The 57671-nt window shown below is 70.9% G+C and carries 47 protein-coding genes and 1 tRNA gene (1 of these 48 running past the window's edge); 21 read left to right on the top strand and 27 right to left on the bottom strand.

From position 1 onward, the window contains the following. Positions 1-503 precede the first annotated feature (503 nt). From ACGFNN_RS25995 to ACGFNN_RS26015, 5 genes are all read left to right on the top strand, one after another. Positions 504-1712 (top strand): branched-chain amino acid ABC transporter substrate-binding protein, encoded by a 1209-nt coding sequence (locus ACGFNN_RS25995; protein WP_393559614.1) that lies wholly within the window; start codon positions 504-506, stop codon positions 1710-1712. A 108-nt stretch (positions 1713-1820) separates the two neighbouring features. Further along, a complete protein-coding gene (locus tag ACGFNN_RS26000) occupies positions 1821-2750 on the top strand; it encodes a branched-chain amino acid ABC transporter permease (RefSeq protein ID WP_393559395.1) in 930 nt (309 codons plus the stop codon). Positions 2751-2755: 5 nt separating this feature from the next. Then, complete coding sequence (locus tag ACGFNN_RS26005) at positions 2756-4552, top strand: branched-chain amino acid ABC transporter permease (protein ID WP_393559397.1); 1797 nt, start codon at positions 2756-2758, stop codon at positions 4550-4552. Positions 4553-4557: 5 nt separating this feature from the next. Next, complete coding sequence (locus ACGFNN_RS26010; RefSeq protein WP_393559399.1) at positions 4558-5517, top strand: ABC transporter ATP-binding protein; 960 nt, start codon at positions 4558-4560, stop codon at positions 5515-5517. Next, a complete protein-coding gene (locus tag ACGFNN_RS26015) occupies positions 5514-6230 on the top strand; it encodes an ABC transporter ATP-binding protein (protein ID WP_393559401.1) in 717 nt (238 codons plus the stop codon). The genes ACGFNN_RS26010 and ACGFNN_RS26015 overlap by 4 nt, the downstream gene beginning before the upstream one ends. Positions 6231-6301: 71 nt before the next feature. On the opposite strand, the gene ACGFNN_RS26020 is transcribed toward ACGFNN_RS26015, so the two are convergent. Beyond that, entirely contained in the window at positions 6302-6958 is a 657-nt protein-coding gene (locus ACGFNN_RS26020) for an ANTAR domain-containing response regulator (RefSeq protein ID WP_073747771.1), read from the bottom strand. 100 nt (positions 6959-7058) lie between these two features. Here ACGFNN_RS26020 and ACGFNN_RS26025 point away from each other — a divergent pair. Continuing rightward, positions 7059-7131: transfer RNA gene (locus ACGFNN_RS26025), tRNA-Leu, on the top strand. A 111-nt stretch (positions 7132-7242) separates the two neighbouring features. Next, on the top strand, positions 7243-8022 hold the full coding sequence (locus ACGFNN_RS26030) for a helix-turn-helix domain-containing protein (protein ID WP_393559403.1): 780 nt from the start codon (positions 7243-7245) through the stop codon (positions 8020-8022). Between the two features lie 6 nt (positions 8023-8028). Here the strand turns inward: ACGFNN_RS26030 and pyk are convergent, their stop codons facing one another. Then, the gene (gene pyk / locus ACGFNN_RS26035; protein WP_393559405.1) at positions 8029-9462 is read right to left on the bottom strand and encodes a pyruvate kinase; all 1434 of its coding nucleotides are present in this window, start codon (positions 9460-9462) and stop codon (positions 8029-8031) included. A gap of 250 nt (positions 9463-9712) precedes the next feature. On the opposite strand from pyk, the gene ACGFNN_RS26040 reads away from it, so the two are divergent. After that, a complete protein-coding gene (locus tag ACGFNN_RS26040; RefSeq protein WP_393559407.1) occupies positions 9713-11524 on the top strand; it encodes a bifunctional metallophosphatase/5'-nucleotidase in 1812 nt (603 codons plus the stop codon). 73 nt (positions 11525-11597) lie between these two features. Here the strand turns inward: ACGFNN_RS26040 and ACGFNN_RS26045 are convergent, their stop codons facing one another. The 3 genes from ACGFNN_RS26045 to pepN all read right to left on the bottom strand — a co-directional run bounded on the left by ACGFNN_RS26045 (position 11598) and on the right by pepN (position 17178). Beyond that, positions 11598-13031: a lysine N(6)-hydroxylase/L-ornithine N(5)-oxygenase family protein gene (locus tag ACGFNN_RS26045; protein ID WP_393559409.1), complete on the bottom strand. Its 1434-nt coding sequence runs from the start codon at positions 13029-13031 to the stop codon at positions 11598-11600. Next, on the bottom strand, positions 13028-14428 hold the full coding sequence (locus ACGFNN_RS26050; protein ID WP_393559410.1) for a pyridoxal phosphate-dependent decarboxylase family protein: 1401 nt from the start codon (positions 14426-14428) through the stop codon (positions 13028-13030). Before ACGFNN_RS26050 ends, ACGFNN_RS26045 begins: the two co-directional genes overlap by 4 nt. Before the next feature lie 209 nt (positions 14429-14637). After that, positions 14638-17178 (bottom strand): aminopeptidase N, encoded by a 2541-nt coding sequence (gene pepN, locus ACGFNN_RS26055; RefSeq protein WP_393559412.1) that lies wholly within the window; start codon positions 17176-17178, stop codon positions 14638-14640. Positions 17179-17424: 246 nt separating this feature from the next. Between pepN and ACGFNN_RS26060 the strand changes: the two genes are divergently transcribed. Beyond that, complete coding sequence (locus ACGFNN_RS26060; protein ID WP_393559414.1) at positions 17425-18828, top strand: cytochrome P450; 1404 nt, start codon at positions 17425-17427, stop codon at positions 18826-18828. Between the two features lie 249 nt (positions 18829-19077). Here the strand turns inward: ACGFNN_RS26060 and ACGFNN_RS26065 are convergent, their stop codons facing one another. Continuing rightward, the gene (locus tag ACGFNN_RS26065; protein ID WP_362674630.1) at positions 19078-19401 is read right to left on the bottom strand and encodes a chorismate mutase; all 324 of its coding nucleotides are present in this window, start codon (positions 19399-19401) and stop codon (positions 19078-19080) included. 100 nt (positions 19402-19501) lie between these two features. Next, positions 19502-20278: a S1 family peptidase gene (locus ACGFNN_RS26070; protein ID WP_393559415.1), complete on the bottom strand. Its 777-nt coding sequence runs from the start codon at positions 20276-20278 to the stop codon at positions 19502-19504. Between the two features lie 266 nt (positions 20279-20544). On the opposite strand from ACGFNN_RS26070, the gene ACGFNN_RS26075 reads away from it, so the two are divergent. Continuing rightward, entirely contained in the window at positions 20545-21453 is a 909-nt protein-coding gene (locus tag ACGFNN_RS26075) for a hypothetical protein (protein ID WP_393559417.1), read from the top strand. A gap of 38 nt (positions 21454-21491) precedes the next feature. Next, complete coding sequence (locus tag ACGFNN_RS26080; RefSeq protein WP_393559419.1) at positions 21492-22574, top strand: ankyrin repeat domain-containing protein; 1083 nt, start codon at positions 21492-21494, stop codon at positions 22572-22574. 94 nt (positions 22575-22668) lie between these two features. On the opposite strand, the gene ACGFNN_RS26085 is transcribed toward ACGFNN_RS26080, so the two are convergent. The 3 genes from ACGFNN_RS26085 to ACGFNN_RS26095 form a co-directional block, all read right to left on the bottom strand. After that, complete coding sequence (locus ACGFNN_RS26085; RefSeq protein WP_393559421.1) at positions 22669-24348, bottom strand: DEAD/DEAH box helicase; 1680 nt, start codon at positions 24346-24348, stop codon at positions 22669-22671. Between the two features lie 202 nt (positions 24349-24550). Further along, complete coding sequence (locus ACGFNN_RS26090) at positions 24551-24754, bottom strand: cold-shock protein (RefSeq protein WP_362543040.1); 204 nt, start codon at positions 24752-24754, stop codon at positions 24551-24553. Between the two features lie 612 nt (positions 24755-25366). Continuing rightward, the gene (locus tag ACGFNN_RS26095) at positions 25367-25909 is read right to left on the bottom strand and encodes a pyridoxamine 5'-phosphate oxidase family protein (RefSeq protein WP_393559423.1); all 543 of its coding nucleotides are present in this window, start codon (positions 25907-25909) and stop codon (positions 25367-25369) included. Positions 25910-26185: 276 nt separating this feature from the next. On the opposite strand from ACGFNN_RS26095, the gene ACGFNN_RS26100 reads away from it, so the two are divergent. Then, positions 26186-27100 (top strand): rhomboid family intramembrane serine protease, encoded by a 915-nt coding sequence (locus ACGFNN_RS26100; protein WP_393559424.1) that lies wholly within the window; start codon positions 26186-26188, stop codon positions 27098-27100. Between the two features lie 96 nt (positions 27101-27196). After that, a complete protein-coding gene (locus ACGFNN_RS26105; protein ID WP_393559426.1) occupies positions 27197-28468 on the top strand; it encodes an SLC13 family permease in 1272 nt (423 codons plus the stop codon). A gap of 107 nt (positions 28469-28575) precedes the next feature. Here ACGFNN_RS26105 and ACGFNN_RS26110 read toward each other — a convergent pair whose 3' ends face one another. The 3 genes from ACGFNN_RS26110 to ACGFNN_RS26120 all read right to left on the bottom strand — a co-directional run bounded on the left by ACGFNN_RS26110 (position 28576) and on the right by ACGFNN_RS26120 (position 35734). After that, on the bottom strand, positions 28576-30036 hold the full coding sequence (locus tag ACGFNN_RS26110; protein ID WP_393559428.1) for a glutamate synthase subunit beta: 1461 nt from the start codon (positions 30034-30036) through the stop codon (positions 28576-28578). Further along, positions 30029-34588, bottom strand: coding sequence for a glutamate synthase large subunit (gene gltB / locus ACGFNN_RS26115; protein ID WP_393559429.1), 4560 nt, complete (start codon positions 34586-34588; stop codon positions 30029-30031). Before gltB ends, ACGFNN_RS26110 begins: the two co-directional genes overlap by 8 nt. A 414-nt stretch (positions 34589-35002) precedes the next feature. Beyond that, positions 35003-35734 carry a VIT1/CCC1 transporter family protein gene (locus tag ACGFNN_RS26120; protein WP_362543059.1) on the bottom strand — a complete coding sequence of 244 codons (732 nt, stop codon included), beginning with the start codon at positions 35732-35734 and terminating at the stop codon, positions 35003-35005. 223 nt (positions 35735-35957) lie between these two features. Between ACGFNN_RS26120 and ACGFNN_RS26125 the strand changes: the two genes are divergently transcribed. From ACGFNN_RS26125 to ACGFNN_RS26155, 7 genes are all read left to right on the top strand, one after another. Continuing rightward, positions 35958-37106 carry an ADP-ribosylglycohydrolase family protein gene (locus ACGFNN_RS26125; RefSeq protein ID WP_393559431.1) on the top strand — a complete coding sequence of 383 codons (1149 nt, stop codon included), beginning with the start codon at positions 35958-35960 and terminating at the stop codon, positions 37104-37106. Between the two features lie 65 nt (positions 37107-37171). Then, complete coding sequence (locus ACGFNN_RS26130) at positions 37172-38413, top strand: ADP-ribosylglycohydrolase family protein (RefSeq protein WP_393559616.1); 1242 nt, start codon at positions 37172-37174, stop codon at positions 38411-38413. Next, positions 38346-39545, top strand: coding sequence for an ADP-ribosylglycohydrolase family protein (locus ACGFNN_RS26135; RefSeq protein WP_393559433.1), 1200 nt, complete (start codon positions 38346-38348; stop codon positions 39543-39545). The genes ACGFNN_RS26130 and ACGFNN_RS26135 overlap by 68 nt, the downstream gene beginning before the upstream one ends. Beyond that, entirely contained in the window at positions 39542-40909 is a 1368-nt protein-coding gene (locus ACGFNN_RS26140) for an ADP-ribosylglycohydrolase family protein (protein ID WP_393559435.1), read from the top strand. Before ACGFNN_RS26135 ends, ACGFNN_RS26140 begins: the two co-directional genes overlap by 4 nt. Next, the gene (gene rbsK / locus ACGFNN_RS26145) at positions 40906-41790 is read left to right on the top strand and encodes a ribokinase (protein WP_393559436.1); all 885 of its coding nucleotides are present in this window, start codon (positions 40906-40908) and stop codon (positions 41788-41790) included. The genes ACGFNN_RS26140 and rbsK overlap by 4 nt, the downstream gene beginning before the upstream one ends. Next, positions 41787-42986 carry a CaiB/BaiF CoA transferase family protein gene (locus ACGFNN_RS26150; RefSeq protein ID WP_393559438.1) on the top strand — a complete coding sequence of 400 codons (1200 nt, stop codon included), beginning with the start codon at positions 41787-41789 and terminating at the stop codon, positions 42984-42986. The genes rbsK and ACGFNN_RS26150 overlap by 4 nt, the downstream gene beginning before the upstream one ends. Next, positions 42983-43807, top strand: coding sequence for an HpcH/HpaI aldolase/citrate lyase family protein (locus ACGFNN_RS26155; protein ID WP_393559440.1), 825 nt, complete (start codon positions 42983-42985; stop codon positions 43805-43807). Before ACGFNN_RS26150 ends, ACGFNN_RS26155 begins: the two co-directional genes overlap by 4 nt. 64 nt (positions 43808-43871) lie before the next feature. On the opposite strand, the gene lgt is transcribed toward ACGFNN_RS26155, so the two are convergent. The 11 genes from lgt to hisI form a co-directional block, all read right to left on the bottom strand. Then, positions 43872-44840, bottom strand: a complete 969-nt coding sequence (gene lgt / locus ACGFNN_RS26160; RefSeq protein ID WP_393559442.1) for a prolipoprotein diacylglyceryl transferase — start codon at positions 44838-44840, stop codon at positions 43872-43874. A gap of 130 nt (positions 44841-44970) precedes the next feature. Then, positions 44971-45792, bottom strand: a complete 822-nt coding sequence (locus tag ACGFNN_RS26165; RefSeq protein WP_393559444.1) for a DsbA family protein — start codon at positions 45790-45792, stop codon at positions 44971-44973. Positions 45793-45867: 75 nt separating this feature from the next. After that, on the bottom strand, positions 45868-46680 hold the full coding sequence (gene trpA / locus ACGFNN_RS26170) for a tryptophan synthase subunit alpha (protein WP_393559446.1): 813 nt from the start codon (positions 46678-46680) through the stop codon (positions 45868-45870). Further along, positions 46677-47957 (bottom strand): tryptophan synthase subunit beta, encoded by a 1281-nt coding sequence (gene trpB / locus ACGFNN_RS26175; protein ID WP_393559448.1) that lies wholly within the window; start codon positions 47955-47957, stop codon positions 46677-46679. Before trpB ends, trpA begins: the two co-directional genes overlap by 4 nt. Positions 47958-48090: 133 nt before the next feature. Then, the gene (gene trpM, locus ACGFNN_RS26180; protein WP_362674932.1) at positions 48091-48306 is read right to left on the bottom strand and encodes a tryptophan biosynthesis modulator TrpM; all 216 of its coding nucleotides are present in this window, start codon (positions 48304-48306) and stop codon (positions 48091-48093) included. A gap of 8 nt (positions 48307-48314) precedes the next feature. After that, entirely contained in the window at positions 48315-49124 is an 810-nt protein-coding gene (gene trpC, locus ACGFNN_RS26185; protein WP_014045367.1) for an indole-3-glycerol phosphate synthase TrpC, read from the bottom strand. Positions 49125-49236: 112 nt separating this feature from the next. Continuing rightward, positions 49237-49713 carry a DUF2752 domain-containing protein gene (locus tag ACGFNN_RS26190; protein ID WP_393559450.1) on the bottom strand — a complete coding sequence of 159 codons (477 nt, stop codon included), beginning with the start codon at positions 49711-49713 and terminating at the stop codon, positions 49237-49239. Between the two features lie 100 nt (positions 49714-49813). Continuing rightward, positions 49814-50065, bottom strand: coding sequence for an HGxxPAAW family protein (locus ACGFNN_RS26195; protein WP_393559452.1), 252 nt, complete (start codon positions 50063-50065; stop codon positions 49814-49816). A 95-nt stretch (positions 50066-50160) separates the two neighbouring features. Then, positions 50161-50820 (bottom strand): TIGR02234 family membrane protein, encoded by a 660-nt coding sequence (locus ACGFNN_RS26200; RefSeq protein WP_393559454.1) that lies wholly within the window; start codon positions 50818-50820, stop codon positions 50161-50163. Positions 50821-50834: 14 nt separating this feature from the next. Next, complete coding sequence (locus ACGFNN_RS26205) at positions 50835-52328, bottom strand: anthranilate synthase component I (protein ID WP_362547698.1); 1494 nt, start codon at positions 52326-52328, stop codon at positions 50835-50837. Between the two features lie 11 nt (positions 52329-52339). Then, on the bottom strand, positions 52340-52720 hold the full coding sequence (gene hisI / locus ACGFNN_RS26210) for a phosphoribosyl-AMP cyclohydrolase (protein WP_393559455.1): 381 nt from the start codon (positions 52718-52720) through the stop codon (positions 52340-52342). Positions 52721-52804: 84 nt separating this feature from the next. Between hisI and ACGFNN_RS26215 the strand changes: the two genes are divergently transcribed. Next, positions 52805-53437: a TIGR03085 family metal-binding protein gene (locus tag ACGFNN_RS26215; RefSeq protein WP_393559456.1), complete on the top strand. Its 633-nt coding sequence runs from the start codon at positions 52805-52807 to the stop codon at positions 53435-53437. A gap of 50 nt (positions 53438-53487) precedes the next feature. Here the strand turns inward: ACGFNN_RS26215 and ACGFNN_RS26220 are convergent, their stop codons facing one another. The 3 genes from ACGFNN_RS26220 to ACGFNN_RS26230 form a co-directional block, all read right to left on the bottom strand. After that, the gene (locus ACGFNN_RS26220; protein WP_393559457.1) at positions 53488-55086 is read right to left on the bottom strand and encodes a cation acetate symporter; all 1599 of its coding nucleotides are present in this window, start codon (positions 55084-55086) and stop codon (positions 53488-53490) included. A gap of 310 nt (positions 55087-55396) precedes the next feature. Continuing rightward, entirely contained in the window at positions 55397-56734 is a 1338-nt protein-coding gene (locus tag ACGFNN_RS26225) for a PucR family transcriptional regulator (RefSeq protein WP_393559459.1), read from the bottom strand. Positions 56735-56980: 246 nt separating this feature from the next. Further along, positions 56981-57671, bottom strand: partial view of a LuxR C-terminal-related transcriptional regulator gene (locus ACGFNN_RS26230; protein WP_393559461.1) — the 3' end only. Its footprint extends 2060 nt past the window's final position; only the last 691 of its 2751 coding nucleotides appear in the window; its start codon lies off the right edge, out of view; its stop codon occupies positions 56981-56983.

Consider the following 57671-nt stretch of genomic DNA (forward strand, 5'->3'; position numbering starts at 1 on the left):
AACACCCCTGAACGGCCAACTCCGTTCCACGCACCACCTCAACAGCCGACCGCACATACCCGGCGCCCGAAATCTTCGCGCCGATGTAACACTGCGTAACACGTGTGCAATACACGCAAATCGTCGTGCGCCACCACACCCACGACCCCACCACGCCCCGCACGCCCGAAGCGCCCCGATTCGCGCGACAGCACCAAGATCACCCCAAGCCCCTTAGTAGAGCTGGGCGTTCTCACCATGCGGTCATTGCGACCCATACGCAAAAGCCGTACATCTCCACACTGCGGCCAACAAGCCTTCCCCACGGCATAACAAGACAGTCACATCATCACCGGACCCATCCCGCACCCCCTCACCGCGCCATAGAGTCACGGCCAGTCACCGCGCCGCCGGGCGCGTCTGCTGCACGGCCCTGTATTCGACCAGTACGGCCCGGCGATCGTCACGGCACCTCAGCAGAGGAGGCCGCGCCAGGGAAAGGACTTTTCGTGCGACACCGTTCTTTGCTCATCCTCACCACAGTGCTCACCACAGGCGCACTGACCCTCACCGCCTGCGGATCGCGCGACGACGACTCCAAGGGCTCCGGCAGCGGCGACACCCAGACCGTCGTCATCGGTGTCGACGCACCCCTGACCGGCGACCTCTCCGCGCTCGGCCTCGGCATCAAGAACAGCGCCGACCTCGCCGTCAAGACCGCCAACAAGGACAAGACCGTCCCCGGCATCAAGTTCGAGCTCCAGGCACTCGACGACCAGGCCCAGCCCTCCGTCGGCCAGCAGAACGCCCAGAAGTTCATCGGCAACAAGGACCTCCTCGGAGTCGTCGGCCCGCTCAACTCGGGCGTCGCCCAGTCGATGCAGAAGCCCTTCACCGACGCCAAGCTCACCGAGGTCTCCCCCGCCAACACCGGCACCGAACTGACCCAGGGCAACAACTGGAAGACCGGCGACAAGAAGCGCCCCTACGCCGCCTACTTCCGCACCGCCACCACCGACGCCATCCAGGGCGCGTTCGCCGCGAACTACCTGTTCAAGAACGCGAACATCAAGGACGTCTACCTCATCGACGACCAGAAGCCCTACGGCGCCGGCCTCGCCGCCTCCTTCAAGACCACCTTCACCGAGCTCGGCGGCAAGATCGTCGGAACCGACCACATCAACCCCGACGACCGTGACTTCAACTCCGTCGTCACCAAGGTCAAGAGCTCCGGCGCCAAGGCCGTCTACTACGGCGGCGAATACCCCGCCGGCGCGCCCCTGAGCCAGCAGCTCAAGGACAGCGTCAAGATCCCCCTCATGGGCGGCGACGGCATGTACAGCGCCGACTTCATCAAGCTCAACAAGAAGGCCGAAGGCGACATCGCGACCTCCGTCGGCAAGCCCGTCGAAGAGCTCGACTCCGCCAAGAAGTTCATCGCCGACTACGAGGCCGCCGGGTACAAGGACGCCTACGAGGCGTACGGCGGCGGCACCTACGACGCCACCTGGGCCATCATCGAGGCCGTCAAGGCAGTCGTCGCCGACAACGACGGCAAGCTCCCCGAGGACGCCCGCACCAAGGTCCTCGACGCCATGGCCAACGTCAAGTTCGACGGCGTCACCGGCCCCGTCTCCTTCGACGAGTACGGCGACACCACCAACACCATGATGACCGCCTACCAGGTCACCGGCGGCAAGTGGACCTCCAAGCTCAGCGAGGCCGTCAAGTAGGTCCCGCAGGACCAACAGCCCAGCAGCGCAACGCAAACAGACCGCGCGGGAGCGCTACGAGCGCTCCCGCGCGGTGCCATATCCGAACCACTCCACGGAGGCCCTGCGGTGAACGAACTGCCGCAACAGCTGGCCAATGGACTCATCCTCGGCGCGATGTACGGTCTCATCGCGATCGGCTACACGATGGTCTACGGAATCATCCAGCTCATCAACTTCGCACACGGCGAGATCTTCATGATCGGGGGCTTCGGAGCCCTCACGGTCTACCTCGGGCTTCCGTCCGGACTCTCCCTCCTCGCCGCCATCCCCCTCATGATCGCCGGCGGCGTCATATGCTCCGTCGCCGTCAGCGTCGCAGCCGAACGCTTCGCCTACCGGCCCCTGCGCACCGCGCCACGCCTCGCCCCCCTCATCACCGCGATCGGCCTCTCCCTCGCACTCCAGCAGGCAGTGTGGATGTGGTACCCGGACGCCACGAAGGACCGCTCCTTCCCCCAGTTCAAGGGTGAAGCGATCGACATCTTCGGCGCCCACATCCAGCGCGGCGACCTCTTCGTCCTGATCGCCGCACCCATCTGCATGCTCGCCCTCGGCCTCTTCGTCTCCAAGACCCGCGCCGGCCGCGGCATGCAGGCCACCTCGCAGGACCCCGACACCGCCAAGCTCATGGGCATCAACACCGACCGCATCATCGTCATGGCCTTCGCCATCGGTGCCGCGTTCGCCGCCGTCGCCGCCGTCGCCTACGGGCTCAAGAACGGCCAGATCGGCTTCCGCATGGGCTTCATCATGGGCCTCAAGGCGTTCACCGCCGCCGTACTCGGCGGCATCGGCAACATCTACGGCGCCATGCTCGGCGGAGTCGTCCTCGGCGTCGCCGAAGCCCTCGCCACCGGCTACATGAGCGACGTCCCCGGCATGGAACTCTTCGGAGGCGGCGCCTGGAAGGACGTCTGGGCCTTCGCCCTCCTCATCCTCGTCCTCCTCATACGCCCGCAAGGCCTCCTGGGCGAACGCGTCGCGGACAGGGCGTGATACCGATGACCACGACCAACGCCGCCCTCATCCCGCTGCCCACCACGGCAGCCCGCGCCACCACCACCACCGGTGCCGCACTCGCCCTCATCGGCACCTTCCTCGCCTGGACCTACACCGACACCTTCCCCGGCGACCTCACCGTCACCGGCTACCCCGGCGGCCTCCAGGTCCTCACCCTCATCAGCGCGGCACTCACCCTGCTCCTCGCCCTCTCGGGCTACGGCATCAAGGGCCTGCGCTGGCTCACCCCCGGCGGCACCAACAGCCCCGTACGGCTCGCCGCCCTCGGCACCTTCGTCACCACCGCCTACACCGTCATCGCCGTCGTCGTCACCAAGGACGACAACGGCAACCTCCTCGGACTGATCGAACTCGAGCCCGGAGCCTGGGTCAGCCTCATCGGCTCCCTCGTCGCCGTCGCCGCGGCCCTCGGACTCCCCAACGACCAACCCCAGGACGACACCACCAACCCCAACGCACTCCAGCGATTCCGCGACAGCCTCCGCGCACCGGCACCCGCCCGCGCCAAGGCACTCCCCTCCTGGGCCGAAATCCTGATCATCGCCGGAGCCTTCGGCGTCGCGCTCGAAGTCTTCACCTACGGCATCGACACCGAGTACGCCGAACTCTTCATCGGCTACGTCCTCGCCGTCGCCTTCGGCTTCACCGCACTCACCCGGGCCGGAGTCATCGCCCGCGTCACCGCGCTGACCTCGAAGCACCGCAACGTCACCCTGTGCGCCGCACTCGTCGCAGCCTTCTGCTTCCCCTTCACGCAGCAGAACGAGGAATACGCCCTCATCGGCGCCAACATCCTCATCTTCGCGACCGTCGCACTCGGCCTGAACGTCGTCGTCGGCCTCGCCGGCCTCCTCGACCTGGGCTACGTCGCCTTCCTCGGCGTCGGCGCCTACGCCGCGGCACTCGTCTCCGGCAGCCCGCTCTCACCCGTCGGCGTCCAGTTCCCCTTCTGGGCCGCCGTCCTCACCGGAGCCGCCGCCTCACTCGTCTTCGGCGTCGTCATCGGAGCACCCACACTCCGGCTCCGCGGCGACTACCTCGCCATCGTCACCCTCGGATTCGGAGAGATCTTCCGACTCACCGTCAACGCCCTCAACGGCGTCAGCGGCCCCGACCTCACCAACGGCTCCCAGGGCATCCCCAGCATCCCCGACCTCAAGCTCCTCGGCTTCGACTTCGGAACCAGCCACGACATCGGCGGCTTCACCCTCGGCAGGTCAGCCAACTACTACCTGCTGATGCTCCTCTTCACCGCCGTCGTCGTCCTCGTCTTCCGACGCTCCGGAGAGTCCCGCATCGGCCGCGCCTGGGTCGCCATCCGCGAGGACGAGACGGCAGCCACCGCCATGGGCATCAACGCCTTCCGGCTCAAGCTGCTCGCCTTCGCCCTCGGCGCCACCCTCGCCGGCCTCGCCGGAACCGTGCAGGCGCACGTCTCCTACACGGTCACCCCGGAGCAGTACCAGTTCGCCGGCTCCGTGCCTCCGAACTCGGCGTTCCTCCTCGCCGCCGTCATCCTCGGCGGCATGGGAACCCTCAGCGGACCCCTCGTCGGCGCCGCACTGCTCTACCTCATCCCGGCCAAGCTCCAGTTCATGCAGGACTACCAGCTCTTCCTCTTCGGAATCGCCCTCATCCTGCTCATGCGCTTCCGACCCGAAGGCCTCGTCGCCGACCGCAGGAAGCAGCTCGAATTCCACGAGACCGGCCAGCTCGACGTACCACCGGACACACCACTCACCGACACGGCCGCCGGCACGACCAAGGCGGGGGCGTGACCACCATGACCACAACAGACGCACCCACCACCGGCACCACCGTCCTCGACGCGAGCGGCGTCACCATGCGCTTCGGCGGCCTCACCGCCGTACGCGACGTCAACCTCACCGTCAACGCAGGCGAGATCGTCGGCCTCATCGGACCCAACGGCGCCGGCAAGACCACCTTCTTCAACTGCCTCACCGGCCTCTACGTCCCCACCGAGGGCAAGGTCAGCTACAAGGGCACCGTCCTGCCGCCCAAGCCCCACCTCGTCACCCAGGCAGGCATCGCCCGCACCTTCCAGAACATCCGGCTCTTCGCCAACATGACCGTCCTGGAGAACGTCCTCGTCGGACGCCACACCAGGACCAAGGAAGGCCTCTGGTCCGCCCTCCTGCGCCTCCCCGGCTACAAGAAGGCCGAGAACGCCAGCCGCGAACGCTCCATGGAACTCCTGGAGTTCATCGGACTCGCCGACAAGGCCGACCACCTCGCGCGCAACCTCCCCTACGGAGACCAGCGCAAGCTGGAAATCGCCCGCGCCCTCGCCAGCGACCCCGGACTCCTCCTCCTCGACGAGCCCACCGCAGGCATGAACCCCCAGGAAACCCGCGTCACCGAAGAACTCATCTTCGCCATCCGGGACCAGGGCATCGCCGTACTCGTCATCGAGCACGACATGCGATTCATCTTCAACCTCTGCGACCGCGTCGCCGTCCTCGTCCAGGGCGAGAAACTCGTCGAGGGCACCGCCCCCGTCGTCCAGGGCGACGAACGCGTCGTCGCCGCCTACCTCGGCACCCCCTTCGAAGGCGCCCCCGGCGCCGAAGAAGCCGCCGAGGTCGAGGCAGCCGAAGCATCGGCGGCCGGCACCGCCAAGACGGAAGCCCCCGCCGGCGCGGACAAGCCCGGAACCCCGGCCGCCACGGCCGAGACCCCCGCAACCGACACCACCCGCACCGAAGAGGAGGACACCCGATGACCGCACTGCTCGAGGTCGAAGACCTCCGCGTCGCCTACGGCAAGATCGAAGCCGTCAAGGGCATCTCCTTCACCGTCGAGGCCGGCCAGGTCGTCACCCTCATCGGCACCAACGGCGCAGGCAAGACCACCACCCTGCGCACCCTCTCCGGACTCCTCAAGCCCGCCGGCGGCCGCATCCTCTTCGAGGGCAAACCGCTCACGGGCATCCCGGCACACAAGATCGTCTCCCTGGGCATCGCCCACTCCCCCGAGGGACGCCACATCTTCCCCCGGCTGACGATCGCCGAGAACCTCCTCCTCGGCGCCTACCTACGCAACGACAAGGCAGGCATCGAGAAGGACATCCAGCGCGCCTACGACCTCTTCCCCATCCTCGGGGAACGCCGAAAGCAGGCCGCCGGAACCCTCTCCGGAGGCGAGCAGCAGATGCTCGCCATGGGACGCGCACTCATGTCCCAGCCCAAACTGCTCATGCTCGACGAGCCCTCCATGGGCCTCTCGCCGATCATGATGCAGAAGATCATGGAGACCATCGTCGAGCTCAAGGCGTCGGGCACCACGATCCTGCTCGTCGAGCAGAACGCCCAGGCGGCCCTCTCCCTCGCGGACCAGGGCCACGTCATGGAGGTCGGCAAGGTCGTCCTCTCCGGCACCGGCGCCGACCTGCTCCACGACGAGTCGGTCCGCAAGGCCTACCTCGGCGAGGACTGACCACCCGCACACAAGAAGAAGGGCCCGCCCCGGTCGACACCGGGGCGGGCCCTTCTTCTTCACACCACGTACTACTCCGCAGCCTTCTTCTTCTCCTCGGCGTCCTCGATCAGCGCCTCGGCCAACTGCTGCATCGACATCCGCCGGTCCATCGACGTCTTCTGAATCCAGCGGAACGCCGCCGGCTCCGACAGCCCGTAGTCCGTCTGCAGAATGCTCTTCGCCCGGTCCACCAGCTTCCGGGTCTCCAGTCGCTGCGACAGATCCGCGATCTCGCTCTCCAGCGCCTTCAGCTCAGCGAACCGGGACACGGCCATCTCGATGGCCGGGACCACGTCGCTCTTACTGAACGGCTTCACCAGATACGCCATCGCCCCGGCGTCCCGCGCCCGCTCAACCAGATCCCGCTGCGAGAACGCGGTCAGCATCAGAACCGGGGCGATCGACTCCTCGGCGATCTTCTCGGCCGCGGAGATCCCGTCGAGCACGGGCATCTTCACATCGAGGATCACCAGGTCCGGCCGGTGCTCCCGAGCCAGCTCGACGGCCTGCTGCCCGTCCCCGGCCTCGCCGACGACCGAGTAGCCCTCCTCCTCCAGCATCTCCTTCAGGTCGAGACGGATCAGCGCCTCGTCCTCGGCGATGACGACGCGGGTCGTCAGCGGCGGGACGTGCGACTTGTCGTCGTCGACGGCGTCTACGGGCTGGGGCGACTCGGGCGTGGTCACGGGGCTCCTTGGTCAGGACAGGGGTACTGCTCCCAAGAGCCTACCTAGTTACGGTATGTTTGAGGCACGGAGGGTCTTCCACATCCTTCGTTTCGAAGGAGCCCCGGTAGCCCAGCGGTAGAGGCCATGGATTCAAAACCCATACAGCGTCGGTTCGAATCCGACTCGGGGCACTTCTCCTTCGTTTCTAAGGTTAAGACACTCGTTGGCGATCTTCATCCTTGCCGGTGAACACTCCTTCGAACCTCGCAGCCATCTGCGGACATCGCAGAAGACTCCACAGCATGGAACAACACAATCCGTCGATACGCGACGAAGCACTCGCTCTCGTACGGAACGGGATCACCAATCGGGCCGCTTCGGAGCTTCTCGGCGTTCCTCGCGGAACAATCGGCTGGTGGCTGCACGAGGACCGCAAAAAGCGCGGGGTCCAGTACGTACAGCCCACCGACTGTCCGGTCTGCACAGACCGAGACCTTGACCGCCTCGCCTACGCATACCTTCTCGGGCTCTACCTGGGCGACGGCCACATCGTCTCCAAGCCCAAACAGCACCATCTGTCGATCTTCTGTGGAGACACCTGGCCCGGATTGATCGACGAGGCTGAATCAGTCATGCGCAGGGTGATGCCCATGCCACGAACCGGACGACGACAAACGAGCGGCTGCGTAGAGGTCAAGTCCTATACGAAGCACTGGACATGCCTCTTCCCGCAACACGGCCCTGGTAAGAAGCACGAACGCCCGATCGCCCTCGAAGCTTGGCAACAGGAGATCGTTGATAGTCACTCCTGGGAGTTCGTCCGAGGGCTCATCCACTCCGACGGCTGCCGGACCATGAACTGGACGACCAGGGTGGTGGGCGGCGTAAAGAAGCGCTACGAATACCCTCGGTACTGGTTCACCAACGTCTCCGACGACATCCGCCAGCTCTACACGGATACCCTCGACCGACTCGGCGTCGAATGGACCCACTGCACCCGCGCCGGCAAGCATTACAACATCTCCGTAGCCCGACGGGCGTCCGTCGCCCTCATGGACGCTCACGTCGGGCCGAAGTACTGACGACCATTACTTCGGGCTGTCGTCCTCACCGATGTGGTGCACCCGCACCAGGTTCGTCGAGCCGGCGACTCCCGGCGGCGAGCCGGCCGTGATGACGACGACGTCGCCCTTCTGGCAGCGCCCGATCCGCAGCAGTTCCTCGTCCACCTGCGCGACCATCGCGTCCGTCGAGTCCACGTGCGGCCCGAGGAAGGTCTCGACGCCCCAGGTCAGGTTCAGCTGCGCGCGGGTGGCCGGGTCCGGGGTGAAGGCGAGCAGCGGGATCGGCGAGCGGTAGCGGGAGAGGCGCTTGACGGTGTCGCCGCTCTGGGTGAAGGCGACGAGGAACTTCGCGCCGAGGAAGTCGCCCATCTCGGCTGCCGCGCGGGCGACGGCTCCGCCCTGGGTGCGGGGCTTGTTGCGGTCGGTGAGGGGCGGGAGGCCCTTGGCGAGGATGTCCTCCTCGGCCGCTTCGACGATGCGGGCCATGGTGCGCACGGTCTCGATGGGGTACTTTCCGACGCTGGTCTCGCCGGAGAGCATCACGGCGTCGGTGCCGTCGATGACGGCGTTGGCGACATCGGAGGCCTCGGCGCGGGTGGGCCGGGAGTTGTCGATCATCGAGTCGAGCATCTGGGTGGCGACGATGACGGGCTTGGCGTTGCGCTTGGCCAGTTTGATCGCGCGCTTCTGGACGATCGGGACCTGCTCCAGGGGCATTTCGACGCCGAGGTCACCGCGGGCGACCATGATGCCGTCGAAGGCGGCGACGATGTCCTCGATGTTGTCGACGGCCTGGGGCTTTTCGACCTTGGCGATGACGGGGAGGTGGCGGTCCTCCTCCTTCATGACGCGGTGGACGTCCTCGATGTCGCGTCCGCTGCGTACGAAGGAGAGGGCGATGACGTCGGCGCCGGTGCGCAGGGCCCAGCGGAGGTCGTCGATGTCCTTGTCGGAGAGTGCGGGTACGGAGACGGCGACTCCGGGGAGGTTGAGTCCCTTGTGGTCGGAGACCATGCCGCCTTCGATGACGGTGGTGTGGACGCGGGGTCCGTCGACTTCGGTGACTTCGAGGGTGACGCGGCCGTCGTCGATGAGGATGCGTTCGCCGGTGGTGACGTCGGCGGCGAGTCCTTCGTAGGTGGTGCCGCAGGTGGTGCGGTCGCCTTCCATGGGTTCGACGGTGATGGTGAAGTCGTCGCCGCGTTCAAGGAGTACGGGGCCTTCGGCGAAGCGGCCGAGGCGGATCTTCGGGCCTTGAAGGTCCGCGAGGATTCCGACGCTTCGGCCGGTCTCCTTGGATGCGTTGCGTACGTGGTTGTAGCGCTCTTCGTGTTCGGCGTAGGTGCCGTGGCTGAGGTTGAGGCGGGCGATGTCCATTCCCGCTTCGACGAGTGCCTTGATCTGCTCGTATGTGTCGGTTGCGGGTCCCAGGGTACAAACGATTTTTGCTCGGCGCATGATTCGAGCCTAGACCTTACCTGCGGGTAGGTAATTGTCTCTGCATGACTGGTCAACGGCCTTTGCGTGAAGGGTTATTACCAAGTGTTGAATTGTGCGACGGCGCGCTCCGATGAGCGTGCGCCGGGGGCGGCGGCGGAGGCTGCGGGGTGGCGGCTGGTCATCAGATCGAAACCTGCGTGGGGTGTTGCGGGTGGGGGTGGCTGGGCCAGAATCTACGCGCGTTGTTCCATCGAACGAGGAGTCAAGGATGCCGTTGAACCGCAGGAACTTTCTGGGCCGTTCGGCTGTGGCGGGCGCGGGTGTGGCGCTGGCCGGTGGGGTCAGTTCGGGGCCGGCGGTGGCGTCGGAGTCGAAGGGCCACGGTCACGGGCGTCCACCGAAGCGGTACTCGTTCACGGTGATGGGGACGACCGACCTGCACGGGAACGTCTTCAACTGGGACTACTTCACGGACTCCGAGTTCGACGACAAGGCGCACAACGATGTCGGCCTGGCGAAGATCTCGACTCTGGTCGATCAGATCCGTGAGGACCGCGGTCGGCGGAACACCCTGTTGATCGACGCGGGTGACACGATCCAGGGCACGCAACTGTCGTACTACTACGCGAAGATCGATCCGATCACGGCGAAGCGCGGTCCGGTGCATCCGATGGCGCAGGCGATGAACAGGATCGGCTACGACGCTGCGGCGCTGGGGAACCATGAGTTCAACTACGGGATTCCGGTGCTGCGGAAGTTCGAGGAGCAGTGTGATTTTCCGCTGCTGGGGGCGAACGCGCTGGATGCGAAGACGTTGCGGCCGGCATTCGCTCCGTATGTGATCAAGCGGGTGCGTACGCCTCATGGGCGGGATGTGCGGGTGGCGGTGCTGGGGTTGACGAATCCGGGGATCGCGATCTGGGACAAGGCGAATGTGAGCGGGAAGATGGTGTTCCCGGGTCTTGAGGAGCAGGCTGCGAAGTGGGTGCCGAAGCTCCGTTCGATGGGTGCGGACGTGGTGATCGTGTCGGCGCACTCGGGTTCGTCGGGGACGTCGTCGTACGGGGATCAGCTGCCGTACGTGGAGAACGCCGCGGGTCTGGTGGCGGAGCAGGTGTCGGGGATCGACGCGATTCTGGTGGGTCACGCGCATTCGGAGATTCCTGAGTACTTCGTGACGAACAAGGAGACGGGCAAGCGGGTCGTGCTCTCCGAGCCGTTGAAGTGGGGGCAGCGGCTGACGCTGTTCGACTTCGACCTGGTGTGGGAGAAGGGCCGTTGGGTGGTCGAGAAGGTGGCCGCTTCGGTGCTGAACTCGAACACCGTGGAGGAGGACCCGCGGATCACGTCGCTGCTCGGGGACGAGCACGCGAAGGTGGTGGCGTATGTGAACCAGGTGATCGGTACGTCGGTGGCGGCGATGTCGACGGCGGATGCGCCGTGGAAGGACGAGCCGGTCATCGATCTGATCAATCTGGTGCAGGCGGAGACGGTGAAGGCGGCCCTGGCGGGTGGGGAGTACGGGGGGCTTCCGGTGCTGTCGCAGGCGGCGTGCTTCTCGCGTACGGCGGCGATTCCCGCGGGTGAGGTGACGATCAAGGATGCGGCGGGGTTGTATCCGTTCGAGAACACCTTGGAAGCGCGGCTTCTGACGGGTGCGCAGTTGAAGGATTATCTGGAGTATTCGGCGCGGTACTACGTGCAGACGGCTGCGGGGGCTCCGGTCGACACGTCGAAGCTGACAAATGCGGAGAGCATTCCGGATTACAACTACGACGTGGTGTCCGGGGTGACGTATGACATCGATATCGCGAAGCCGGTGGGTTCGCGGATCGTGGGGTTGTCGTTCGAGGGGGCGCCGGTGGATCCGGAGGCGCAGTTCGTGTTCGCGGTGAACAACTATCGGGCGAGCGGTGGGGGTAATTTCCCGCATGTGCCGGGTGCCAAGCAGTTGTGGGCGAATTCGGATGAGATCCGGAACACGATCATCGGGTGGGTGCAGGCGAAGGGTTCGGTGGATCCGGCGGAGTTCGCGTCGGTGGACTGGCGTCTGACGCGGGATGGTGTGCCGGTGTTCTGACGTCGGTCGGTCTGCTGGTCGGTGTGTGGGCGGCCGTTCCTTCCTTCGGGTGGGGGCGGCCGCCTTTGTGGTGTCAGTGGCCCTTCGCGAGGGGGGTGAGTGTGTGGCCTTGTCCGGGGACGGCGGGTGCGGGGTGTGGGGTGAGGCCGAAGGTGGTGAAGGCGGTGCGGGTGGGGAGGGGGTAGGGGTTGGTGCCGGTGAGGTGGTTGAGGATGGTGGCGCTGCGCCAGGCGGCGAGGCCGAGGTCGGGGGCGCCGACTCCGTGGGTGTGTCGTTCGGCGTTCTGGACGTAGATGTTGCCGGTGACGGTGGGGTCGAGGTCGAGGCGGAAGTCGGCGTGGATGCGGGGGCGTCCTTGTTTGTCGCGGTGGATGTGGGGGGTGATGCCGGTGAGGAGGGTGTCGAGGGGGCGTTCGCGGTAGCCGGTGGCGAGGACGACGGCGTCGGTGGTGAGGCGGGTGCGGGTGTTCTGCTGGGCGTGTTCGAGGTGGAGTTCGATGCGGTTGCCGGTGCCGGAGAGGCGGCCGGCGGTGCGGACGGTGACGCCTGGGGTGAGGGTGGCGTCGGGCCATCCGCCGTGGAGGGTTCGTCGGTAGAGCTCGTCGTGGATGGCGGTGATGGTGTCGGTGTCGATGCCTTTGTGGAGTTGCCATTGCTGGGGGACGAGGGTGTCGCGTACGTCTTCGGGGAGTGCGTGGAAGTAGTGGGTGTAGTCGGGGGTGAAGTGTTCGAGGCCGAGTTTTGAGTACTCCATGGGTGCGAAGGCCTGGGTGCGGGCGAGCCAGTGGATTCGTTCGATTCCGCGGGGTCGGGCGCGGAGGAGGTCGAGGAAGATCTCGGCGCCTGACTGGCCGGAGCCGATGACGGTGATGTGGTCGGCCTTGAGCAGTGTGTCGCGGTGGTGGAGGTAGTCGGCGGAGTGGATGACGGGGACGCCGGGTGCTTCGGCGAGGGGGCGTAGGGGTTCGGGGATGAAGGGTGCGGTGCCGACTCCGAGGGCGATGTTCCGGGTGCGGGTGCGGCTGGGTGTGGGGGTTTCGTCGTCGGGTGCGGGGTGGGTGTGTTCGACCTCGAAGTGCTGGTGGTCGGGGTTCCAGGTGACTGCGTCGACGTGGTGGTCGAAGTGGATGGTGGGGAGTTGTTCGCTGACCCAGCGGCAGTAGGCGTCGTATTCGGCGCGGTGGATGTGGAATTGCTCGGCGAAGTAGAAGGGGTAGAGGCGGTCGCGGGTGCGGAGGTAATTGAGGAAGGTCCAGGGGCTGGTGGGGTCGGCGAGGGTGGTGAGGTCGGCGAGGAAGGGGACTTGGAGGGTTGCTCCGTCGATGAGGAGGCCGGGGTGCCAGTGGAAGGCGGGGCGTTGTTCGTAGAAGGCGGTGGTGAGGGGGTGTTGGCCGGGGGTGGTGGGGATGCCGTCGGCGAGGGCGGCGAGGGAGAGGTTGAAGGGGCCTAGGCCGATGCCGATGAGGTCGTGGGTCCGGTCGCCTTCGGGGGTGGTCCGGTCGGTCATCGGGGTGTGCTGCCTTCCGTGGTGGCGCGGGTGTGGGTGTGGGTGACGAGGGTGAGGAGCCGGCGGAGGTCGTCGGGGGTGGTGTGGGGGTTGAGGAGGGTGGCTTTGAGCCAGAGGCCGCTGCTGGTGCGGGCGCGGCCGAGTACTGCCTGGCCTCGGTCGAGGAGGGTGCGGCGGATGGTGGCGACGGTGGTGTCGTCGGTGTTGGTGGGGCGGAAGAGGACCGTGCTGATGGTGGGGCGGTCGTGGAGTTGGAGTGCGGGGTGTTCGTCGATGAGGTCGGCGAGCTGGTGTGCGGCGGCGATGGTGCGGTCGATGAGGTCGGCGAGTCCGTCGCGGCCGAGTGCTTGGAGGGTGACGGCGATTTTGAGTGCGTCGGGGCGGCGGGTGGTGCGGAGGGAGCGTCCGAGGAGGTCGGGGAGGCCGGCTTCGGTGTCGTCGTGGGCGTTGAGGTAGGGGGCGTGGTGGTGGAGGGGGGCGAGGTCGTGGTGGTGGGGTACGGCGAGGATGCCGGCGGATGCGGGTTGCCAGCCGAGTTTGTGCAGGTCGAGGGTGACGCTGTGGGCGCGGTGGAGGCTGCGTAGGGCGTGGCGGTGGGTGGGGCTGAAGAGGAGGGGTCCGCCGTAGGCGGCGTCGATGTGGAGTTCGGCGTTGTGGGTGGTGGTGAGGTCGGCGATGTCGGTGAGGGGGTCGATCTGGCCGGTGTCGGTGGTGCCTGCGGTGGCGGTGACGAGGAGGGGGCCGTCGGTGTGGATGAGGGTGTAGCGGAGTGCGGTGGTGTCCATGACACCGGTGGGGGCGGGGATGACGATGGGTCGGGGCAGGCCGAGGAGCCATGCGGCGCGGGTGATGCTGTGGTGGGCGTTGGCGGCGCAGATGGTCTGTACGGGGCCGTGGCGTTCGCGGGCGAGGAGGAGGGCGAGTTGGTTGGCTTCGGTGCCGCCGGTGGTGACGAGGGCGTCGGGGTGCTGGGTGTGGGGGTAGATCTCGGCGGCGAGCGCTGTGGTGAGGGTTTCCTCGAGGGCTGAGGCTGCGGGGGCCTGGTCCCAGGAGTCCATGGAGGGGTTGAGGGCTGAGGCGGCGAGGTCGGCTGCTGCGGCGAGGGCGAGGGGTGGGGTGTGGAGGTGGGCTGCGCAGTGGGGGTGCGCGGGGTCGGCGGCCCCTTCCGCGAGTGCGGTGATGAGGGTGCGCAGTGCGTGGTGGGGGCCGGTGCCGTGGTCGGGGATGAGGGGGGTGGTGGTGTGGTGGAGGGTTTGGCTGACGGTTTCGGGGCCGCCGGCGGGGAGGGGGCCGTTTCTGCGGGTGGCGCCGTCGTGGAGTGCGGTGAGGACGGTGTCGAGCAGGGGGCGCAGGTGGGTGGGGCCTGCGGTGCCTCCGGCGAGGGGTGGGGTGGGCATGGTGGGGTCCTTCGGGTGCGCGGGGGCGGTCGTGCCAGCTTGTCCGTATTGCGGGGATGGCGGCCGTAGAGCCCAACGATCTGAACCCGAAAGGGGTATTGGGGTGCTGTGTGGGGGTGCGGGGATGGGTGTGGCTGGTATGGGCGTTCGTGGTTCGCATGGGTGTGCCCGGCCTCCTGGTGGGGGCCGGGCACGGTGGTGTGTGGGAGTCAGTGGGCGTTGCGTACGGCGAGGGCGCGGCGGAGGTCGTCGGTCTGGTCGGTGAGTTTGCGGCGGAGGGCGGGGGTGAGTGCGGGGTTGGCGAGGGCTTGTTCGGCGAGTGTGGCGGTGTGGGGGTCGATGGCGTGGGTGGGGAAGGCGTGTCGTCCGGCGGCTTCGGCGATGGCGGGTCCGCGGCGTGCGGCGAGGGCGATGGCGTCGGGGAAGTAGCGGCTGGTGTAGGGGTGGAGGAGTTCGGTCTGTTCGGGTTGCCAGAAGCCCTGGGCGGTTGCGGTGAAGAGGTAGTTGGACAGGGTGTCGTCGGTGAACATGGCGTGCCAGGCGGCTTGTTTGGCTTCGGGGGTGGGGAGGGCGGCGCGGCAGCGGGCGGCGCCTTCCTGGCCGGTGGCGCTGGGGTCGTGGTCGAGTTCGCGGGTGATGGTGGCTTCGTCGGTGGCGCCGAGGACGGCGAGGCGGGTGAGGATGCGCCAGCGGAGTTCGGGGTCGAGTTCGGGTCCGCCGGGGACGGTTCCTTCGTTGAGCCAGTCCTGGATGGTGTCGGGTTGGGTGGCGGCGTCGATGAAGTGGCGTACGGCGGTGAGGCGGAGGCCGGGGTCGGGGTTGGCGGGGGTGGTGGTGTGGTGTTGTTCCCAGTCCTTGGCGGTGAGTCCTTCGGTGCGGCGGAGGAGGTCGCGGCAGAGGGCGGTGATGGTGCTGAGGGCGGTGGGGCGGTCTTCGGGTGTGAGGTAGCGGTCGGCGATGTGGGTGGTGGCGAAGCCGAGGACGCCTTGGACGAGGGCGAGGTCGGTTTCGTAGGGGAGGTGGGTGCGGGCGGCGGTGAGGTGGACGGTGGGGTGGAGGAGGCCGTCGCGGACGAGGTCGCGGGCGGTGTTCCAGATGAGGGCGCGGGTGAGGCCGTCGGGGATGCCGGAGAGGTGGGTGAGGGCGGTGTTCCAGGAGTGGGGGTCGAGGCGGATTTTGGCGTAGGTGAGGTCGTTGTCGTTGATGACGACGAGGTCGGGGCGGTTGCCGGGGCGGGTGGTGGGGGTCTTCTGGGGGATGTCGAGTTCGAAGCGGTCGCGGAGGATGAGTTGTTCTGCGCCGGTGAGGGTGTCGAGGCTGTGGTCGTAGGTGCCGACGGTGATGCGGTGGGGGCGGGTTCCGTCGTGGTCGACGGTGAGGTCCCAGGTCTGGTCGGTGTTCTCGGTGTGGGCGGTGAGGGTGTCGATGCCGGTGGTGCGGAGCCAGGCGGTGGCCCAGGTGTGGACGTCCCGGTCGGTGGCTGCGGCGAGGTTGTCGATGAAGTCGGCGAGGGTGGCGTTGGCGAATTTGTGGCGGGTGAAGTGGGTGTTGATACCGGCGAGGAAGTCCTTCTCGCCGAGCCAGGCGACGAGTTGGCGTAGGGCGGAGGCGCCCTTGGCGTAGCTGATGCCGTCGAAGTTGAGGAGGGCGGAGGCGGTGTCGGGGACGGCGTCGGGGGCTACGGGGTGGGTGGTGGGGCGTTGGTCGGCGTCGTAGCCCCAGCCTTTTCGGGCGACTGCGAAGTCGGTCCAGGTGTCGGTGAAGCGGGTGGCTTCGGTGAGGGTCTGGTAGCCCATGTATTCGGCGAAGGACTCGTTGAGCCAGATGTCGTCCCACCAGGTGAGGGTGACGAGGTCGCCGAACCACATGTGGGCCATTTCATGGGCGATGACCATGGCGCGGGTCTGGCGTTCGGTGTCGGTGACGGCGGAGCGGTAGATGAATTCGTCGCGGAAGGTGACGAGTCCGGGGTTCTCCATGGCGCCGGCGTTGAATTCGGGGACGAATGCCTGGTCGTAGGAGTCGAATGGGTAGGGTTCGTCGAATTTCTGGTGGTAGCGGTCGTAGCAGGCGCGGGTGATGTCGAGGATTTCGTCGGCGTCGGTGTCGAGGTGGGGGGCGAGGGAGCGGCGGCAGTGGATGCCGAAGGGGATGCCGGCGTGGTGGGTGGTGATGCTGTGCCAGGGGCCCGCGGCGATGGCGACGAGGTAGGTGGAGATGGGTGGGGTGGGGGCGATGGCCCAGTGGCCTTCGGTGGTCCGGGTGGTGGTGCCGTTGCCGAGGACGGTCCAGGTGGGGGGTGCGGTGACGGTGATGTGGAAGACGGATTTGAGGTCGGGCTGGTCGAAGGCGGCGAAGACGCGTTGGACGTCGTCGAGGAAGAGCTGGGTGTAGACGTAGGTCTCGCCGTCGGCGGGGTCGGTGAAGCGGTGCATGCCTTCGCCGGTGCGGGAGTAGCGCATGGTGGCGTCGACGGTGAGGTCGTGTGTGCCGGGGGTGAGGCCGTCGAGGGGGTAGCGGTTTCCGTCGAGGCGTCCGGGGTCGAGGGGGTGTCCGTCGAGGCTGAGGGAGCGCAGGGTTTCCGGCTTGATCTCGACGAAGGTGTCTCCGGTGGTGTGTGCGGTGAACCGGATGACGGTGCGGGAGTCGAAGGTCTCCTCGCCGGTGGTCAGGTCGAGGTCGACGGTGTAGCTGTGTACGTCGAGGAGCTTGGCGCGGGTCTGCGCTTCGTTGCGCGTCAGTACGGACATGGGGCCATGCTGCCGTACGGGCGGGGGGTGGTGCAGGGGGGTTCTCGCAGGGCTGACGCGGTGGGTTTCGCCCTGGTGGGGTGGGTGCGGGGGGGGGCGAATGTACCTGAGGGTTCGGTGGAGATCTGGCGCTTAGCACACCACTCTCACTCGACGCAAAGATCACATTTTACCGGCATCCGCCTGTGTGATCTTGGGAAAGCATGGTCTGCAGCCCGGACCCCCACGTCAGGAGCAGATGCCATCATGCGTTCCCCCAGCACGCTGTCCCCCACGCCGGCCGCGCCTGGCGGTCTCCCGTTGATCGGCCATGTGCACCGTCTCGCCCGCGATCCACTGGCGTTCATCACCTCACTGCGTGAGCGGGGCGACGTCGTGCGGATACGCATAGGCCCGACACCGGCCTATGTGGTCACGGACCCCGCCCTCACCCGGCGTGTGCTGGTGACGGATGCGGCGGACTTCGCCAAGGGCGGCAGGATCATCGACGCGTTGCGCGTCTTCTTCGGCGACGGCCTCGCCACCGTCGCCGACGGCGACACCCACCTTCGCAACCGGCGCCTGATGCAGCCGATGTTCAACAGGGCGTACATCGAGACCCGCGGTCCGGACATGATCGACCAGGTGCGTTCGGTGGTGCGCGATTGGCCTGAAGGCTCCCCCCGGGACGTGTTCGCGGACATGAACGACGTTGCCCTCGCGGTTTTTCTCGCGGCCTTGTTCGGCACCGGTCTGCCCGACCACCTGCAGAGCGAGTTCACCGCTCTCATGCCCGAGATCATGAAGGGGACGATCCGTCAGACGGTCCTCCCGTCATGGCTGACGCGGTTGCCCCTGCCCGCTCACCGGGCGCACGCCGGCCGTGTCCGGCGCCTCCGCGAGCTCGTCGACCAGGCCATCGACCACCGGAAGTCCTCCGCGCCGGCTTCGTCGCCCCTCGACGAGGCGGCGGAACCTCAGGGGTGTCCGCACGCGGCCCGGGCACGGCAGGGAGCCGGCCTGTTCGACGCCTTGCTCGACGCGCAGCATCCGCTTACACACCAGCAGCTCCAGGACGAGGCCATCACGCTTCTGACCGGCGCGATCGAAACCACTGGGACCACCCTGGCCTGGACGCTCTACGAGATCTCCCAGAACCCCCGGGTCGAGGAGCGGCTCCGCGCCGAACTCTCCTCGGTGTGCCCCGGCCGCGCTCTCGTCGCCGGCGACCTCGACCGTCTCCCCTACGCGCGACGTGTCCTGCGGGAGAGCATCCGCAAGTACGGCCCCGCGTGGATGGTGACCCGAACGGCGACGCGGGACGTCAGCCTCGGCGGACACCACATCCCCGAGGGCGCCGACGTCGTGTGGAGCCCTTACCTTCACCAGCACGACCCGGCGTTCTTCCCTGAACCTGACGTTTTCGACCCGGACCGCTGGACAGAGGAACGCGCCCATCTCGCACGCGGTTCCTTTCTCGCGTTCGGCGACGGCCGGCGCAAGTGCATCGGTGAGAACTTCGCCTGGATGGAACTGCAGATCATCCTGGCGACCATCCTCCAGACGTGGCCTCGGTTGTGTCTCACCTCGCGCCGTCCAAGGGCTCAGGCCGTGGTCACGGTCAAGCCGGACGCGATGACGCTGGCCTTCCACAGGCAGGAGACCGCGTAGACGCGCGGAAGGGCCCTGGCGCGTTCCCTCGAAGCGCGAACAGCTCTGTCCGGGGGAACGCTTGCCTGGTCTGCTGACCGGACGTCGACAAACGTACGTCGGGGGTGGCGGCCCCGCTGCCCGGTGAGGTGGGGAAGGTTCACCGGACGGAGTCGCCAGGCAGGCCGGTGTTCTCCCGGGAGGACGACCGACGGGTCGGGACGGACGGAGAGCCGGACCTGTGGGCGATGTCCTGTCCGATCCCAGCTGTCAGGCGTCGGGGCCCGCGGTCTCCTCGGCGATGCGTTCATGGTGGCGGATGACTTCGGCCACGATGAAGTTGAGGAGCTTCTCGGCGAAGGCGGGGTCCAGCTTGGCGCTTTCGGCGAGTTGGCGGAGCCGGGTGATCTGGCGGGCTTCGCGTGCGGGGTCGGCGGGCGGCAGGTGGTGTTCGGCTTTGAGATGGCCGACCTGCTGGGTGGCCTTGAAGCGCTCGGCGAGCATGTGGACGACTGCGGCGTCGATGTTGTCGATGCTTTCGCGCAGCCGGTTCAGTTCTGTGGTGACGTACTCGTCGGTGTCGCTCGTGGTCATGGTCGTCGAGCTTAGACGCCTGGGTGGGGTGTGGTGGGCATGGGTGTGGGGACGCCCGTCGTGGCGGGCGCCCCCGTGGTGGTGCGGGTGGGGTGGCGGGTCAGAGGGTGGCGGCTGCCGAGGCTATGGCGGAGGCGAAGGTGGAGACCTGGGTGTAGACGCCGGGGTAGCCGGGGCGTGCGCATCCTTCGCCCCAGCTGACTATGCCGACCTGGATCCAGGCTCCGGTGTTGTCCTTGCGGAACATGGGGCCGCCGGAGTCGCCCTGGCAGGTGTCGGTGCCGCCGGTGCTGACGTAGCCGGCGCAGATCTCTTCGGCGGGTACGAGGTCGCTGCCGTAGGCCTGTCGGCAGGTGGTGTCGGAGACGTAGGGGACGGTGGCCTTGAGGAGGTATCGCTGCTGGCCGCCGCCTTCGGTGGCGGCGCCCCAGCCGGCGATGGTGAAGGTGCCGGTGTCGTAGGCGGTGGTGGTGGCGATCTTCAGGGTGGGCTGGTTGATGGGCTGGGCGAGTTTGATGAGGGCCCAGTCCTTGCCGGTGCCGTTGTAGCCGGGGGCTTGGAGGACCTTGGTGGAGCGGACCTTGACGGCGGAGGACGACTGGAGGTCGACGGTGCCGGCGGTGGCGGTGATGGAGGTGTTGTTGCCGCTTCCGTTGACGCAGTGGGCGGCGGTGAGAACGACGGTGGGGCTGTAGAGGGCGCCGCCGCAGCCCATGGAGAGCCGGACCATGAAGGGGAATTCGCCTTGGGCGGCCCTGGTGCCGCCGACGACGGGTGCGGGGGCGGCGGATGCGCCGGAGGGCTGGAGGCTGAGGGTCGCGAGGGCGACGGCGGCTATGACGGAGCATCTCTTGAGGGCGCGCAGGAGTTGGTTCACGGGGTGTGCCTGCTTTCCGGTGGGGGGTGGTGGGGGGTGCAGTCGCAGGCGTGCGGGTGTGCGTGTTCTGCCGGAGACCACGGCCCTCGCCATGCTCCCGTCAAGAACGATCCGATTATCGGGAGGCGATCACCGCTGACACAAGGCGGGGTTTCCGGCCAAGATCCGGTCTTCGCCGGGAGGAGACCGCCGAGGCCGGCCTCGCGCGCCCGCCGGGGATCCCGGGACAGCGCCTAGAGTGGGACGCGGGCGAGGGGGGTTGTGACATGAGCGATGTCAGCAACGGTGGCGGTGGTCCGGTCGTCCACGGCTTCCCGCATCTCGATGCCGTCCGGTCGGCGATCACCGCCCTCTACCGGCGCCTGACCCCCGACGGCGTGCACGCCTACGCGACGAGCCTCGCCCCCGCGGAGGCGGCCTTCTCCGACGTGGACGACCTCCATCTCGGTGCCCAGCGGGTGGCCGGCGCCCTGGTGCGGCACCTGCGGCTGCCGCAGGCACGGGTGGTCGTCGGCTTCCGGCGGATGGAACACGCGGCGAGCGTCGAACTCACCGCCGGTCCGGAGTACTTCATCGAGCTCAACGACCGGTTCCGGACGCACCGCAGGGACATCGGGGCGGCGCTCTCCCACGAGATCACCCATGTGCTGCTGCACCGGCTGGGACTTGAGCTCCCGGACACCCGCGGCAACGAGATCCTCACGGACACGGTGACGGCGTATCTCGGGGCCGGCTGGCTCCTGCTGGACGCGTTCCGTCAGGACGCGGTCTCCAGCCAGAAGCTCGGCTATCTCACCCCGGAGGAGTTCGGGTACGTCCTCGCCAAGCGCGCGTTCCTCTTCGGTGAGGACCCGTCCGTGTGGTTCACCAGCCCCCAGGCCTACACCGCCTACACCGCGGGCAGGGCCGAGGCGCTGCGCGACCTGCGGCGGCCCCCGCTGACCGCCGCCGGGTGGGCTGGGCGGCGCCGCTACGCCAGGGACCGCCGCCATGTCGCGGAACACCCGGGCGCCGCCCGGGATCCCTCGGTGCCGTACGCCTTCGAGAGCGCGGCCGACGGGCTGCGGGTGTGCTTCGCGTGCCCGGTCTGCCACCAGCGGGTGCGGGTGCCGGTGCGGGGGCGGACACGGGCCAGGTGCGGGCTGTGCCGCGCGGTCCTGGAGTGCGACACCTGAGAATCCGTGCCCGGCACGGGTGGCCGTAGGGTCGGTGTATGACAAATGGTCCGGTTGGGGGTGCGAGGAGCCTTTTCGAGGCGTTGCACGAGGACGAGAACGCGGTGGTGAGAGCGCTTCGCGCCGGGGCCTCGGCCGAGTCGGCCGACGAGGACGGCACGACCGCGCTGTATCTGGCCTCCGTACAGGACCTGCCGGGGGCGGTGCGCCTGCTGCTGGCCTCGGGAGCGGACCCCGACCGGGCGAGTGGGCCGGAGGCAGGTGACCTGCCGTTGTGCGGTGCGGCGTGCGGCGGTCACGCGGAGGTCGCCGAGGCGCTGCTGTCGGCCGGGGCGAACCCTGATCTGAGCGAGGAGTTCGGCTTCACCGCGCTGCGCTGGGCGGCGGGACTCGGTCACGCAAGGGTGGTGGAGGTCCTGCTGGCCCACGGTGCGGACCCGGATCTGCCCGGTCCCCGGGGTGAGACACCGCTGGTGGTCGCGGCCCGGCGGGGTTCGGCGCACACCGTGCGGGCGCTGCTCAGGTACGGTGCCCGGTCCCTGTCCCCGGCGCTGGCGGAGGCGGTGCGGATGCTCTCCGTGGACGTGGAGCAGGAACTGCGGGACGCGCTGCGGGAGATGTACGGCGCGGAGGGTCATGAGAGCGCGGTCCACCGGGAGACCGTCGACGGCGGGGTGACCGTCACGGTCGAACTCCTGCGGGACGGGGAGCCGTTCGCCTCCCAGGACCTGCAGACGGGCCACGGGGCGATCGCGACGCTGCTGGAGGGTGAGCTGGGGGTACGGGCGCCGTTCGAGGAGTTGGCGCACAGGGCGGTGCGCGGCGGGGGTCCCGGGGTGGACAACTGGCAGGTGACGGTGGGTGCGTTGTGGCTGCGCGGCGACGAGGAGACGTTCCAGGCGGCTTCGGCGTGGACGGCGAGCGAGGATCCGCTGCGGCAGGCGTTCGGCGCGGACGTGCTCGGCCGCCTCGGATTCCACGACGGTGAGAAGCCGTTCGCCGGACGGGCGGTCCCGGTGCTCAGGGAGCTCGCGCGGTCGGGTTACCCGGCGCCGGCCGAGGCGGCTGTTCGCGCGCTGGGCCGTTACGACGACGCTCCGGTGGACGCCCGCCGGGACTGAGAAGTCCCCGTCGGCGGGCGTGCGGTGACCCGGACGGGGCCCGAGCTGTGGCGAAGGGCGCGGTGCCCGGAGTCCGGTCACCGCGCCCTCGTGGTCATGCCGCCCTGCGCCCGCGTCCCGGGGCGCTGCCGCGTCCGCTGCCGCCGGACCGGCCTGTGCCGGTGCCGCGGGCGGATCCGCCCGCGCCGCCGGCTCCCCCGCGGGTGGTGCCCGCTCCGGCGCCCCCCCGTGCGACACCGCCGGTGTTTCCGCGTGCGGCGCCCCCGCCGGTTCCACGTGCGGCGCCGCCGGTCTGGGCGGCGCCCGAGCCCGCTCCCCCGCGCCTGCCGCGGCCGCGGCTGCCCGAGCGGGTGGCGCCGGCACCCTGGCCGCCGCCGCGGGTGCGCGGGGCGGGCTGCGCCTGCTGCGGTACCTCGATGACGACCGCGACGCCCGAGGGCTCCCGGGCACCGGTGATGCGGGTCAGTTCCTCGTCGCTGGACTTGATGCGGGTGGTACGGGGGGCGATGCCCGCGTCCTGCATCAGCCGGGTCATGTCGCGCTTCTCCTCGGGGAGCACGAGCGTGACGACGCTGCCGGACTCCCCCGCGCGGGCGGTGCGCCCGCCGCGGTGGAGGTAGTCCTTGTGGTCGGTGGGCGGGTCCACGTTGACGACGAGGTCCAGGTCGTCGACGTGGATGCCGCGGGCGGCCACGTTCGTCGCGACGAGAGCGGTGACCTGGCCGTTCTTGAACTGGTCCAGGGTCCGGTTGCGCTGCGGCTGGGAACGTCCGCCGTGCAGGGCCGCGGCGCGCACACCGCTGGCGAGGAGCCGCTTGGCGAAGCGGTCGGCGGCGCGCTTGGTGTCCACGAACATGATGACCCGGCCGTCGCGTGCGGCGATCCGGGTGGCGACGGCCTTCTTGTCGGTCTCGTCGGCCACGTGGAGCACGTGGTGCTCCATGGTGGTGACGGCGCCGGCCGACGGGTCGACGGAGTGGACGACGGGGTCGGTGAGGAACATCTTGACCAGGCGGTCGATGTTCTTGTCGAGGGTCGCGGAGAACAGCATGCGCTGGCCGTCGGGCTCGACCTGCTTGAGCAGCGCGACGACCTGCGGCATGAAGCCCATGTCGGCCATCTGGTCCGCCTCGTCGAGCACGGTGATGGAGACCTCGTCGAGGCGGCAGTCGCCACGCTCGATGAGGTCCTTGAGCCGGCCGGGGGTGGCGACGAGCACCTCGGCGCCGCGCCGCAGCGCCCCGGACTGCCTGCTGATCGACATGCCGCCGACGACGGTGGCGAGGCGCAGGTTGACGGATGTGGCGTACGGGGTGAGCGCGTCGGTGACCTGCTGGGCGAGCTCACGCGTGGGGACGAGGACGAGGGCCAGCGGGGCGTGCGGCGCCGAGCGGCGTCCCGCGGTGCGGGCGAGCAGGGCCAGGCCGAAGGCGAGGGTCTTGCCGGAACCGGTGCGGCCCCGGCCGAGGATGTCCCGGCCGGCCAGCGAGTTCGGCAGTGTCGCGCCCTGGATGGGGAAGGGGTCGGTGACGCCCTGCGCGGCGAGGGTCTTCAGCAGCGCGGCGGGCATGTCCAGGTCGGCGAAGGCGTCGACGGCGGGCAGCGCCGGCGTCAGCGTCTCGGGCAGGGCGAACTCTCCGCCCTGGGCGGGTACGGGCCGGCGCCGTGCCGGTGCCCTGCCGGATCCTCGGGTGTTCGCCTGTGTCCGGTCGGTGCCGCGCCCCCTTATCGGGCGGTTGCGGGTGGGTCGGTCCTGGCGTTCGGAGCGGGTCATACGGAATTGCCCTCCTGGGGGATTCCTGGGATTACTGGCCGGCTGCTGCGGACTGCTGCTTGTCGTGCGGCCCCAGGATGCGAGCACGGAGCAGGTTTCCCGGTGGCGGAGCCGACCGGGGAGGGGATGAGCCGGAAACAGCACAAACCGGGGCCCGCACCGTGAAGGTGCGGGCCCCGGCTGCGAGGTACGCGTCCGGTGATCAGGCCGGGACGATGTTCTCCGCCTGCGGGCCCTTCTGGCCCTGCGTGACGTCGAAGGAGACCTTCTGGCCCTCCAGGAGCTCACGGAAGCCCGAGGTGGCGATGTTGGAGTAGTGGGCGAAGACGTCGGCGCCGCCGCCGTCCTGCTCGATGAAGCCGAAGCCCTTTTCCGAGTTGAACCACTTCACGGTTCCAGTAGCCATGTCATTCTCCTAAAAGAGGTGCAGTGCCGGAAATCCGCACTTTACGGATTCCAAGTCGCCGCATTGAGCCCCATCCGGAGAAAGCCGGAAAACAATAATGCGCCTGAGGAAAGTTCCCGTCAGGCGCACATAAAGTTCATGGGTACCAAAACTGCAACGCCGCAACCGTAGCACGTTCCGTCGGCGGGCGGCGGATCATGCTGTCCCGGCGCGCCGGGAAATCGGGGTGGCCCGGGAGGGCGTGGGCCGTTCACGGGGCGTGCCGAATTGGACTCGGGGTGCGCCCGGCCCGGTTCTCCCTTGGGTGCCGAGGGTTCCGGTGGAGGGCCGGGTGCCCTCGGCCGGGCGCACCGGGTCCGGGCCGGAGCCCGGGCGCCGTTTCACCCGGACGCCGTAGTGGATCTCCGTGGGTGGCGAGCGGTCCGCGGCCGGAGTTCTCCGGAGCGTGCTGCGCCGGGCGGGTGACGCCGGGCGGGACACGGGGCCGGGGCGCGAGGACCGTTGGTGCCCTCGGGGCGGGGCGCCCGGCCGCGTGTCAGGGCTTCCGGCGGGTGTGCCGCGTGTCGGGAGGTCTTGCGGTGTGTGGCTCACCCTTCGCGGACGGCATGTGGCTCACCCTTCGCGGACGGGACTGTCGTCGGCTCCCCTGCGCAGGGTGCGCAGCGGGTGGCCGGGGCGCCAGACCTGGATGACGAGGTCGTCGCCGTCGATGCCGGTGCGGACGACCTCGGCCGGGTCGGCGCGGAAGAGGAGGAAGGGTTCGGGTGGGGTGACCGCCTCGACGAAGCGGGCCAGGACGGCGGGGTCGGTGATCTCGACGGCGCGTCCCGAGATCCGTACGTCCCCGTCGGCCATCTCGGCGTCGGGTCCGGGGTTCGCCTGGACGGCGAAGCGCGGGTCTCGCCGCAGATCGAGTGCTTTGCGGGAGTGCGGCATCATGCCGAACCACATGGCGTCCATGCGGAACTCCACCTCGAGGCCGGTGACCCTGGGTGAGCCGTCGGCGCGGAGGGTCGCGAGGACGTGGTGCTTGTACTGCTGGAAACGTGTGCGCACGGTGTCGGCCAGGTCAGGTTCCGCCGCGTGGAAGGCCTGCCAGGAGACGGGGGATGTGTTCGGTGTCATGGGTCCCATGGAACCCGCTGATCCGGACATCCTCTGTCGTGATTCGCGGCGGATCACCGGTTCGGGGGGCGTCGGGACGTGGGCCGTGCGCGGCCGGGGCTTCCCGGCGGTCCGGCGCGGCTCCGGCGGCCGGGCGGGCTCAAGGGCTTCCGTATGCGGCGCCTCCGTGGCCCGCGCCCCCGCTGACGGGAGGTCAGGGCTATGGCGAGGCCGTACCCGGGTGGTCCGGTCGTGGCGGACGTTCGCTATCTTGAGCGCCGCCGCCCCTGGCGGTCCTCCTCCCGTTGACGATTGAAGGAGCCGGCCATGGAGGCCGCCGCCACCAGGTGTTACCGCCACCCCTCGTACGAGACGTACGTGCGCTGTACGCGCTGCGACCGGTACATCTGCCCCGACTGCATGCGTGAGGCGTCGGTCGGCCATCACTGCGTGGAGTGCGTGAAGGAGGGCCAGGCCTCGGTCCGCCGGGCGCGGACGGTGTTCGGGGGTGAGGCGCGGGGCGGGGTGGCTCCGCTGGTGACGTACGTGCTGATGGCGCTGAACATTCTCGCGTACGTGGTCGAGGTGGTGCGGTCCGGGACCGTCGACCGGTTCGGGATGCTCGGGGCCGTCCTGGTCGACCAGGACGGCGGGCAGTACTACTACCGCGGCGAGACCTTTCCGGGGCTGGAGCTGACGGGGGTGGCCGACGGTGAGTGGTACCGGCTGCTGACGGGGGCTTTCCTGCATCTGCCGCCGGACACGTCGTTCGGTGTGATGCATCTGGTCTTCAACATGTTCGCCCTGTGGAATCTGGGACGGATCGTGGAGGGGCAGCTCGGCCGTGCCCGTTACCTCGCGCTGTACCTGCTGTCCGCGGTGGGCGGTTCGGTCCTGGTGTACCTGGTGTCGCCGGAGACGACGGCGGTCGGCGCGTCGGGCGCGATCTTCGGTCTGGCGGCGTCGTTCTACGTCATCAACCGCCGTCTGGGCCGGGACATGCGAGCGGTCAACCGGTTCATGGCGGGGTTCCTGCTCTGGATGGTGATCTCGGCGGCGTTCACGTCGTGGGAGGGGCACCTCGGCGGTCTGCTGACGGGTGGCCTGGTCACCTTCGGGCTCGCCTACGCCCCGGCGAAGCTCAGGACGTCGGCCACGCAGCTGGCCGGCGGGGTGGTCCTGGTGGTGCTTCTGGCCGCGATGGTCGCCGTGCGGACGGCCTCGCTCACCGGGACGCTCTGACACGGCAGGTGCCCCGGCGGAGGCGGCCGACGGCACGGGCCCGACGGTGAACCCGCTGGTACGGGGACAGGGACGCCGCTCTGGGATCATCGCTCCATGGCAAGAGATCCTTCGGCGGGGGAACCCGCGGGTACGGCCCCCGGGGGTCACGGGGACGGCGGTCCGCGAGGTGGCGCCGGCGGTTTCCTGAGGCGGCTGCATCCCCTCGACTGGCTCGCGGGCGCCCTGCTGGTCCTGGGGCTGCTCGCCGTGGTGACGGGGCTGCTTCCGGCGGAGCCGGCCGCGGAGGAGATGCGGCGCGTGGGCCCGCTGCTGGCGTTCCTGGGCACGGTGATCGTGATGGCGGAACTCACGGGCCGGGCCCAGGTCTTCGACGTGGTGGCCTCATGGGTGGCGCGGGCGGGGCGGGGCCGGTATCCGTTGCTGTTCGGGCTGTGTGTGCTGTTCGCGTCGCTGACCACCATCACGCTGAACCTGGACACCACCGCTGTGCTGCTCACCCCGGTGATGCTGGCGCTGGCCGGCCGGGTGGGGATCGCGGCGGTGCCGCTGGCGATGACGACGGTGTGGCTCGCCAACACCGCGAGTCTGCTGCTTCCGGTGTCGAATCTGACGAACCTGCTGGCAGCCGACCGGGTGGCGCTCTCGCCGTCGGGGCTCGCCGCGGTGATGTGGCTGCCGCAGCTCGCGGCGATCGGGATGACCGCGGTGTGTCTGTGGGTCTTCTACTGGCGGCGTGGCCGGCGCGGTGCGGACCGTTACGTCCCTCCGGGTGCGCCGGTGGCCGAGGATCCGCTGCTGCTGCGGATCTGTGCGGTGGCCTGCGTGGGTTTCCTGCTGGCGATCCTGGTCGCCGACGTTCCGCTGTGGTCGGCGTCGCTGACGGCGATGGTCGTCGTGGTGGTGGCGTTCGCGGTGCGGCGCCCGCGGGAGCTGCGGCTCTCGCTGGTGCCGTGGCGGCTCCTGGTGCTGGTGCCGGGGATGTTCCTGGTGGTGCAGACGGTCGACGCGCACGGTCTGCACGAGCTGCTGGAGTCGCTGCTCGGGACGGACGACGGTTTCCTCGGGATGCTGCGGTCGGCGGCGGTGGGTGCGGGTGTGGCGAACGTCCTCAACAACCTGCCGGCGTATCTGGCGGGCGAGGCGGTCGTGCCGGCGGGGAACCAGGGACAGTTGCTGGCCCTGCTGATCGGGGTCAATGTGGGGCCGCTGGTGACTCCGTGGGCGTCGTTGGCGACGCTGCTGTGGTTCGAGCGGTGCCGGTGGCAGGGGACGCGTATTCACATGGGCCGGTTCGTCGGGACGGGTCTGGTGCTCTCGGTGACGGGCACCCTGGCCGCCGTGTGCGCGCTGGCGCTCATGGTCTGACCCTCCCCGGTACGCGCCGCGGCGCCCACCCCATGTCCGGTCGGGGACGGGGGCGGGCGCCGCGTTCAGTTCCGTACGCCGTTGTACGGGACGTCTGTGTGCCGTGGTCAGACCATCAGGGAACGGTCCGTCGGGCGGATCGGGGCGGGCAGCGCGCTGGCCCCGGTCAGGTAGCGGTCCACGCCGCGTGCCGCGGAGCGGCCCTCGGCGATGGCCCACACGATGAGGGACTGGCCGCGGCCGGCGTCACCGGCGACGTAGACGCCGTCGACGTTGGTCGCGTAGTTCTCGTCGCGCGCGACGTTGCCGCGCTCGTCGAGCTCCAGGCCGAACTGCTGGACGAGGCCGTTGGCCTGGTCGGTGCCGGTGAAGCCCATGGCCAGGGTGACGAGCTGGGCCGGGATGACGCGCTCGGTGCCGGGCTTCTGCTCCAGCTTGCCGTCCTTGAACTCCACCTCGATGAGGTGGAGGGACTGGACGTTGCCGTCCTCGTCGCCCTCGAAGTGGGTGGTGGAGACGGAGTAGACCCGCTCGCCGCCCTCCTCGTGCGCGGAGGTGACCTTGTAGAGCATGGGGAAGGTCGGCCAGGGCTGGTTGGCGTTCCGGTCCTCGCCCGGCTTGGGCATGATCTCCAGCTGGGTGACGGAGGCCGCGCCCTGGCGGTGGGCGGTACCGACGCAGTCGGCGCCGGTGTCGCCGCCGCCGATGACGACGACGTGCTTGCCCTCGGCGGTGATCGGGGAGACCGTCAGGTCGCCCTCCTGCACCTTGTTGGCGAGGGGGAGGTACTCCATCGCGAAGTGCACGCCGTTCAGCTCGCGGCCCGGGACGGGCAGGTCGCGGGAGACGGTGGCGCCGGCGGCGATGACGACCGCGTCGTAGCGGCGGCGGAGCTTGGCGGCGTCGAGGTCCTTGCCGATCTCCACCTCCGTACGGAACTTGGTGCCCTCGGCGCGCATCTGCTCTATGCGGCGGTTGATGTGCGACTTCTCCATCTTGAACTCGGGGATGCCGTAGCGGAGGAGTCCTCCGATGCGGTCCGCGCGCTCGTAGACGGCGACGGTGTGACCGGCCCGGGTCAGCTGCTGGGCGGCTGCGAGTCCGGCGGGCCCGGAGCCGATGACGGCGACGGTCTTGCCGGAGAGCCGCTCGGGCGGCTGCGGGGTGACGTCGCCGCTCTCCCATGCCTTGTCGATGATGGAGACTTCGACGTTCTTGATGGTGACGGCCGGCTGGTTGATACCGAGGACGCACGCCGACTCGCACGGAGCGGGGCACAGGCGGCCCGTGAACTCCGGGAAGTTGTTCGTGGCGTGCAGGCGCTCGGACGCGGCCGTCCAGTCCTCACGGTAGGCGTAGTCGTTCCACTCGGGGATCAGGTTCCCGAGCGGGCAGCCGTTGTGGCAGAACGGGATGCCGCAGTCCATGCAGCGGCCGGCCTGCTTGCTGATGATCGGCAGCAGCGATCCCGGAACGTAGACCTCGTTCCAGTCCTTGACGCGCTCACCGACGGGGCGGGTCTTGGCGACCTCGCGTCCGGTGGTCAGGAAGCCCTTGGGGTCAGCCATTGGTCGCCGCCTCCATCATCTTCTCGGTGGTCTCCTGCTCGGAGAGACCGGCGAGCTCAGCGGCGTCCTTGGCGGCGAGCACTGCCTTGTAGGTGGACGGGATGATCTTGCTGAAGCGGGTGACCGCGGTGTCCCAGTCGGCCAGCAGCTTCTCGGCGACCGTGGATCCGGTCTCCTCCTGGTGGCGGCGCACGACGTCGTGCAGCCACTGCTTGTCGGTGTCGTCGAGGCCCTCGACGGCGGCGGCGTTGCCGGTGTTGACGTTGTCGAGGTCCAGGTCGACGACGTAGGCGATACCGCCGGACATGCCGGCCGCGAAGTTGCGCCCGGTCTCACCGAGGACGACCGCGTGTCCGCCGGTCATGTACTCGCAGCCGTGGTCGCCCACGCCCTCCGAGACGACCGTGGCACCGGAGTTGCGGACGCAGAAGCGCTCGCCGGTCCGGCCGCGGAGGAACAGCTCGCCGCCGGTCGCGCCGTAGCCGATGGTGTTGCCGGCGATGGTGGAGTACTCGGCGAGGTGGTCGGCGCCGCGGTCGGGGCGGACGACGACGCGGCCGCCGGAGAGGCCCTTGCCGACGTAGTCGTTGGCGTCGCCCTCCAGGCGCAGGGTCACGCCGCGGGGGAGGAAGGCGCCGAAGGACTGGCCGGCGGAGCCGGTGAAGGTGATGTCGATGGTGTCGTCGGGCAGGCCCGCGCCACCGAACTTCTTGGTCACCTCGTGGCCGAGCATGGTGCCGACGGTGCGGTTGATGTTGCGGATCGCGACCTGGGCCCGGACGGGCTGGGCGGCCTCGGGGCTGTCGGCGCCGAGGGCGTCGGCGGCGAGCTTGATCAGCTCGTTGTCGAGGGCCTTGGCCAGTCCGTGGTCCTGCTCGGCGATCTGGTGGCGCACCGCGCCCTCGGGGAGGTCGGGCACGTGGAAGAGGGGCTCGAGGTCGAGGCCCTGTGCCTTCCAGTGCGTGACGGCCCGGTCGGTGTCGAGGAGTTCGGCGTGGCCGACGGCCTCCTCGATCGAGCGGAAGCCGAGCTCGGCGAGGATCTCGCGGACCTCTTCGGCGATGAACTCGAAGAAGTTGACGATGTATTCGGCCTTGCCGGAGAAGCGGTCGCGCAGGACCGGGTTCTGGGTGGCGATGCCGACCGGACAGGTGTCGAGGTGGCAGACGCGCATCATGACGCAGCCGGAGACGACGAGCGGCGCGGTCGCGAAACCGAACTCCTCGGCGCCGAGCAGCGCGGCGATGACGACGTCGCGGCCGGTCTTGAGCTGGCCGTCGGTCTGGACGACGATGCGGTCGCGCAGGCCGTTGAGCAGCAGGGTCTGCTGGGTCTCGGCGAGGCCGAGCTCCCAGGGGCCGCCCGCGTGCTTGAGGGAGGTGAGCGGGGAGGCGCCCGTTCCGCCGTCGTGGCCGGAGATGAGGACGACGTCCGCGTGGGCCTTGGAGACACCCGCGGCGACCGTTCCCACGCCGACCTCGGAGACCAGCTTCACGTGGATGCGGGCCGCCGGGTTGGCGTTCTTGAGGTCGTGGATCAGCTGAGCCAGGTCCTCGATGGAGTAGATGTCGTGGTGCGGCGGGGGCGAGATCAGGCCGACGCCCGGGGTGGAGTGCCGGGTCTTGGCGACCCAGGGGTAGACCTTGTGGCCGGGCAGCTGGCCGCCCTCGCCGGGCTTGGCTCCCTGGGCCATCTTGATCTGGATGTCGTCCGCGTTGACCAGGTATTCGCTGGTGACACCGAAGCGGCCGGAGGCGACCTGCTTGATGGACGAGCGGCGTGCCGGGTCGTACAGGCGCTCGGCGTCCTCGCCGCCCTCGCCGGTGTTGGACTTCCCGCCGAGCTGGTTCATGGCGATGGCGAGCGTCTCGTGGGCTTCCTGGGAGATGGAGCCGTACGACATGGCGCCGGTGGAGAAGCGCTTGACGATCTCGGACGCGGGCTCGACCTCGTCGATGGAGATCGGGGTGCGTCCGCCCTGGAAGCCGAAGAGTCCGCGGAGCGTCATGAGGCGCTCGGACTGCTCGTTGACCCGTCCGGTGTACTTCTTGAAGATGTCGTACCGGCGGTTGCGGGTGGCGTGCTGGAGGCGGAAGACCGTCTCGGGGTCGAAGAGGTGCGGCTCGCCCTCGCGGCGCCACTGGTACTCGCCGCCGATCTCCAGTGCGCGGTGCGAGGCGGAGATGCCGGAGGCGGGGTAGGCCTTGGCGTGGCGGGCGGCGACCTCCTTGGCGACGACGTCGAGTCCGGCGCCGCCGATCTTGGTGGCGGTGCCGTTGAAGTACTGGGCGACGAAGGCCTCGTCGAGGCCGACGGCCTCGAAGACCTGGGCTCCGCGGTAGGACGCGACGGTGGAGATGCCCATCTTCGACATGACCTTGAGGACGCCCTTGCCGAGGGCGTAGATCAGGTTGCGGATGGCGAGCTCGGGCTCGATGCCCTCGATGAACGTGCCGGCGCGGACGAGGTCCTCGACGGACTCCATCGCGAGGTACGGGTTGACGGCGGCGGCCCCGTAGCCGATGAGGAGGGCGACGTGGTGGACCTCGCGGACGTCCCCGGCCTCGACCAGCAGGCCCATCTGGGTGCGCTGCTTGGTGCGGATGAGGTGGTGGTGGACGGCCGAGGTCAGGAGCAGCGACGGGATCGGCGCGTGCTCGGCGTCGGAGTGGCGGTCGGAGAGGACGATGAGGCGTGCGCCGTCCTCCATGGCCGCGTCGACCTCGGCGCAGATCTCCTCGATGCGGGCGGCCAGGGCGTCGCCGCCGCCGCTGACGCGGTAGAGGCCGGCCAGGGTGGCGGCCTTCATGCCCGGCATGTCGCCGTCGGCGTTGATGTGTATCAGCTTGGCGAGCTCGTCGTTGTCGATCACCGGGAACGGCAGCGTGACGTTTCGGCACGTCGCGGCGGTCGGCTCCAGGATGTTGCCCTGGGGGCCGATCGTGGAGCGCAGCGAGGTGACGAGCTCCTCGCGGATGGCGTCCAGCGGCGGGTTGGTGACCTGGGCGAAGAGCTGGGTGAAGTAGTCGAAGAGCAGCCGGGGGCGCTCGGAGAGCGCGGCGATCGGCGAGTCGGTGCCCATGGAGCCGAGGGGTTCGCCGGCGGTGCGGGCCATCGGGGCGAGGAGGACGCGGAGCTCTTCCTCGGTGTAGCCGAAGGTCTGCTGGCGGCGGGTGACCGAGGCGTGGGTGTGGACGACGTGCTCGCGCTCGGGGAGGTCCTCGAGCTCGATCTCGCCTGTTTCCAGCCATTCGCCGTAGGGCTGTTCGGCGGCCAGGGACGCCTTGATCTCGTCGTCCTCGATGATGCGGTGCTCGGCGGTGTCGACGAGGAACATGCGGCCGGGCTGGAGGCGGCCCTTGCGGACGACCTTGGCGGGGTCGATGTCGAGGACGCCGACCTCGGAGGAGAGGACGACGAGGCCGTCGTCGGTGACCCAGTAGCGGCCGGGGCGCAGACCGTTGCGGTCGAGGACCGCGCCGACCTGGGTGCCGTCGGTGAAGGTGACGCACGCCGGGCCGTCCCAGGGCTCCATCATCGTGGCGTGGTACTGGTAGAAGGCGCGCCGGGCCGGGTCCATGGAGGCGTGGTTCTCCCATGCCTCGGGGACCATCATCAGCACGGAGTGGGGCAGGGAGCGGCCGCCGAGGTGGAGGAGTTCCAGGACCTCGTCGAAGGACGCCGAGTCGGACGCGTCGGGGGTGCAGACGGGGAAGATCCGGTCCAGGTTCTCGGCACCGAAGAGGTCGGAGGCGAGCTGGGACTCGCGGGCCCGCATCCAGTTGCGGTTGCCCTTGACCGTGTTGATCTCGCCGTTGTGCGCGACGAAGCGGTACGGGTGGGCGAGCGGCCAGCTCGGGAAGGTGTTGGTGGAGAAGCGGGAGTGGACCAGCGCGACCGCGGTGGCGAAGCGGCGGTCGGAGAGGTCCGGGAAGAACGGCTCCAGCTGCCCGGTGGTGAGCATGCCCTTGTAGACGATGGTGCGTGCGGAGAGCGAGGGGAAGTACACCCCGGCCTCGCGCTCGGCGCGCTTGCGCAGGACGAAGGCCTTGCGGTCCAGCGCGATGCCGGTGCTGGTGCCGTCGGCGACGATCACCTGGCGGAACTCGGGCATGGTGGCGCGTGCGCCGTTGCCGAGGATGTCCGGCGTGACGGGGACCTCGCGCCAGCCGAGGACGTCGAGGCCCTCCTGGGCGGCGATCTTCTCGATGCGCTGGACGGCGGCGGTGGCGTCGTCCGCGGGGAGGAAGGCGATGCCGACGGCGTAGGAGCCGGCGTCGGGGAGTTCGAACGTGACCTCTTCGCGGAGGAAGGCGTCCGGGACCTGCAGGAGGATTCCGGCGCCGTCGCCCGAGTCGGGCTCGGATCCTGTGGCGCCGCGGTGTTCGAGGTTGCGCAGTACGGTCAGCGCCTGCTCGACCAGCTCATGGCTGGCCACACCGGTCAGAGTGGCCACGAACCCGACACCACAGGCGTCGTGCTCGTTACGGGGGTCGTACATCCCCTGCTGGACAGGGCGACCGTCCATGGGCGACCAGGCGTCGGAACGCATCGGCTCTCCCGTCGTCGTCGTGGCATGTGCTGTGCCGAGGGACGACGCTGGCCCTCTGCGAAATTTCGTGCAGGTTACATGATGGAACGCTTCTCAAAAAGCGAATAGTCCGTTCCAGCATGCGGACACCACGGAGTCGTGGTGCGAGTGGGTCACGATCGGACGGACCCTTGTGGATCACCGTCCGGGGAGACCGCAGAGTGCGGGCGTCGTTGCCCGCGAGTGTCTACGGCTCTTGCCCAGCGGTCATGGATTCGAAACCGCCGGGTAACGGCTACTTATGTGTAGCACTGCATAGCGTCTCACTTTAAGGGGGGCGCCTCCCGGAGCCCAGTGACGTGCGCCAAGACGTACGTCACACAGGTGCAACACCGGGAGCCGGCCAGGAAGTCCCGTCAGGGGGCCGGAACCCCCTCAGCCTGCGGCGACGCCGAAGAGTGTGCCCAGGCCGTAGGTGAGCGCGGCAGCGGCTCCGCCGAGCAGCAGCTGGCGCGCCCCGCTGAACCACCAGCTGCGCGCGGTCACCTTCGCGACCACCGCGCCGCACCCGAACAGGCCGGCGAGGGAGAGCAGCACGGCCGGCCAGAGCTCATCGGCGCCCAGGAGGTAGGGCAGTACGGGGAGCAGGGCGCCCAGGGCGAAGGCGCCGAAGGAGGAGACGGCGGCGACGAGCGGCGAGGGAAGGTCGCCCGGGTCGATGCCCAGCTCCTCGCGGGCGTGTATCTCCAGGGCCTGCTCCGGGTCCCTGGAGAGCTGGCGGGCGACCTCCTGGGCGAGCGCCGGTTCGACGCCGCGGGACTCGTAGAGCGCGGCGAGTTCCCGCATCTCGTCCTTGGGGTGCTTGCGCAGCTCGCGGCGTTCGACGTCGAGCTCGGCCTCGACGAGTTCGCGTTGCGAGGCGACGGAGGTGTACTCCCCCGCCGCCATCGAGAAGGCGCCCGCGGCGAGTCCCACGAGGCCGGTGATGACGACGGCCTGCTGGGAGACCGCGCCTCCGGCGACGCCCGTCATCAGCGCGAGGTTGGAGACGAGCCCGTCCATGGCCCCGAACACCGCGGGCCGCAGCCACCCTCCGTTGACGTCCCGGTGGGTGTGGTTGTCGCGGTGGGCCTCGTGCAGTACGGCGTCGGTCTCGATGATGGACACAGCTCTCCCCTTCTCCGGGAGCGGACCCCGTGGTCGTTCCTCCGCTCCGCAGAGTCGAAAGTACGCACGAAAAACGCCTCCCGCCAGCAAGGAAGGCCGTACTTACCCGTTCTGGCGCGCTCACCCGGTCGGCCTATTTGTACGAAATGCACGCCTCTCTTGACGGTGATCGGGGAAACCTCGCATATCCGGTGGAACCGGTTCGGAGCGAAGGGTCGGCACGATGGAGCTGAGGGCGGACGGTGCGGGGGACCGGGCACGGGGGGCGTTGCTGGGGCTCGCGGTGGGTGACGCGCTGGGCGCACCGGCGGAGAATCTGCGGCCGTCCGAGATCCGCCGCCGCTGGGGCCGTATCGAGGGCTTCGTCAGCGACGATCCGGCCGGGACGGACGACACGGAGTACGCGATCTTCTCGGGTCTGCTGCTGGCCCGGCACGGGTCGGCGCTCACCGTCGCCCATGTGGAGCGGGCCTGGCACCACTGGATCGCCGACCTGGACGAGGGGCCGTTCCGGGGCGCCGGGTTCAGCGAGCGCGGCACGCTGGAGAATCTGCGCCGGGGCCTGGCCGCCCCCATCTCTGCCCAGCACCGGCATGCCTGGAGCGACGGTCTCGCGATGCGGGCGGCCCCGTTCGGGGTGTTCGCCGCGGGGAGGCCGGCCGAGGCCGCCCGTCTCGTGGCGGTGGACGGGCGGGTCAGCCATGAGGGCGAGGGCATCTACGGCGGGCAGGCCGTCGCCGCGGGTGTCGCGGCCGCCATGGTCGGGGCCGGGCTCGCCTCGGTGATCGCGGCCGCGCTCTCGGTCGTGCCGATGGACTCCTGGACGGCGCGCTCGCTGCGCCGGGCGGTGACGGCCGCGCAGCGGACGTATCCGGACGCGGCGGCCGCCGAGCGGGCGGTGCGCTCGGCGGTGGTGATCGGCGGCTATCCGTGGACGGATCTGGCGCCGGAGGCGGTGGGTCTCGCGTTCGGCGCGCTCACTGCGGCGCGTGGCGACTTCCGTACGGCGGTACTGACCGCCGTGAACATGGGCCGGGACGCCGACACCACGGCGGCGCTGGCGGGGGCGCTGGCCGGGGCCCTGCACGGGGCGTCGGCGATCCCCCGCGAGTGGGCGTCGGCGATCGGGCCGGTGCGGGGCAGCTGCCTGCCGTCCATGCGGGGGTACCACGTGCTGGACATCGCGGAACTGCTGACCCCGGACGACGGGGAGGATCCGCCGGACGCGGCCCCGGTGACGGACGGGGAGTCCTCCGGGGCACCGCGCCCACCGCGCCGGAAGGCGCCGGTCCCGGTCCGGGCGGGGGCGTCGGTGCGGGAGACCTCCGCCGCCGCGGCCGCCGGCCACGACACCCGGCAGGACGCACGGTGACCGGGGCGCCGCGCTCCACCCAGGACGCGTCCCCGCCGGAATCCGCCCCGCACGTCACCGTCCGGATCGCCGCGGAGCGCACGCCCGGCGACCGGAGTGCGCCCGGCAGGCGGGCCAGGATCGAGGGCCTGCTGCTCGGACTGGCGGCCGGGGACGCCGCCGGCTGGCCGGCCGCGCGGCACCGGGCCGCCCGGATGCCCGAGTGGACCAGGCGCCTCACCAGGGAGCTGGACACCTTCGCGGAGCAGAACGCGACCACCACGCTGCCCGTCCCGATCGCGCTCAACCAGCCGCCGGAGCCGCTGCGCCTGGGGCCGTCCGACGACGCCGAATGGGCGGCGTTCGCGGCCCGCGCCGTGCTGGCGGCCGCCGCGGACCACGCTCCGGACCTCTCCCCCGGCCACCGGATGCGGGACGCCGTCGACCGGGCGTGGCACGCGCTCGCGGCGAAGGTGGCGGCGGCCAGCGCCCGGGCACCCGAGGTGGAGGCGGCCGTCCTGCCGCTCAGGGCCCGGATCTCCGTACGGGCCGGGCTCGGGAATCTGGCGGCGGGCCTGCGCCCGCCGGCCACCGGGCACGACAACCCGCACTACTTCGACGACGCCGCGTGTGTGCGGGCGGCGGTGCTCGCGGTCGTGCATCCGGGGGATCCCGCGGCGGCGGCGGAGCTCGCCGAGTTCGACGCCCGCTACACCCAGGACGGTGACGGGGTGCACGGTGCGCGGGCGATCGCCGCCGCCGTCGCCGAGGCGCTCGCCGGGGCGGACGTCGACACGGCGGTCGACGCCGCGCTCGACCGGCTTCCCGAAGGCACCGAGATCGCCCGGAACGCCGCGCACGCCGTTCGGCTGGCCCGCGAGTTCGCCGGTGAGGCGGCGGGCGCCTTCGCGCTCGTACCCGTGCTGGAGCATCAGATCGTCGACCACGTATACAGCTACGGGATCGCCGCCGCGGAGACCGTACCGGTGGCCCTGGCCCTCGCGACGGCCGCCCGGGGCGAGATCGCCCAGGCCGTCCCCGCCGCCGCCTGCCTCTCCCGGGTCGCGGATTCGGCACCCGCCCTGGCGGGGGCGCTGACCGGGGCGCTGGGCGGGGCGGCGACCGTACCGGCGGGCTGGCGGGAGGCGTGCCGGACGCTGGCGGGGTGCGCGCTGCCCCGCCTCGCGGGGACGGATCTCATCGAACTCGCCGGGCTGCTCGCAGCCACGGAACCAGCCGTTTCGGGTGGACAATTCCGGCATGACGGACACAACATCCGGCCGGTTCGCGGTCGGCACGCCCACCACCACGACACTCACCCTGGATGAACGCGTCACCGGCGCGCTCGTCGGCGCAGCCGTCGGGGACGCGCTCGGCGGCCCGGTCGAGGGCTGGACACCCGAGCAGATCGCGGAGCGCCACGGCGGCCGGGTGACCGGCATCGTCGGCCCCTGGTACGGCGACGACTGGCGCACCGCGCGGCCCATCGCCCCGTACCACAAGGGGGACGGGCACGTCACCGACGACACCCTGATGACCCACGCGCTGATCCGGGTCTACGAGACGGTGCGGGACCACCTCGACGCGTACGCGGTCGCCGAGCACCTCGTCCCCGACCTGATGTCGCGCCCGCGCTGGATCCCGGAGCTGGAGGCGGAGGCGCTGCCGCTCCAGCGGATCTTCCTCGCCGAGAAGTGGATCGTCACCCGGCTGCACTACGGCCACGCCGATCCCCGTGAGGCGGGCTCGGGGAACATCGTCAACTGCGGGGCCGCGATGTACATGGCCCCGGTCGGCCTGGTGAACGCCGCGAACCCGGAGGCCGCCTACCAGGAGGCACTGGACGTGGCGGGTGCGCACCAGTCCTCGTACGGGCGGGAGGCGGCCGGGGTGCTGGCCGCCTGTGTCGCCGCTGCCTGCGCCCCGGGCGCCACCCCCGGTTCCGTGGTGGAGACAGCGCTGGCGCTCGCGAAGGACGGCACCCGGTCGGCGATCGAGTCGGTGTGCGAGGTGGCGGCCCGTCACACCGACACGGAGTCGGCGCTGGTACCGCTGCGTGCGGCCGTCGCCCCGTTCGACACGGTCGGCCCGCACTACCGCGAACCCTCGCTGGGTGCGAGGCGGCCCTCCCGGCTGCACTCGATCGAGGAGCTGCCGATCGCACTGGGCATGCTGCTCGTGGGGGCCGGCGACTACCGCCGCACGGTGCTCGGCGCCGTCAACTACGGTCGCGACTGCGACTCGATCGCGACGATGAGCGGGGCGATCGCGGGTGCCCTGCACGGGGAGCAGGCGATCCCCGTGGACTGGGTGAAGACGGTCGCCGAGGCCAGCCGCCTGGACCTGCACGCCCCGGCGAAGGCGCTGGCGGAGGTCGCGCGCGAGGTGTTCGCCCGGGACACCGCCCGCCGCCGTGCGCACGAGGCGGCCTTCGCCGGCCTGGCGGGCGACGAGCGGTGACCGTACGCGTGACGTGGGTCCAGCCCGAGGACCTGATCGGCCACGAGCTGCGCCAGGCCGCGCAGGACGGCCGCGACGCGGGGGCGGTCGAACAGCGCTGGTACGCCGCGGGCGGACACGCCGCCCCCGCTCGGGCGGGTGCCTCGGATCCCCCGGCCCCTCGTCGGCTGCGCGCGCTCGCGGAGGAACTGCTGGACGAACTCGCGTCGCTGGACGTCCCCTCGGCGGCGGACGAGCCGACGGACCTGCCCTCGATCCGGGCGGCCTGCCCGCGCTGGCCGGCGCCGCCGGGCCGCCCGGTGTCCCTCGACAGCGACCGGCTCCACGCGGCCTGGCTGGGCCGGGCGGCCGGCTGCCTGCTCGGCAAACCGGTGGAGAAGCTGCCGCTGGAAGGGATCCGTGCCCTGGCGCGCGCCACCGGGAACTGGCCGCTGCGGACCTGGTTCACCGCACGGGGGCTCCCGGCCGATCTGGCCGCCGCCCATCCCTGGAACCGTCGCTCGGCACCCACCTCCCTCGCCGAGAACATCGACGGGATGCCGGAGGACGACGACCTCAACTACCCGCTATTGACCGTGCTGCTGCTCCAGCGCCACGGCCACGGGTTCAGCACCGCCGACCTCGCCCGGCTCTGGCTCGACGAACTGCCCGCGGGCCGTGTCTTCACCGCCGAACGCGTCGCCTACCGCAATCTCCTGGACGGCGTCGAGCCGCCGGACACCGCTGTGCGGCGCAACCCGTTCCGGGAGTGGATCGGTGCGCAGATCCGGGCGGACGTCCACGGCTGGACCCACCCGGGCGATCCGGGGGCGGCCGCCGGGCAGGCGCACCGCGACGCGGTCCTCACCCACACCGCCAACGGGGTGTACGGGGCGATGTTCACGGCCGCCGCCCTCGCGGAGGCCGCGGGCGGTGAGACGGACGTGCACGGCTGCCTGGCGGCCGGACTCCGTGTGGTGCCGCCCCGGTCCCGGTACGCCCACGCGGTGCGGCTGGGCATCGAGGCGGGCCGCTCGGAGGCGGACTTCGAGACCGTCGTGGACCGGCTCCACGACACCTACGCGTCCACCCACCACTGGGTGCACGTCCTGCCCAACGCGGCGCTGCTGGCCGCCGCCCTCACCCGTGCGAACGGGGACTTCTCACGTTCCGTCTGCCTCGCGGTGTCCGGCGGCTGGGACACGGACTCCAACGGCGCGACGGCCGGCTCGCTGGCGGGTCTGCTGGCCGGACGGGCACCGGCACTCCCCGACCGGTGGACGGCGCCGCTGAAGAACCGTCTCGCCACGTCCGTGGCCGGCATCGGCTCCATCGGCTTCGACACCCTCACGGAACTGACCTATCAGGAGGTAAGCCGCCCATGACAGCGATCGCGGTGCTCGGCAGCACCAACATGGACCTGGTCGCCTACGTCGCCCGGGCTCCCGGGCGCGGGGAGACCGTGACGGGACGGGAGTTCCGTACCGTCCCCGGCGGCAAGGGGGCGAACCAGGCACTCGCCGCGGCACGCGCCGGCGGCGACGTGGTGATGATCGGCGCGGTGGGGACCGACGAGTTCGGCTCGGCGCTCCGGGCGAACCTCGACCACGCCGGCGTGGACACCGAACTGCTGCACACCGTCGCCGGGCCGAGCGGCACCGCGCACATCGTCGTCGACGACGAGGGGTCCAACGCGATCGTGGTGATCCCCGGCGCCAACGGCACCATGACCTCGCTCGCGCCGGGCGACCGGGCCGCCGTAACCCGGGCGGACCTGCTGCTGCTCCAGCTGGAACTCCCCCTCGTCACGGTGACGGAGGCGGCACGGGCCGCGCGGGCCCGCGGAGTGCGCACCATCCTCACCCCCTCCCCCGTGCAGCCGCTGCCCTCCGAGCTCCTGGACTCCGTCGACCTGCTGGTCCCCAACGAGCACGAGGCGGCCCGGCTCACCGGGAAGGTGGAACCGCACGCGGCGGCCCAGCTGCTGCTCCGCCAGGTCCCCGAGGTCGTGATCACCCTGGGCGAGCGGGGCTGCCTGCACGCCGCGCGGGACACCGAACCGGTCCTCTTCCCGGCCCCCGAGGTCACCGCCGTGGACACCACCGGCGCCGGGGACACCTTCGTCGGCGCGCTTGCCGTGGCACTCGGCGAGGGAAGGGCGGCCCCTGACGCGGTGGCATGGGCGTCCAAGGCCGCCGCGCTCTGCGTGGGGAGGCACGGCGCCTCCACGTCCATGCCGTACCGCGAGGAGATCGATGCCTCATGAATGCTGCTGGGACGGCGCCCCTCGCCGGTCTGCGGGTCCTGGACCTCGCCACCCTCTTCGCCGGGCCGCTCGCGGCCACCATGCTCGGGGACTTCGGCGCCGAGGTCGTCAAGGTGGAGCACCCGCGCAAGCCCGACCCCTCACGCGGGCACGGCCCCGCCAAGGACGGCGTCGGGCTGTGGTGGAAGCTGCTGGGCCGCAACAAGCGGACCCTGACCCTGGACTTGTCGTCACCGGGCGGGCGGGACGTGCTGCTGCGGCTGGCCGCGGAGACGGACGTGGTCGTGGAGAACTTCCGGCCCGGCACCCTGGAGCGCTGGGGGCTGGGCTGGGAGGAGCTGCGGGCCGTCAACCCGCGGCTGGTGCTGGCCCGGGTCACCGGCTTCGGCCAGTCCGGCCCGTACGCCCACCGGCCCGGCTTCGGGACCCTCGCCGAGGCCATGAGCGGGTTCGCCGCCGTCACCGGGGAGCCGGACGGCCCGCCGACCCTGCCGCCCTTCGGGCTCGCCGACTCGATCGCGGCGCTGGCCACGGCGTACGCGGTGATGACGGCGCTGGCGGGGCGGGACCGCACCGGCGCCGGGCAGGTGGTGGACATGGCGATCATCGAGCCCATCCTGACCGTGCTCGGACCGCAGCCCCTCTGGTACGACCAGCTCGGGTACGTCCAGCCCCGGACGGGCAACCGCTCGCGCAACAACGCGCCGCGCAACACCTACCGCACCGCGGACGGGCACTGGGTCGCCGTCTCGACGTCCGCCCAGTCGGTCGCGGAGCGCGTGATGCGCCTGGTGGGGCGCCCGGAGCTGATCGAGGAACCGTGGTTCGCGGCCGGGACCACCCGGGCCGAGCACGCGGACGAACTGGACGAGGCGGTGGGCCACTGGATCGCCCGGCGCACCCGGGAGGAGGCGGTGGACGCCTTCGAGAAGGCGGAGGCGGCGATCGCGCCGATCCACGACGTGCGGGACGTGATGGAGGACCCCCAGTACCGGGCGCTGGGGACGATCACCGAGGTCGACGACCCGGAGCTCGGACCGCTACGCATGCAGAACGTGCTGTTCCGGCTCTCGGAGACACCGGGGGCCGTCCGCTGGGCCGGCCGGCCGCACGGGGCCGACACGGACGAGATCCTGACGGAGCTCGGTCTCACGGCGCCGGCGATCGCGGCGCTGCGGGCGGAGGGGGCGCTGTGACGGGGCCGGTGGTGGCCCTCACCTGGCTGTACGTGCCCGGGGACCGGCCGGAGGTGGTCCGCAAGGCACTCGGGTCGGGCGCCGACGTGGTGATCGTGGACCTGGAGGACGCGGTCGCCCCCGACCGCAAGGAGTACGCGCGCTCCGCGACGGCGGAGCTGCTCTCCGACCCGGTGACGGTGGATCCGGCGGCGGTCCCCGTCCATGTCCGGGTCCACGGCGAGGCCGATGTGAAGGCGCTGGCGGGGCTGCCGGGGCTGTCCGGGATGCGGCTGCCCAAGATCACCCATGCCGCCTCGGTCCACCATGTCGCGGCTCTGGCGCCGGGGGTGACCCTGTACCCGTTGCTGGAGTCCGCGCTGGCCATCGAGCACGCGTACTCGATCGCCGGCGCGCACCCCACGGTGCGGGGCGTCGCGCTGGGCGAGGCCGATCTCCGTGCGGACCTGGGGGTACGGGACGACGCGGGGCTGGACTGGGCGCGCAGCCGGGTGGTGATCGCCGCGCGGGCGGCTGGGCTCGATCCGCCGGTGATGTCGGTCTTCCCCGACGTCAAGGACGTGTCGGGGCTGCGGGCGTCCTGCGCGCACGGCCGGGATCTCGGTCTGCTCGGCAGGGCGGCGATCCATCCCCGGCAGCTTCCCGTCATCGAGCGGGCCTTCCGGCCGACGGCGCGTGAGGTCGAGGCCGCGGAGCAGGTCCTGGAGGCGTCGCGGACCGGTGGCGCGGGGGCACAGGCCCTGCCGGACGGAAGGTTCGTCGACGCCGCGGTCGTGGCGACGGCGGCCCGGACGCTCGCTCTGGCGGGGCGCCGCCGCTGAGACCGACGGACGAAGGGGCCGCCGGACCGTGCGGTCCGGCGGCCCCTTCGGTGTCGGCGGGGTGTCAGGTCCTGTCGGCCTTCTGAGGTGCCTCGCCCGCCTCGGGTTCCTTCGCCTCGTGCGTGTCGGCGTCCTCGGGGGCGTTCTCGACGGGCTCCGCCTGCTCGGCGTCGGCGGCGGTGTCCGGCGTCGCCGCCTCGCCCTCGGCGTCCGGGGTGACGGCGGCGGGTTCCACGGTCTCCTCGCGGCCCGGGCGCAGCTTCGAGGAGATCACGATGTAGGTGACGGCGAGCACGAAGACGATGATCGCGGTCCACACGTTGAGCCTCAGGCCCAGCACGTGGTGGGCCTCGTCGACCCGCATGTACTCGATCCATCCGCGGCCCGCGCAGTAGGCGGCGACGTAGAGCGCGAACGCCCGGCCGTGCCCCAGCTTGAAGCGGCGGTCCGCCCAGATGACGAGGAGCGCGACTCCGACGCACCACAGCGACTCGTAGAGGAAGGTCGGGTGGTAGGTGCCCGCGACCCTGTTGGTGCCTTCGCTGATCTTCAGCGCCCAGGGCACGTCCGTCGGCTTGCCGTACAGCTCCTGGTTGAACCAGTTGCCCCAGCGTCCGATCGCCTGGGCGAAGGCGATTCCGGGGGCCAGGGCGTCCGCCCAGGCCGGGAGCGGGATGCCACGCCTGCGGCAGCCGATCCAGGCGCCCACCGCGCCGAGCGCGATCGCGCCCCAGATGCCGAGCCCGCCCTCCCAGATCTTGAAGGCGTCGACCCAGTCCTCACCGTCGCTGAAGTACAGCTGGTAGTCGGTGATGACGTGGTAGAGCCTGCCGCCGACCAGGCCGAAGGGCACGGCCCATACGGCGATGTCGGCGACGGTGCCGGCTCGGCCACCGCGGGCGATCCAGCGCTTGTTGCCGAACCAGACGGCGACGAAGACACCGATGATGATGCAGAACGCGTAGCCGCGGAGCGGGATCGGGCCGAGCTCGATCACGCCGGTCGACGGGCTGGGAATGAAGGCAAGGTTCATGACGGGACCGACGCTACCCTGCCTGACCGGACGTACGGCAAGCCGTCGGGCAACTTCTGGGTAACGGACCCCCGCCGGAGCATCGGCACGGCCGGCGTGCCGAGCATCCGCCGGGGGTCCGTCACCGGGCTCATGACGGAGAGGGCGTGGCCCCGACCGTGGCGGGCTTCTTGCCCTTGTTGGCCTCCTTCACCCACTTCTCGAGGTTGGCCACGGAGATCTGCTCGTCGCCCTTCTTCGGGAAGATCGACTCTCCGTTGAGGAGTGCGGTCGGCGTGCCCTGGAAGCCGCCCTCGGTGAACGCCTTGTTCGACTTCTCGACCCAGCCGTCGTGGGTGCCGTCCTCGACACAGCTGCGGAAGGCCGGGGTGTCCAGGCCCTTCACCTTGCCGGCCAGTTCGATCAGCCGGGCGTTGTCACCGAAGGCGTCGTCGGTCTCGGCGGGCTGGTTGCGGTAGAGGACGTCGTGGTACGCGGCGAACTCGCCGGCGTCCTGGGCACAGGCGGCGGCGTTGGCCGCGCGCAGGGACCCGCTGCCGCCGAGGTTGCCGTCGATGATCGTGGCCAGGTGGTACTCCACCTTGATCTGCCCGCTCTCAGCGAGCTCCGTGATCGTGTCGCGGAAGGCGTTCTCGAACTGGGCGCAGACCGGGCAGCGGAAGTCCTCCCAGATCGTGAGCGTGGACGGTGCGTCGTCCGCGCCGACCTGGAGGGCGAGGCCGTCCTCCCCCATCGCGCCGGACGGGGTGACGGCGGGCCCCGCCTCACTGTCCCCGTCCTTGCCCGCGTTGGCGGCGATCACCCCGATGACGGCGGCCAGCGCCAGGACCCCCACCACGGCGGTCGAGACGATCAGGGTGCGGCGGCGGCGCTCCCGCGCACGGTCCCGCTCGCGCTGCTGGACGAGCCGGTCGCGCGCGGCTCTGCTTCGGTCTTGGTTCTTCTCGCTCACACCGCGCAAACGAACCGGGGAGGCGCGGTAGCGCCTCCCCGGTCCCAGGTCCACCCTTACGGATGACGCGGGCTGTCAGCGCTTTCGAACGCCTTCGGCCAGTTCGGCCGCCAGCGCGCGGACGGAGGCGAGGCCTGCCGCCTCGTCCGGGGCGTCCAGCATCCGCTTGACGAAGGCCGAGCCGACGATCACGCCGTCGGCGAAGCCGGCGACCTGCTGGGCGTGCTCGGCGGTGGAGACGCCGATGCCGACGCAGACCGGCAGATCCGTGGTGGCGCGGGTGCGGCGCACCAGGTCCTGGGCCTGCTCGCCGACCGATTCACGGGTGCCGGTGACGCCCATCAGCGAGGAGGCGTACACGAAGCCGGAGCCGGCCGCCGTGATGGTGGCGAGGCGCGCGTCCTGACTGCTCGGTGCGACCACGAAGACGGTGGCCAGGGAGTGCTTCTCGGCGTGCTCCCTCCACAGCCCGGACTCCTGGACCGGCAGGTCGGGCAGGATGCACCCGGCGCCGCCCGCCTCGGCGAGCTCGGCGGTGAAACGCTCGACGCCGTAGCGGTCGATCGGGTTCCAGTACGTCATGACGAGGATCGGCGCGCCGGTGGCCTCGTGCGTCTCGCGGACGGTGCGCATGATGTCGGCGATCCTGACGCCGCCGCGCAGCGCGATGTCGTCGGCGGTCTGGATGACCGGTCCGTCGAGCACCGGGTCGCTGTGCGGGAGGCCGACCTCGATGACGTCGGCGCCGCCGGCGACGGCCGCCTTGATCGCCTCGATACCGCCGTCGACGGTGGGGAAGCCTCCGGGCAGGTAGGCGATGAGCGCCGCCCGGTCCTCGGAGGCCGCGCGGGCCAGGGTCGCTTCGAGGAGTTCTCGGTTGCCGCTCACTTGGTGACCTCTTCCTCTCCGTCGGCCACGTCGGCCTCGACGACCCCGTCGGCTCCGTCGTACAGCCCGAAGTAACGGGCCGCGGTGTCCATGTCCTTGTCGCCGCGTCCGGACAGGTTGATGAGGATCAGACCGTCCTCGCCGAGCTCCCGCCCGACCTCCAGGGCCCCGGCCAGCGCGTGCGCGCTCTCGATGGCGGGGATGATCCCCTCGGTGCGCGACAGGAGGCGCAGAGCCTGCATCGCCGCGTCGTCGGTGACCGCCCGGTACTCGCCGCGGCCGGTGTCCTTGAGGTAGGCGTGCTCCGGGCCGATGCCCGGGTAGTCGAGCCCGGCGGAGATGGAGTACGGCTCGGTGATCTGGCCCTCGTCGTCCTGGAGGACGTAGCTGCGGGAGCCGTGCAGGATCCCGGGTTCTCCGGCGGTCAGGGTCGCGGCGTGTTCGCCGGTCTCCACGCCGTGGCCCGCGGGCTCGCAGCCGATGAGCCGGACGCCGGCGTCCGGGATGAAGGCGTGGAAGAGGCCGATGGCGTTGGATCCGCCGCCGACGCAGGCGACCGCGGCGTCCGGCAGCCGGCCGGCGCGCTCCAGGATCTGGCGGCGTGCCTCGACGCCGATGACGCGGTGGAAGTCGCGGACCATCGCGGGGAAGGGGTGGGGGCCGGCGACCGTACCGAAGAGGTAGTGGGTCCGGTCCACGTTGGCGACCCAGTCCCGGAACGCCTCGTTGATGGCGTCCTTGAGGGTCCTGGATCCGGACTTCACGGCAATGACCTCGGCGCCGAGCATCCGCATGCGCGCCACGTTCAGCGCCTGCCGCTCGGTGTCGATCTCACCCATGTAGATGGTGCAGTCCAGCCCGAAGAGGGCACAGGCGGTCGCGGTCGCGACGCCGTGCTGGCCCGCGCCGGTCTCCGCGATGATGCGGGTCTTGCCCATGCGCTTGGTGAGCAGGGCTTGGCCCAGCACGTTGTTGATCTTGTGCGAGCCGGTGTGGTTGAGGTCCTCGCGCTTGAGGAAGACGCGGGCGCCCCCGGCGTGCTCGGCGAAGCGTGAGACCTCGGTGAGCGCGCTGGGACGGCCCGTGTAGTCGACCATGAGCGCGTTGAGCTCGGCGGCGAAGGCGGGGTCGGCCTTGGCCTTGTCGTAGGCGACGGCGACCTCGTCCACGGCGGCGACGAGCGCCTCCGGGATGAACTTGCCGCCGAAGGCGCCGAAGTAGCCCTCGGCGCTGGGGATCAGACCCTCGGGGTCCGGAATGAAGAAGTCGGACGACATGCGGTGTGCTCCTCGAATCGCAACGGTTGACGACTCCGTGTGCGCCGTGGGCGGAGCGCCGCGCCGGCCGGTGGGCGGTCGGTGCGGTGGGGTGTACGGAGCCCGCCGGAGGGCGGGTGGCGTACGGGGCTCGCTACGGCGCGGACGCCGTGCGCCATCGCATGCCGTTGACCTGTCCGGGCTCGTCGCCGATGACGTACCGCACCCGCCGTCCGTGCACGCGCCGGGCCGGTGCGCGGCAGCCGCGTGGGCGGCAGCCGCGCGCCAGCGGCGCGTGCGGGTCCCTGGCGCTCGCCGCGGCGGGGCGCAGGCCCGGCCTGACGTGGGCTCGGGGGCGGTCGGCGGACACGGGTGGGATCAGCCCCGTCCGTGGCGGAGGGCCGGGTGGGCACCCGCCGCGACCAGGTCGGCGACGGCGGCCCGGGGGTCGCGGCCGGTGACGAGGGACTCGCCCACGAGCACGGCGTCCGCGCCGGCGTTGGCGTAGGCGATGAGGTCGTGCGGGCCACGGACACCGGACTCGGCGACCTTGACGATGTGGTCGGGGATCTCAGGGGCGACGCGCTCGAAGGTGGAACGGTCGACCTTGAGGTCCTTCAGGTTGCGGGCGTTGACGCCGATGATCTTCGCCCCGGCGTCCACGGCGCGCTCCGCCTCCTCCTCGTCGTGTGCCTCGACGAGCGGCGTCAGGCCGATCGACTCGGCCCGCTCGATCAGGGAGACGAGGGCCTCCTGGTCGAGGGCGGCGACGATCAGCAGGGCGAGGTCGGCGCCGTAGGCCCGGGCCTCCCAGAGCTGGTACGAGGTGACGATGAAGTCCTTGCGCAGGACCGGGATGTCGACCTTGGCGCGGACGGCCTCGAGGTCGGCGAGCGAGCCGCCGAACCGGCGCTCCTCGGTGAGGACGGAGATGACGGACGCCCCGCCCGCCTCGTAGTCCGCGGCGAGCGCGGCCGGGTCGGCGATGGCCGCGAGCGCGCCCTTGGACGGGCTGGAGCGCTTGACCTCGCAGATGACGGTGACGCCCTCGCCACGCAGGGCGGCCACGCCGTCCTTGGCCTGGGGAGCACGGGCGGCGCGTTCCTTGAGCTCGTCGAGGCTCACACGCGCCTGCCGCTCCGCGAGGTCGGCGCGAACGCCGTCGATGATCTCGTCGAGCACACTCACGCGAGCGGCCCCCTTCCAAGCGGTGATGGGAACAGGATCAGCCATCACGATGGTATCCGCAGGAAGGCCCGGAGCCCGCATCCGGCGGCCGTGCGTCCCACTACCTGGTCATTCAGGGGGCCAGCCATGAGCCGAACGGCAGGTTTCTGACCACGGAGAACACCAGCAGGACGGAGCCGATGGCCCACCAGTGGGCGGGGGCGAGAGCGATCCGCATCGGCCGCCCTCGGGCCGCGCGGACCGTCCAGACCACCCAGACCGCGGCGAAGACCAGGTAGCCGGCGACGGCGGGCGCGTTGGCTCCGAGCGCGGTGACCAGGTCTCCGTGTGCGAAGGCGTGGGCGCTGCGGAGCCCGCCGCAGCCGGGGCAGAGCAGTCCGGTGAATCGCAGCATGGGGCAGACCGGGTAGTGCCCGGCTTCGTTGGGATCGACGGTGGCGACGTAGCCGAAGGCGCCGGCCACGGCCGCCATGACCCCGGCGGGTACGGCGAGCCGGCGGAGCCTGGAGGGCGGGGCCTGCGCGGGCACCGGGCGGCCCGGGGCGGCGGGGTCCGGGGCGGGGGCTGCGGGAGAGGCTGAGGCGTCCACGCGGTGATTGTGCCCTCTCACGCGAGGAGGCGCAGCCCGTCCGGGCTGCGCCTCCTCGTCGTGTCCCGGCTGCTCGGCGGCTGCGCGGGCGGGCCGGGCCTCAGGCCTGGATCTGGGCCTCCCCGGCCCTCGCGCGGGCGGCGGCCATCTCCTCGGACTCCTTCGGCATGCCGAGGCCCGCCATCTTCATGGCGTAGCCGACGACACCGCCGAGGAGGATGACGGCGATGCCGGCCCAGAAGCCGAGCATGTTCGCCGCGACCATGAAGAGGCCCGCGATGCAGAAGCCGGCGAAGGAGATGATGACACCGGTCCAGGCGGCCGGGGTGTGTCCGTGGCTGCTGCCCGCCATGAGTTGCTCCTAGTTGGTGTTGCGCTGAAGGTATCGCTGCTGGGAAAGGTTCGGTGCCATTGTCCCGTACGCGCCGGTCGGCACGAGGCTGGGGGTCATGCGTCGCGCGTCGGGTCCTCGCCCCGGTCCAGTGCCTTCCAGAGTTCCTCGGGACGGTCGGGGTCCGGGGCGGTGCGGGGGGCCTTGCGCGGGCGCGGGGTGCCGTCGCGTTCGTACCGGCCCGACATGGTGGGCCAGCGCTTGCCGTAGCGCAGGGCGAGGAGCCCCGCGAGCAGGATCAGCAGTCCGCCGGCCGCGGTGACGTAGGGCCAGGCGGTGTGGCTGAGGGCGTCGACTGTGGCGGCGGCGTCGCCGGTGGTCTGCGCGGCCCGCTCGTCCAGGGCCTCGCTGTCCGAGGCTCCGGCCCAGGCGCTCAGTCCGGCGCCGAGGCCGCTGAGGGCCAGCAGGGCGGCGACGAGCAGCCTGCCGCCGCCGCGGACGGCGAAGACGGCGACGAGGGCTGCCAGGCCGACGACGGCGAGGGCGGCCGGGAGGCCGGTGACGTCCTGGCCGTCGGCGCTGAGCGGCAGGGTGCCGCCGCCGACGGCGGCCTTGCCCTCGGCCCAGATCTGGCCGGAGGCGAGGAGTACGACGGTGGCGCCGGCCGCCCCGAGGAGCAGGCCGGCCGCCAGGCTCCGGCGGCTCCCCGCGCTGTCGGGCGCGGAGGCGGCTCGGGCACGGGGCTGGGGTACGGGAACAGCACTCACGTACCCCACTATCCCCTACCGGTTCAACTGGTCCCGAGCCGGTTCGCCGTATGCACGGCGCGCAGGACCGCGGCGGCCTTGTTGCGGCACTCGGCGTCCTCGGCGACGGGGTCGGAGTCCGCCACGATGCCGGCGCCCGCCTGGACGTAGGCGGTGCCGTCCCGCAGCAATGCGGTGCGGATGGCGATGGCGGTGTCGGAGTCCCCGGCGAAGTCGAGATAGCCGACGCAGCCGCCGTACAGCCCGCGGCGGGAGGGTTCGAGCTCCTCGATGATCTGCAGGGCGCGGGGCTTGGGGGCCCCCGACAGGGTTCCCGCGGGGAAGCAGGCGGTGAGGACGTCGAAGGCGGTGCGGTCCTCGGCGACGCGTCCGGTGACGGTGGAGACGATGTGCATCACGTGGGAGTACCGCTCGACGGACATGAAGTCGACCACCTCGACGCTGCCGGGCTCGCAGACCCGGCCCAGGTCGTTGCGTCCGAGGTCGACGAGCATCAGGTGCTCCGCGCGCTCCTTCGGGTCGGCGAGGAGTTCGTCGGCGAGCGCCTGGTCCTCCTGCGGGGTCGCGCCGCGGTGCCTGGTCCCGGCGATCGGGTGGACCATCGCGCGGCCGTCCTCGACCTTGACGAGGGCCTCGGGGCTGGAGCCGACGACGTCGAAGCCGTCGAAGCGGAAGAGGTACATGTAGGGCGAGGGGTTGGTGGCCCGCAGGACCCGGTAGACGTCCAGCGCGCTCGCCGTGCACCGGGTCTCGAAGCGCTGGGAGGGGACGACCTGGAAGGCCTCGCCGGCCCTGATGCGTTCCTTGACGTCCTCGACCGCGTCCATGAAGGCCTGGCCGCCCCACAGGGCGGTGTACGGCGGCAGCTCGGAGGCCGGCAGCGCGGTGGGGGCGCTCTCCACCGGCCTGGACAGGTCGCGCTCCATGGCGTCGAGGCGCGCGAGCGCGTCCGCGTACGCCTCGTCGACGCCGGTCTCGAGGTCGTTGTGGTTGATCGCGTTGGCGATCAGCAGGACGGTGCCCGTCCCGTGGTCGAGGACGGCGAGGTCCGAGGTGAGCAGCATCGTCAGCTCGGGGAGCTTCAGGTCGTCGCCGCCGTGCTCGGTGATCCGCTCCAGGCGGCGTACGACGTCGTAGCCGAGGTAGCCGACCATGCCGCCGGTGAACGGCGGGAGGCCGTCGTCGCCGACCAGGTCGCGCGGGGTGTGCAGGGTCTCGACGGTGGCTCGCAGGGCCTGCAGGGGGTCGCCGTCGGACGGGACGCCGACGGGGGGTGTGCCGAGCCAGTGGGCCTGGCCGTCGACCGCCGTCAGGGTGGCGGCGCTGCGGACGCCGATGAAGGAGTAACGGGACCAGGTGCGGCCGTTCTCCGCGGATTCGAGGAGGAAGGTGCCGGGCCGTTCGGCGGCGAGTTTGCGGTAGAGCCCGACCGGGGTGTCGCCGTCCGCGAGGAGCCGGCGGCTGACGGGGATGACACGCCGGTCGACGGCGAGCTTGCGGAAGGTCTCGAGATCCATGGCGGCTGACTCTATCGGGGCGTGGTGACCGGGAGTACGTCCTCGTCGAAGCAGGTGCGCGCGCCGGTGTGGCAGGCGGCACCCGTCTGGTCGACCTTCACCAGGACGGTGTCGGCGTCGCAGTCAAGGGCGACGGACTTCACCCGCTGGATGTGGCCGGAGGTGTCGCCCTTGACCCAGTACTCCTGGCGGCTGCGGGACCAGTAGGTGCAGCGGCCCGTGGTGAGGGTGCGGTGCAGGGCCTCGTCGTCCATCCAGCCGAGCATGAGCACCTCGCCCGTGTCGTACTGCTGGGCGATCGCGGGGAAGAGTCCGTCGGGGCCGCGCTTGATCCGGGCCGCGACGGCCGGGTCGAGAGTGCTGGCGGGCGTGGAGCCGGGCGTGCTGGTCATGCGCCCATTGTGCCGCGCCGGACGGCACGCTCCGGCGTCACGTCCACTGGGCGGACGGAGGGCGGCGGCCGTACGCTGGCGGGCATGTCGACCCATGCGAAGCGTGAACGTCTCCTGCTCGCCGACCTGTTGGAAGCGGCGGGCCCGGAGGCCCGGACCCTGTGCGACGGCTGGAAGACCCGTGACCTGGCCGCCCATGTGGTGGTGCGTGAACGCCGTGCGGACGCGGCGGGCGGGATTCTGATGGGCGCGCTGAAGAACCGGCTGGAGCGGGTGCAGGCGGAATTCGCGGCCAAGCCGTACGAGGAACTGATCCAGCTCATCCGTACGGGTCCTCCTCGCATGTCACCCTTCGGACTGAAGCAGCTGGACGAGGCGGCGAACACCGTCGAGTTCTACATCCACGCGGAGGACGTGCGCCGGGCGCAGCCCGAGTGGTCGCAGCGGGAGCTCGACCCGGTCTTCGCCGATGTGCTGTGGTCACGCACCGAGAAGACGGCCAGGATGCTGGGCCGCCGTGCGCCGGTGGGTCTGGTCCTGCGCAGGCCCGACGGCCAGACCGCGGTGGCGCACCGGGGGACCCCGGTGGTGACGGTCACCGGTGAGCCGGGGGAACTTCTGCTGTTCGCGACGGGGCGGCAGGACGCGGCGCGGGTCGAGCTGGACGGCGACAAGGACGCGCTGGCCCGGCTGCACACCGCCGAGCTGGGGCTCTGAGGCCGGTCGGGGCCGGTGCCGGGGTGTCCGGCGCCGGCCCCGGTCATCGGTCAGGCGTCGCTGCGCGCGCGTGCGCTCCAGCGCGCCCGGTGGCGGTGCCGTTCGTCGGGCGCGCCGCCCGCCGGACGTGACGAGGCGAGCAGGCCGAGGAGGAAGCCCACGGGGATCGTGACGAGGCCGGGGGTCTGGAGCGGGAAGACGTGGAAGTCCCACTCCGGGAAGAGCGCGACGGGCGTCCCGGAGAACGCGGGCGACAGGACCATCAGGATCCCGATCAGCGGCAGCGTCCCGTAGACCGTCCACCGCACCCCGCGGGCGTCGAAGCGCCGGTTGAACAGGGCGTGGAGCAGGACGGGCGGCAGGACCGAGGCGGCGGCCGCGAAGGACAGGGAGAGCAGTACCTGCGGATTGCGGTCGTGGGTGTACGCCGAGAGGAGCACGGCGAGCGCGCCGATGCCGGCGACGGCCCAGCGGGCACGCCTGATCTCCCTGCCGGAGGCCTTGTCCTCGCCCTGCGCACCCGATTTCCGGGTGAAGTCGCGGGCCAGGGAGGAGGCGGCCGCGAGGGTGATCCCGGCGACCGCGGCGAGGGTGGTGGCGAACGCGGCACAGGCGACGAGCGCGAAGAGCGGGCTGTCCCGGGGTCCGGCCGCACCGGGGTCGAGGGCGCCGGTCACCATGAGGAGGGCGGTGCCTCCTGCCGGGTCGGCGGCCTGCAGGAGTTCCCGGCCGATGAGGGCGGAAGCGCCGAGGCCGACGACGACGATGCCGGCGCAGAGCAGGGCCACGGGGGCCACGGCCCAGGCACCGGCCCTGCGGGCGGTCCTGGCGTCACGGATCGGGTGCAGGCGCATCATGATGTGCGGCATGCACGCGGCGCCGAGTACGAGGGTGGCCTGGAAGCCGATGAGGTCGAGCGCGCCGACCAGTCCGTGTCCGAACTGCAGTCCCGGCCGGGAGTACGCGTCTCCGGCCCCGCTGCCGGCCCGCGCCGCGTCGTACAGGGCGAAGGGGGACCAGTCGAAGCGCGCCAGGACGAGTCCGGCGAGCAGGGTGACGGCTCCCAGGACCACGGCCACCTTGAGGATCTGGATGTAGCCGGTGCCGCGCATCCCGCCGAAGGCCGAGTAGCAGACCATCAGCGCGCCGCTGGCGACGGTGCAGCCGGTGAGGGCGCCGTCGGGCAGTCCGAACATGGAGGTCATGACGTGGCCGGCGGTCGTCAGCTGGACGAGGAGCAGCGGCGCCAGCACCACGAGGGTGGCCACGCCGAGCGCGCGGCGTACGGAGCCGTCGCCCAGCCGGTCAGCCAGGAAGTCGCCCAGGGTGAACACGCCCTTGCGGCGCAGGCGTTCGGCGAAGAGCCGCATGACCAGGGCCAGTGAGGCGACCGTGGCCAGGGCGAAGAGGAGGCCGTCGAAGCCGGCGAGCGCCACGGACCCGGTGGTGGACAGCAGGGTGGCGGCGGAGACGTAGTCCCCGGCGATGGCGAGTCCGCCGCCGACGGGGCCGAGGGTGACTCCCCCGGCGTAGAAGTGCTCCGGGTCGTCCTGGTCGGCCGCGGCGAGGCCGCACAGCAGCAGGGACACCGCGACGAAGCCGAGGAAGATGACGACGGCCAGGGACCGGGCGTCGATCGCGCCGCTCACCGGACGCGCTCCGCCGGTACGGCTCTGCAAGGGGCAGCTGAAGACATGCGGGCCATGGCACCAGGGTGGACACGCGCCGCACAGACGGGAGTTGGGGGGCGCGGCATCCGTACAGGGGCGGGGGCCCGGAAGTGTGCGGGCGCACAGTGCGCGGCGGGCGCGGCGACGCGCGGGTCGCGCCCCCGGCCGGCTTCGGCGGTGCGCTCGTGGGCGGCTCACCCGCGGCGCCGGCCGCCCGGAGCGCTGCTCCGGACGGCCGGTGGGCGCTCCCTGACCGCCCGCGCCGGGGACGGACCGTTGGGGCGCCCGGTCACCGCGCCAGCAACCGCCTGGCCGCGAGCGCCAGGGAGATCTCGACCGCGTCCGACGGCCGGGTCAGGCAGCGGCCCGTCAACTGCTCGAAGCGGCGGAGCCTGTTGAGCACGGTGTTGCGGTGGCAGTACAGCTTCGTTCCCGCCCGCTGGGCCGAGCCGTCCGAGTCGAGCCAGGCGGTCAGCGTCTCGATGAGTACGTCGCGGTCGGCCGGGTCGATCCGGTCCAGCGGGCCGAGGACCCGGTCGGCGAGAGCGGTTCCCAGGCCCGGCGAGGTGACGACGAGCGCGGCGGGAAGGTGTTCGTCGAGCAGGACCGTGCCTCCGGAGGCGGGGCAGGCCTTCAGGGCGGTCTCGGCCAGCCTCCGGGCGTCGCCGACCGAGGCGAGGCCGCTGACGACGGAGCTGACGCCGACCCGGGTGCCCGGAGGCGCGGTCAGCTCTTCGGCCAGCAGCGCCAGTTCCCGGCCGGGTGCGCTCCCGTCGCCGGGCGCCGTACCGGCCTCGCCGCCCTGCGGGTCGCACTCCACCGGGGTCAGGGCGCCCAGCGGGAGTACGGCCAGCTCCACGTCGTTCGCCGAGTGCCACAGCACGGGGATCCGCTCGGGCAGGGACACCGGCGGCGGGCCGGCCTCGTGCGGGGTCTTGACGCCGTCGACCGCGAGTACCGCGTACGGCCCGTGGACCGGCAGCCCCAGCGCGGCGGCGGCGTCCGGCAGGTCGGCGATGCGGGCGGTGCCGTCCAGCAGGGCGGCCGTCATCAGGCGCTGCTGGTTCTCGCGGCGCCAGGCCAGGCGGCGTTCGGCCTGCCGGTAGGCCTCGGCGACCACTCCGCAGTGCTCGTCGACGAAGTTCCAAACATCGGCGGCGATGTGGACGAGCAGCGGGGTGTCCTCCGGGTGGCGCCTGGCCGTGTCGTCGACCAGGTCCTGCCAGACCATCGCGCCGCCCATCCGGAAGGCGTGCAGGACCGCGTCGAGGGGGATGCCCTGCTCGGCCCGGCTCTCGCCGATCCAGCGGGAGGTGCGGTGGGCCGCGTCCCGGAACTCCCGCGGCTGGATGAGGGAGGCGACGTTGTTCCGCAGGGAGTGGTGGACCTCCTGCCAGATCTGGGCCGGCTCGGTCTCCAGAGCGGCCCGGTAGGAGGGCTCCTGCTGCCTCAGCGCCTCGACCAGTCGGTCCGCGAGTTCGGGCAGCGACTCCAGGAGCACCCGGGCGGCCCGGTGGAGCACCGCCACGGCCTCGGAGTCGGCCAGCGACCGGATGCGGTAGGGCACCGGTCCCGCGGGGGGTGGTCCGTGCAGCGCTCTGATCCGTGAACGTACGACCTGTGGCATGTCGGCCTCCACCGGGAATCGGCCTGCCGCCGTCCCGCGGCCGGCCCCGGTGCGCGTCCGCCGGCGTTGGGCGGACGCACACCGATCGATCCTGACGGACGCAGAATGGCATACCGCCCGGTCGGTACCTAGAGGTGTGCGCGGTTCTTCTCATCACGGTCCGGCATCGTTGCCGCACTCCGGGTGCGCGAGTCGTGACCCGCGGGTGCCGTGACATCCGCGGGCCGGCGCCAGGCCGGGGCGGCCTCAGCGGTCCAGGAGTCTGGCGAGTTCGGTCCTGGACCGGACACCGAGCGCGGCGAAGACGTTGCGCAGGTGGTGGTCGACGGTCCGCGGGCTCACCGAGAGCCGCACCGCCACCTCCCTGTTGGTGGCCCCCTCGGCCACGCAGCGGGCGATCCGCTGCTGCTGCGGGGTCAGCCCGGCCAGCGGCCCTGGACCGCTCTGGTCCGGTACGTCCACGGCCTCACCGGCGGCCCGCAGTTCCCCGCCCGTCCGCTCGGCCCAGACGCGGGCGGAGCAGCGTTCGAAGGCGACCAGGGCGTCGCGGAGCGGGCCGCGGGCCTCGCGGGTTCGGCGCAGCCGTCGCAGCAGCTGACCGTGGAGCAGCTGGGTGCGGGCACGTTCGAAGTCCCCTCCGGCGCGGTCGTGGTGGGCGAGCGCCTCCTCGTAGCGGGCTCCGGCTTCCCGGGGCGGGGCCAGCAGAGCGCGGCAGCGGGCCAGTTGCGCGGGGACCTGGGGGTCGGTGGTCCGGGCGGTCCACAGAGCGAACTCACGCACGGCGACTTCGAGTTCGGCTGCGGATTCGTCGGCCCGGCCGGAGAGGACCATCGCCTCGACGTAGCAGGGCACGGCGAGCATACGCATGGCGAAGTGCCCCGTGCCGGGGCCCGGTCTGACCAGGGGGCCCAGTCTGGCGGCGGCCTCGCCCGGCCGG

It is taken from the genome of Streptomyces sp. NPDC048590 (genome assembly GCF_043199535.1).
Lineage (GTDB): Bacteria > Actinomycetota > Actinomycetes > Streptomycetales > Streptomycetaceae > Streptomyces.

Excerpts from the sequence above, each read along its gene's own strand:
- ACGFNN_RS26095 (WP_393559423.1), bottom strand. The coding sequence starts at position 25,909 with ATGTCCGGATCAGCGGGTTCCATGGGACCCATGACACCGAACACATCC.
- ACGFNN_RS26215 (WP_393559456.1), top strand. The coding sequence starts at position 52,805 with ATGTCGACCCATGCGAAGCGTGAACGTCTCCTGCTCGCCGACCTGTTG.
- ACGFNN_RS26085 (WP_393559421.1), bottom strand. The coding sequence starts at position 24,348 with ATGACCCGCTCCGAACGCCAGGACCGACCCACCCGCAACCGCCCGATA.
- lgt (WP_393559442.1), bottom strand. The coding sequence starts at position 44,840 with ATGAACCTTGCCTTCATTCCCAGCCCGTCGACCGGCGTGATCGAGCTC.
- ACGFNN_RS26005 (WP_393559397.1), top strand. The coding sequence starts at position 2,756 with ATGACCACGACCAACGCCGCCCTCATCCCGCTGCCCACCACGGCAGCC.
- rbsK (WP_393559436.1), top strand. The coding sequence starts at position 40,906 with ATGACAGCGATCGCGGTGCTCGGCAGCACCAACATGGACCTGGTCGCC.
- ACGFNN_RS26060 (WP_393559414.1), top strand. The coding sequence starts at position 17,425 with ATGCGTTCCCCCAGCACGCTGTCCCCCACGCCGGCCGCGCCTGGCGGT.
- pyk (WP_393559405.1), bottom strand. The coding sequence starts at position 9,462 with ATGCGCCGAGCAAAAATCGTTTGTACCCTGGGACCCGCAACCGACACA.
- ACGFNN_RS26100 (WP_393559424.1), top strand. The coding sequence starts at position 26,186 with ATGGAGGCCGCCGCCACCAGGTGTTACCGCCACCCCTCGTACGAGACG.
- ACGFNN_RS26125 (WP_393559431.1), top strand. The coding sequence starts at position 35,958 with ATGGAGCTGAGGGCGGACGGTGCGGGGGACCGGGCACGGGGGGCGTTG.
- ACGFNN_RS26150 (WP_393559438.1), top strand. The coding sequence starts at position 41,787 with ATGAATGCTGCTGGGACGGCGCCCCTCGCCGGTCTGCGGGTCCTGGAC.
- ACGFNN_RS26135 (WP_393559433.1), top strand. The coding sequence starts at position 38,346 with ATGACGGACACAACATCCGGCCGGTTCGCGGTCGGCACGCCCACCACC.
- ACGFNN_RS26105 (WP_393559426.1), top strand. The coding sequence starts at position 27,197 with ATGGCAAGAGATCCTTCGGCGGGGGAACCCGCGGGTACGGCCCCCGGG.
- hisI (WP_393559455.1), bottom strand. The coding sequence starts at position 52,720 with ATGACCAGCACGCCCGGCTCCACGCCCGCCAGCACTCTCGACCCGGCC.
- ACGFNN_RS26030 (WP_393559403.1), top strand. The coding sequence starts at position 7,243 with ATGGAACAACACAATCCGTCGATACGCGACGAAGCACTCGCTCTCGTA.
- ACGFNN_RS26195 (WP_393559452.1), bottom strand. The coding sequence starts at position 50,065 with ATGGCGGGCAGCAGCCACGGACACACCCCGGCCGCCTGGACCGGTGTC.
- ACGFNN_RS26050 (WP_393559410.1), bottom strand. The coding sequence starts at position 14,428 with ATGCCCACCCCACCCCTCGCCGGAGGCACCGCAGGCCCCACCCACCTG.
- ACGFNN_RS26110 (WP_393559428.1), bottom strand. The coding sequence starts at position 30,036 with ATGGCTGACCCCAAGGGCTTCCTGACCACCGGACGCGAGGTCGCCAAG.
- pepN (WP_393559412.1), bottom strand. The coding sequence starts at position 17,178 with ATGTCCGTACTGACGCGCAACGAAGCGCAGACCCGCGCCAAGCTCCTC.
- ACGFNN_RS26040 (WP_393559407.1), top strand. The coding sequence starts at position 9,713 with ATGCCGTTGAACCGCAGGAACTTTCTGGGCCGTTCGGCTGTGGCGGGC.
- gltB (WP_393559429.1), bottom strand. The coding sequence starts at position 34,588 with ATGCGTTCCGACGCCTGGTCGCCCATGGACGGTCGCCCTGTCCAGCAG.
- ACGFNN_RS26065 (WP_362674630.1), bottom strand. The coding sequence starts at position 19,401 with ATGACCACGAGCGACACCGACGAGTACGTCACCACAGAACTGAACCGG.
- trpB (WP_393559448.1), bottom strand. The coding sequence starts at position 47,957 with ATGTCGTCCGACTTCTTCATTCCGGACCCCGAGGGTCTGATCCCCAGC.
- ACGFNN_RS26090 (WP_362543040.1), bottom strand. The coding sequence starts at position 24,754 with ATGGCTACTGGAACCGTGAAGTGGTTCAACTCGGAAAAGGGCTTCGGC.
- ACGFNN_RS26010 (WP_393559399.1), top strand. The coding sequence starts at position 4,558 with ATGACCACAACAGACGCACCCACCACCGGCACCACCGTCCTCGACGCG.
- ACGFNN_RS26015 (WP_393559401.1), top strand. The coding sequence starts at position 5,514 with ATGACCGCACTGCTCGAGGTCGAAGACCTCCGCGTCGCCTACGGCAAG.
- ACGFNN_RS26075 (WP_393559417.1), top strand. The coding sequence starts at position 20,545 with ATGAGCGATGTCAGCAACGGTGGCGGTGGTCCGGTCGTCCACGGCTTC.
- ACGFNN_RS26045 (WP_393559409.1), bottom strand. The coding sequence starts at position 13,031 with ATGACCGACCGGACCACCCCCGAAGGCGACCGGACCCACGACCTCATC.
- ACGFNN_RS26225 (WP_393559459.1), bottom strand. The coding sequence starts at position 56,734 with ATGCCACAGGTCGTACGTTCACGGATCAGAGCGCTGCACGGACCACCC.
- ACGFNN_RS26205 (WP_362547698.1), bottom strand. The coding sequence starts at position 52,328 with ATGGATCTCGAGACCTTCCGCAAGCTCGCCGTCGACCGGCGTGTCATC.
- ACGFNN_RS26080 (WP_393559419.1), top strand. The coding sequence starts at position 21,492 with ATGACAAATGGTCCGGTTGGGGGTGCGAGGAGCCTTTTCGAGGCGTTG.